Consider the following 56693-nt stretch of genomic DNA (forward strand, 5'->3'; position numbering starts at 1 on the left):
CAGCCAACGACCTCCGGCCCGGACCGTGCGGGCGTGGGGGTGTGAGGGCGCGGCGCATCAATGCCCGGCGCTGTCGGACCACAGGTTGAGCACCAGCACGCCCGCGATGATCAGGCCCATGCCCAGCAGGCCGGGCCCGTCGATGCGCTGGCCATAGACCACCCACGCCACCAGCGTGATGAGCACGATGCCCAGCCCCGACCAAACCGCGTACGCCACGCCAACGGGGATATGCCGCAGCGCCAGCGACAGGCAATAGAACGCCACGCCATAGCCCACGACGACGACCACCGATGGCTGCAGGCGCGTGAAGCCGTCGCTGGCCTTGAGCGCGGAGGTGCCAATGACCTCCGCGACGATGGCCAGACCGAGCAATAGCCAGGGGTTCATGTCGAGCGCTCGAATCGGTTCGTACGGGCGCATGGGTCGCCCGGGGATGCAGGAGGCGCCATTTTAACCCCGCGACGGCGGGGTCGCGGGCCACCGCGTGCTTCCGTGATCGGACGCGGGGAGACGCCCCTTGCGGGGCGTGCGGGTGTCAGGCGGTGCGGTCAGGGGGGGCTGACCGTCGCATCCGTCGTCGCTGGCGCGCCTTGCGTGCCCTTCTCCGGCCCGTCGTCCAGCCACTGCTGGCGGACGGCCCACGCGTCGTCGATGCGCGCCAGCAGCGCCTGCACCGCGTCCGGCCAGAAATGCCGCCCGCTTTCCGCACGCAACAGGTCCAGCGCCCGCTCGAGCGGCCACGCGGGTTTGTAGGGGCGCTGGCTGGTCAGCGCGTCGAACACGTCGGCCACGGCGACGATGCGCGCCTCGACGCTGATCGCTTCGCCCGCCAGCCCGTGCGGGTAGCCGCTGCCGTCCCATTTTTCGTGATGCCCGCCGGCGATTTCGCGGGCCGCTTCGAGAAAGTCCAGCGAATAGCGCTCTTCCTCGGCCGGTTGATTCTGCCGGCGATCGGCGAGTACGCGGGCGATGGCTTCGTCGAGGGCGTCGGCGCCGATGCGGGCGTGCGTCTTCATGATCTCGAACTCTTCCGGCGTCAGGCGGCCCGGCTTGAGCAGGATGGCGTCGGGAATGCCGACCTTGCCGATGTCGTGCAGCGGGGCGGCCTTGGCAATCAGCCGCTGGCGCAGCGGCGTCAGTTGTTCGGCGAATTCGGGACGTTGCGCCAGGTCGGTCATCAGTACCTCGATGTAACCGCGCGTGCGCAGCAGGTGGTTGCCGGTCTCGTTGTCGCGTTTTTCGGCCAGCGTGGCCAGCGCGTGCATGCCGACATCCTTGATCAGCTCGACTTCGCGGGTGCGCTTGGCGACACGGGCTTCGAGGATTTCGTTCTGGCGGGCGAGGTGGTCGCGGGCGGCCTGCAGTTCGAGGCGGGTGCGGATGCGGGCGAGCAGGATGGCCGGGCGGATCGGCTTGGTCACGTAGTCGACGGCACCCATCTGCAAACCGATGGCCTCGTCGTTGTCGGCGTCCATGGCGGTGACGAAGATGACCGGGATGTCGCGGGTGGCGGGGTCTTCGCGCAGGCGGCGCAGGGTCTCGTACCCGTCCATGCCGGGCATCATGATGTCGAGCAGGATCAGTTCCGGGCGCGGGTCGCTGTTGGCGACATGCAGGGCGCGCTCACCGGAGTTGGCAACCCGGACACGGTATTCGCTGCCCAGTATGCCGCCGACGACGGCCAGGTTGTCCGGGGTGTCGTCCACGACCAGGATGGTGGGGCGGGATTCGTTTGCCATATGAATTTGCTCCGATTGTTATTTTTATTAATTCTTGGTTATTAATAAATTTTTGGCTAGTTTGCACTTATGCCCCTGGTTTGTCCAACGCTGTTCGCTGTCACAAATCCGACATGTCACACTGGGACAAAAAGGCGATTGACGGTATACGGTCGATTGCGGATGGGCCTGGATTTTGCATTGATCGGTGTCGACCCAACTCAAGAGAAAAACCATGACCCCCGAACTGCGTGAAAAATTGCTGGCCGGCCTGCGCGACGGCAGTATCGTTCCCTACCTCGGACCGGGTGTGCTTGCCGATGTCAGGGATGCCGCCACCGGTGCGCCAATCCCCGCCGACAGCGATTCCCTGATCATTGCCATGAACGGCGGCAAGCCGATGGCGCCCAAGCTGATGTACGAATTCCCCCGGGCGGCGATGAATGTCGAACTCAAGCGCGGACGCAGCGCCGTCACCCGCTTCCTGAACAAGACCTACGGCGACACCCAATGGACGCGGGCGGCCGTGCATGACTGGCTGAAGACGATTGCGCCGGCCTACGTCATCGACATCAATCGCGACACCCAGTTGCAGGCCTCCTACGCCGACGTGCCGCATACGCTGATCGTCGGCATCGCCCGGATCGCCGGGACGGCCTTCCGCTACAAGATCTTTTCCTGGGACGGCAGCAGCTACCGGCGGGTCGAGCACATCGCGCCGGGGCAGCCCATCCTGTTCAAGCCCATGGGCACGCCCTTGCCGGAAGGCGACTACATCGCCTCGGATGCCGACTACGTCGATTTCATCACCGAGCTGATGGGCGGTTTCTCGATTCCGCCCGAGGTCAAGGAACTGCGCAAGGGCAAGCAGTACCTGCTGATGGGCATGCGTCTGAACCGCGACACCGAACGCATGGTCATGGCCGACATGATCTACTCCGCCGCCCAGCCGGCCGGCTGGGTGTTCATCACTGAACCGACGGCCAAGGAGCAGCGCTATTGCAAGAAGATCGGTCTCGAAATCATCGACGGCGACATCTTCGAGTTCATCGGCGCGGCGGTGCCGGCCTGAATCAGGTTTGCGTCAGCCGGCAGTCGATTTCCCGCAGCGCTTCGGGGAATTCTGCCGGCGGCAGCGGACGGGCCAGAAGATAGCCCTGGGCGTGGTGGCAGCCCATGCGGGCCAGCATGCCCAGTTGTTCCGTGGTTTCCACGCCCTCGGCAACGACCTTGAGTCCCAGGCTGCGCGCCATGGCGACAATGGCCTCGACCAGTGAGCATTCACTGTTGCCGGGCTGCATGTCCTGGACGAAGGAGCGGTCGATCTTCAGCGTATCGAGCGGGAAGCGCTTCAGATAGGAGAGCGACGAATAGCCGGTGCCGAAATCGTCGAGGTACACGCGCAGCCCGAGTTGCTTGATCGCCTGCAGCCAGGCCTGGGCTTCGCCGATGTTGTTGAGCAGGACACCCTCGGTGATTTCCAGAACCAGGCTGTCCGGTGACACGCCGTGGCGCTGCATGGCCTCGGCAATGGCGGCCGGCGGCAGACCGCCGGGAATCTGGCGGCCGGAGACATTGACCGACAGGTAGCAGGAAATGCCCGCCGCCCGCCATCCGGCCAACTGCCGGCAGGCGGTTTCGATGACCCACAGGCCGATTTCGTTGATCAGGCCGGTCTGCTCGGCAATCGGGATGAAACGGTCGGGCGGCACCAGGCCGCGCTCCGGGTGGCGCCAGCGGATCAAGCCCTCGGCACCGGTGACGCGACGACTGGACAGGTCGGCGATGGGCTGGCAGTACAGCTCGAACTGTCCCCTGTCCACCGCCTGGCGCAGGTCGTTTTCCAGGTGTCGCCGCTGTTCGGCGGCTTCGGCCAGGTTCGGCGCGAAAAAAGCCGACTGGTTGCCGCCGGCATTCTTGGCCTTGTCGCAGGCCAGTTCGGCATTGCGCAGGAGACTGGGGGCGTCGGTCGCATCGTGCGGGAACAGGGTGATGCCGATGCTGGCGGTCAGCTGGATCGGCGAACCTTCCAGCAGATAGGGCTGGCGCAGGCTGAGCATGAGTCGATCGACGACCTTGCCGATGGTTTCGTCGTTGCTGAGGTTCTGCAGGACGATGGCAAAGATGTCGCCGGACAGCCGGGCCAGCGTGTCGTTGCCCTTGACCTGGGCGCCCAGCCGGGCGGCGACCATGCGCAGGATGGCATCGCCGGCCGGAACGCCGATGCCCTCGGTGATCTGGCGGAAATTGTCGAGATCGACATGCAGCAGCGTGAAACTGGGGTTGGTCTGCTGGTGATGCTGGCGAATCCGCGCGCCCAGCAGATGTTCGAGGCTGGCACGGTTGGCCAGGCCGGTCAGCGGGTCGGTCATTGCCTGTCGTTTGGCTTCGGCCTCGGCTTCCTTGAGCGCCGAAACATCGTGGGCGACCCCCTGGAGGAGATCGCCGCCGACCGGGGTGAGCATGATGTTGAGCCAGAAATGCGTGCGGTCCGGCCGTTGCAGCATGAGATCGCGCTTGGCGGATTCGCCGGTAACGAAAACCTTTTCGATCAGCATGGCGATGGCCGTCGGTTCGGACCAGGGCAGATCGAGCAGGATCAGTTCGCCTGCGAATTCATCGGCGCGGGCTATTCCCAGCAGGCGCGCCAGCGCCGGGTTCCAGGAGGCGACGCGGCCATTGCGTCCGATCAGGAAGATGCCGCTCTCGGCATTGTCGAAAATGGCGTGATACTTCTGTTCGTCGAGCTCCTGCTGCAAACGCAGGGCATGTTCCTCGTCGAGGGTGCGGACCAGGTCTGCGGCCAGCGCATTGACATCGGTCACCAGCCGTCCGATTTCCGTCTTGGCGTGGCCGGGCGGAATTTTCAACCGGTCGCCGGCGGTCGGATTCATCCGGTGCAGTTCGCGGGAAATGGTACTGATCGGGTGAATCACGAAAGCCAGCAGGGTGACCACCATGACCCCCGAGATCAGGGCCAGTTGCCAGACCAGTTGCCAGGTCCGGTCGATAATTTCGTCCCGGATGTGGTGTTCGATGACGTCCGGGGCGGGCGTCAGGCGGATCTCGCCGATGATTTCGCCGTCGACGAAGGGTGAGTGGATGGCGCGGACCATGTCCCCGGCCTGCCTTTCCCCGGACATCAGCAGACCCTGGCGCACCAGGTCAACCAGCAGGTTGCCGTTCTCGCTGATGGTCACGCGCAGGACCACCGGATTGCTGAGCAGCCCCTCGGCGACCTCGCGGGCCAGCTCCCGGTCCTTGACGAAGCCGGCAACCTGCAGCGTGCGTTGCACCGTATCGAGCAACTGCTCGACGCGTTCCCGGGACGCCGCTTCGGCCTGGGCGCGTGCCGACTGCATGGTGTAGGCCACGGTCAACACCCCGACCAGGCAGAAGGCCAGGATGGTCACGAGGATGGAGCGGAGCAGGATGCCGTCGCGGAAGAAGACGGTTTTCATCGGCGTGGCGACGTTACCCGGCTGGCAGGCAGTCCGGTCACCAGTAGAAGGAGCAAGGCGCAGCGTTTCATGAAAGGCCGGTTTGCTGTCCGATGTGTATTGAAGGCGATTATGCACTTTGTCTTGCGGATTTGTCGCCAGGAACTTCCGCGAATGCCGACATCGGCATTGTCCGGAATCCGACATTCGCCGTCGCGCATCGTGCCGATTCCGCGTGGTTGCTGGATTCCGGCGAAGGCAAGGAAATTGCTAACTACCTGCTGCCAACAATATTTCAACTCAGGGAAGGAAAAAGCAAAATGCTGATGGATCGCTACGAATCGCTGTTCTTCAACGCCAATTTCAAGGAAGCCGCCAGCGAAGCCGGCTGGGTCGCCTACCGCGGCGAACTGGTCTTGAAGGAAGGCGAAATTGCCGACGCCCAGGGCCGCCGCAAGCCGCCGGTCGAAGTCATGAAGCAGGCCATCGTCCTCACGGCCGGCGACGAACTCAAGCTGCTGGCCGGTTCCATCGATGAACTGCAGTTCTTCCCGGCGCTGCTGGACAAGTACGGTGCCGACATCAAGCCGGGCAGTCTGGTCGTGCTGTACACCGTTAACATCGACAATCCCTTCATCGCCAACGTCAACGGCGCCTCGGTCGTCTGCATTCCCATGGTCCAGGGCATGGTGTGGAACGAGATGTGCGAAGTCCTCGGCCTGGAAAAGGGCGATTTCAAGGGCATGAGTGCTGCCGACAAGGTGGTGAAGGTGTACGAGGAACTCAAGAGCCACGTCTTCAAGTACCCGGCCGCGACGATCGAGGAAGCGGTGGGCAAGACCAATGCCAACAAGCGCGAAAACCACGGCGCCGTCTGATGCCCTGGGATGAGCGTCTGGCGCTCGGGGTGGCGGATATGGACGCCACCCACCGGGAATTCATCACCCTGGTCGAAACCTTGCAGCTAGCCTCGGATGACGAATTCCCGGCCGTGTTTTCGCAACTGGTCGAACACACCCGCGCGCATTTCGAGCACGAAGGCAGGCTGATGAAAGCCTGCCGTTTTCCCGCCATCGGCGAGCACAACAGCGAGCATTTGCGCGTGCTTGGCGAACTGGCGCATTTCGGCCGCAGCGTTGCCGTCGGCCGTCTGAAATCGGCCCGCGATTACGCGCGCGGCCTGCCCGCCTGGTTCGCCACCCATCTGGCAACCATGGATGCCGCGCTGGCGGCGCGCTTGAAAGCGTCGGGTATGGCCTGAAACTCAGGTCTGCGGGCAGAGTGTTGCCTGCGCATTCGCTTCCCGCCGTTGCACCACCTTCAGCACCAGCAACAATACGCTGCCGACCAGCATCACCCCGGCCGCCAGGTAGAGGCCGACCGCGTAGTCGCCGGCACGGCTGGCGGCCAGCCAGCCGGTGATGGCCGGCGCCAGGATCTGGGCGACGCCGTAGGAAACGGTCATCTTGCCCATCATCTTGGCCGGGCGGGTCGGGTAGTAGCGGCCGGCCATGGTCAGCACCAGGCTGACCATGCCGATGAAGGTGCCGCCGAACAGCATCGCTCCGGCCAGCGCCGCCGGCAGGCCGCCGGCCAGCGGCAGCAGGATGCCGGCGATCTGCAGCACGGCGGCGGCGATCAGTGCGTTGAGATCGCCGATGCGCCGCGCGATCAGGTCCCAGACGATGCAGGCCGGTGCCGCGCCGACGCCGAGCGCGAGGAAGACCAGCGTGCCCTGGCCGGCCATGCCGGGCAGGCGGTCGACGATGGCGACGATGAAGGTGGCGCTGACCACGTAGCCGACCCCGGCGCAGAAGTAGGCGGCCATGAACAGGCGCATGAACAGCGGCGACGGCGGGTTGTCTTCGAGCTTCTCGCCGCTGCGGGTCAGGCCACTGGTGTCCGGTGCCGGCAGCCAGCGCAGTGCCGGGATGGCGAGCAGACAGCCGAGGGCGGTCAGCGCGAACCACTGCTCGCGCCAGTCCAGCCAGTGCTGCATCAGCGCGACGGCAGCGGCACAGCCGGCAATGCCGAGCCCGATGCCGGCGAAGTGGATGCCCAGTTCGCTGCGATGCTGGTGGCGGATCAGCCAGTTGAGGATCAGCCCGGTGCCGAACAGCATCGCCGCCGCGCTGCTCAGGCCGGCGACGAAGCGGGAAATCGCCCACACTGTTGGATCGGTGCTCAGCCCCATCATCGCCGTACTGGCAATGGCCAGGATCATGCCGATCCGGTACAGCTTGTCCTTGAGCACCAGGTCGCTGACCAGCGAGGCGAGCAGGGCGCCGCACAGGTAGCCGCCGTAATTGATTGCCGCCAGCCAGCCGGCGTCGGCGATGCCCAGGCCGGCCTGCTGCTGCATCAGCGGCAGCAGCGGCGTGTAGGCGAAGCGGGCGACGCCCATCGCCAGCAGTAGGCTGAAAATCCCCGCGCCCAGTACCTTGAGCCGTTCTCGTTGTTCGTTCATTTTTTGTCTCCTGTTGGTGCGACAACGATAAACGGGCTAAGCTATCTCAACAATTGATTTATCAAGAACGAATCGTTCGTTATTGGAGATGGTTATGGAACTGGTCGCGCTCAGAACCTTTCAGGCGGTGGTCGAAGAAGGCGGCATCCTGGCTGCGTCGCGCAAGCTGAACACGGTGCAATCGAACGTCACCACGCGCATCCGCCGGCTGGAGGAAGAGTTGGGGGCCGAACTGTTCTTCCGCAAGGGACGCGGGCTGGAGCTGGCACCGCCGGGGCGCGTGCTGCTCGACTACACACGGCGCATGCTGATGCTGGAGCGGCAGACGACGGCGGCGGTGCGCCAGGTCGGCGAGAGCACCGGCGAGTTGCGCATCGGCGCCATGGAAACCTTCGCCGCCCTGCACCTGCCGCGTGCGCTGAAGGCGGTGCGGGCCAGCCATCCGGGCATGGAACTGCGGGTGTTTACCGACACCAGTGCGGCGCTGGCCGACAAGGTCCGCCAGCACAAGCTCGACTGTGCCTTCATCGCCGGGCCGGTGGTCGATCCCGACCTGCAGTTCGAGGAACTGGTGGTCGAGGAACTGGTGCAGGTCCATGCCGCCGGCAGCGATCCGCTGCAGCAACCCCTGATCCTGTTCCGTGAGGGCTGTGCCTACCGGGCCCGGGCGCTGGCCTGGCAGCGCAGCCAGGGGCACACGCTGACCGATGCGATGGAATTCGGCACGCTCGAAGGCATCCTCGGCTGCGTTTCGGTCGGCCTCGGGTGGACGCTGATGCCGCGCCGGGTGGTCGAGCAGTCGTTGCATGCCGAGGATCTGGTGGTCGAAACGGTGCCGCCGGAAATCGCCCGGGTGCCGACCGGCATGATCAGCTTGCGCGAAGCGCCGCCGCTGGCTGCGCTGAAAACCCTGGCCGCGGCGCTGCTGGCCACCTGAAAAGGCGAAAGCCTCGCACCGGGGGGAGTACGAGGCTTTCTGGACGGTCTTGGGTCGAGGGGGAGGAGGCCTGACCGTCAGGGCTGATGTCTGTTCAGCTCATGGATCACAGCATAAGGGGGCGCCGGCTCGCCCTCAAGTAACGGTTTGCAACAGTCGGTATCCGCCTGTGCGGGTGAGCTTGGCAGGCATTCGCTCAGGGTGGCGAGCGGGTCGTTCAGCTGCACCGGTTCGCTGGTGTGCGGCGGGGTCGGCGCCACCGGCTGCAGCGGCGGCAGGCCGATGGCGGCGCGCAGGCGCTGGCAATCCGGGTTGGGGCTGCCGTCGTCGAGCCAGGTCGGGAATTCGCGGCAGGGGGTCGGCCGGTTGGCATAGATGCCGCAGGCAATGCCCGGCTGGCCGACCGTGCCCTGCAGCGCGATGCAGCGGGCGCCGCCGGCTTCGGTGCCTTTCATGCAGGCCATCACCGGGTTGAGCCGGGTCACCAGTTCGGCCGGGACAAAGCCGCCGCTACCGCCGGCAACCTCGCCGCAATAGAAGGAAATGCGAAAATGCTGGCAACAGGCCCCGCAGGAAAAGCAGGGATTATCCGGGGTATCCGGCATGTCGAGAAAAACGCGGTTGTCTTCCTGTTTCAGGCGAATCTGGATGTCGTTGTCCATGGCGTGACCCGTGTGAGCGGCGCGCGAATTTACCCAATCCGCCGAAAAAAGTCATCCACGCCCGGAGAGGCTTGTCAGACAGCCTTTTCCGCCAGCGCCATCAGCGCTTCGGCCTGCTTTTCGCAACGGACGCGGGTCAGTTCGTCGAGGCCGCGCAACCAGCGTCGGGGGATGCCGTCGAGTCCGTAGCGGGCACCGGCCAGCATGCCGGCGATGGCGCCGGTGGTGTCGGCATCGCCGCCTCGGTTGACGATGTCGATCAGGCAGTCCTCGAAGCATTCGGTGGCGAACAGTGACTGGAACACCGCCTGCATGGTGTCGACCACGTAGCCGCTGGGATTCTCGCTGTGCTTGCGATCCCAGGCGAAGACCGGGAAGGCCTGGACCAGGCCGCCGGCGCGTTCGCGTTCGACGTCGATGACATCGCGGCCGCCGAGGAAATCCTGGACCATGAAGATCAGGGTTTCGCAGGCCGCGTCGGACAGCGGGTTGTGGTGCGTGACATGGGCCTGTGCCCGGCTGGCGGCGCGGACTTCGGGCGCGGGCTTACCGTAGCAGGCCAGGGCGACCGGCAGCACACGCATCGCCGCGCCGTTGCCGGCGTCGTGCTCGGACTGCGGGGCTTCAGGATTGCGGCTGCTGCGGAAGCTGACCAGGTTGCGGCGCACGGTATTGCCGATGTCCACCGGCTTGGCGCGCATCCAGGCGTCGAAGGCGTCGGCGGCGGCCAGCGCATCGACGCGGCCGGCAGCGAGAATCGACTCGCCGAGCGCCAGCGCCATGGTCGTGTCGTCGGTGACCTGGCCGGCCTTGAGGCGCAGCCAGCCGCCGCCGACGATGTTTTCGTGTACGCCGTGATGGGCGCGGATTTCCTTGGGCGTCATGAATTCGACCGTGGCACCGAGGGCGTCGCCGATGGCCAGGCCGACATAGGCGGCGACGGCACGCTCGACCAGCGGCGGGCGTTCGGCGGTGACGCGGCGGCGAACCGGCGCGTTGCGGGCGATCAGTTCTCCGGTCCAAAACATTTGGCGTAATCCTTGCAAACCCCGCACGAGGGGGCGGGGCAGACGTAAATACCTTCCTGGGCGCAGAACTGGCGGTAGAGGAATTTCTTCCACTTCATGTCGCCGCTGTTGGCCAGGGCCAGGCTGGGGAAGTTGATGCGCATCAATTGCGTCAGTTCGTCGCGGTTGATCAGGCCAAGGTCCTGCCACAGGTGGTCGCGACCGGCGCAGGCGGTGGCGACGATGTTGGCGAGCAGGGGTGCCGATTCACGCTGGCGGTCGCGGTGATCGAGCAGCAGTTGCTGCAGGTCCGCCCATTCCGGGATGCTGTCCACATGGCGCGGCAGGCCGGCATGGTCGAAACCGGCAAAGTAGCTGGCCAGCAGGCCGCCGAAGACGGCTTCGCCGAGGCCGAGATCGGCCGGCAGGCAACCGTCGCCAACGGCCTGGCCGGCCAGCATGCTGGCCAGCAACGCCCGGTTCGGATCGCCGGCCACCGCAGCGGCGGCAGGTGCCGCCAGCAGCGCATCGAACAGCATGCGCCGGTAGTTCAGACGATCCGGGGCGTTCATGGTCACTTGCTCGGGTATTCGATGAGCAGATCCTCATCGCGCAGGACCATCTGGCAGGCCAGGCGCCACTGGGTCGGGCACAGGTCGTCGACCAGCATCTTGTCGACTTCGGCCTGGGTGATCTTGCCCAGTTCCTTGAGCACGCGGATTTCGTGATCGGTCAGCGGTGCGCCCATCGGGCTGCGCTTGGCGTCGACCGACGAGACCTTGACCAGGCAGGTGCCGCAGTCGCCATTCTCGCAGCCGAAATCGATCGGGATGTGGTGTTCCTTGGCCAGCGTGAGGACGGTCTGGCGATTGCTGCCGGCGACGGCGTAAACCGTCTTGTCCTTGTGCAGCGGGCTGGTAAAAGTGATGAGAGCCATTTGTTCTTTCTCCGGTAAGCGGGTTTTCGAGGTTTCTCTGTTGTTGTCGGGATGCAGCGGTTGTGGGTCTTATGCGGGTTTGACGACGATTTCGCCGCCAAGAATCTGGGCCTGGCAGGCCAGGCGGTGGCCGCGCGGGGCCATGTTGTCCTTGAGCACCTGGTCTTCGAGCACGCTCGGCGGGGCGAGGTTTTCGCCGCCTTCGATCACCTTGGTCAGGCAGGTGCAGCATTCGCCTTCGCGGCAGCCGTAGGTGATGCCGGCACCGACCTTCTCCGAGACTTCGATCAGCCGGGTGCCGGCGGGAACGGTCACGGCGACGCCGATATCCTGGAAGGTGACTTTTGCTTTGGGCATTGTTTTTTCTCCTGTTTCAGGCCAGTTCGGCCATGTCGATGACGCGCGTTTCGAGGCGGCCGGTCAGGTGGCGCGCCAGTTGTTCGCCGAGGTCGCGGCAGGCGTCGAGTTCGCCGGCATCGGGGACGAGCTTGATGCGCAGGCCTTCGACCGGCACCCGCAGCTTGAGTCCGCGCAGGCGATCCTCGATCAGCCGCACCGCTTCGCCGCTCCAGCCGTAGGAGCCGAAGGCGGCGCCGAGCTTGCCCTTGACGTTGACCGTGGTCAGCGACGAGAGCACGTCCCACACCGGCTTGACCGCGTCGGCGTTGATCGTCGGGCTGCCGAAGGCGAGGCCGTCGGCTTCCTCGATCAGGTCGGTGAAGATGCCGTCTTCGCCGCCTTCGAGGTCGTACAGCGAGACGCGCACGCCTTCAATGCGCTCGGCGCCGGCGGCCAGGGCTTCGGCCATGCGCCGGGTGTTGCCGTAGGCCGAGATGTAGAAGACGACCAGCGTCTTTTCACTTTTTGCTTCGTTGAACAGCCGCGGTGTCGCCAGTTCGCGGTAGCGGTGCAGGTAATCACGCGGCTGATGGCGCAGGATGGGGCCGTGCGCCGGGCAGAGGGTGCTCAGTTCGAGCGGCTCGATCAACGCCACCGCGTCGAGCACGTGCTCGCGGAAGGGGCGCATGATGTGCGCGTAGTAGTACTCGAAGGAAAAACGGAAATCGCCGACCCGGTCGTTGAACAGCCGGGCGTCGCAGAAATGGCAGCCGAAGATGTCGCCGGAGAACAGGATGCCGTCCTCGACCAGGTAGGTGCATTGGGTATCCGGCCAGTGCAGGTAGGGCGTGTGCAGGAAACGCAGGGTGCGCCCGCCGAGGTCGACTTCGTCGTCGGTGGTGACCGGAATGTATTCGGGCGGCTTTTCGCCGGTCGGCTTGAGCAGCGCCTTCAGCATCATCTGCGCGCGGCTGGACAGGTACACCTTGGCCTGCGGCGCGCGCTTGAGCAGCTCGGGCAGGGCGCCGCTGTGATCCGGTTCGAGGTGGTTGAGGACGATGGTGGTGATTTCGTCGTAACGGGCCACCGATTCGAGCCGGGTGAAGAAGGTGTCGGCGAAGCTTTCCTTGACCGTGTCGATGACCGCCACGCCCGTTTCGCCGCGCACGACATAGCTGTTGTAGCTGGTGCCGTTGGCGGTTTTCAGGATGATGTCGAAGGAACGCAGGTGCGGGTCGAGGGCGCCCACCCAGTGGACGCCCGGGGCAATCTCGACGGCGCCGTCAGTGAGTCCCGCAACCGGCATGTTCTTCCTCGTCGTGCGCATGGCTGCCACAGCTGCCATGGCCCTCCGGCCCGTGCACGCAGGCTTCGATATTGCCTGCCGGCAGCTCGACGCCGTTGAGTCCGACCCAGGCGTCAACTGCGGCCGGATCGAAACCGACCATGCGTTCGTCGCCGACTTCCATCAGCGGGCGGCGGATCAGCAGCGGGTTCTCCAGCAGCAACTGCAGCGCGTGCTCGAAGCTGATGTTCTCGGGCACGATCTCGCCGCTCTTGATCGCCGGTGCGGCCGGGTTGAACCAGCGCGCGACCGGCAGCTTGCCGATGAACTGGAGCAGGCGGTCGGCCGTCCAGGCTTCGCTTTTCAGGCTTTTCGCCTGGACGGTGTGACCGGCGGCGGCAAGCAGCGTCTTCTGGCGCAGATTGCCTTTACAGCCGGGTTTTTCGTAGAAAGTGATGACCGCCATCAGGCTGCCTCCCGCCACAAGCCGAATTCCTTCAGCTTTTCGATTGGAATGCCGGTCAGTGATCCCGGCGGATTGAGGAATTCCCCGAGTTCATTGACGATCGCCATTTCGATCGGGCAGATCGCCGCGCATTGCGGGTCGGCGTGGTCGCCCAGGCATTCGGTGCATTTGTCCGCGCTGATCAGGAAATGCGGCGCTTCGTCGCGGTCCGGCTGGTAGATGGCGTCGTTCGGACAGACATCGACGCAAGCCCAGCAATTGACGCAGGATTCGGTTATCTGCAGTGCCATTTACGCCACCTTCAGAGAATCGGCTTGCGGCAGCAATTTGCCGGTCGCCGCAATTTCCTTGTACACCGCCATCACCGCTTCCTCGATCGGCTCCATCGCGTGTTCGCCGTTCGGCGCAATGCCGGCGGCTTCCAGCTTGGCCCAGGGCTCGTAACCGACCTTGGAACAGAGCACGACCTCGCAGCCTTCGAGGATGCGGATGTTGCGGTCAAGCAGCGATTCGCTGGCGCCCGCCTCGACCACGTCGCCGTCGCCGCAGGCATCCATGCCGCCGCAGTAGAGCTCGGTCTTGCGGTGGCTGATGAAACGCACGCCTTCCGGCGAAGCCTCGTAGATCAGGAACTCGCGGGCGTGGCCGAAGTGCTCGGCAACCAGGCCGTTCTTGCCGGCCACCGCCATCAGCACCGGGCGCGAACCTTCCGGAATGTCGGTCGGCTTTGGCTTGGCGACGCCGCGTTCGGCTTCCAGTTTCTCGATGATCGCGTCATGCACTGCCTTGCGGCGGACCATGGCGGCTTCGTAATCGACCTCCATGACGTCGATCTTGTCCATGGTGAACTCGTCGCCGCGATCCTCGCCCAGCAGGCCGACCGCGTCGGCGCGGCACTGGCGGCAGTGGCGCATCATCGCCATGTCGCCGGCACAGGCGTCCTGCAGCTCCTGCAGCATTTCCTGGGTCGGTTCCGGCTGGCCCATGATGCCGTAGTAGGTGCCGTGCTCGGCCTCGGCGATCAGCGGCATGACGTTGTGCAGGAAGGCACCCTTGGCCTTGACCACCTTGGAGACTTCCTTGAGGTGCTGGTCATTGATGCCGGGAATCAGCACCGAATTGACCTTCACCAGGATGCCGCGGTCAGTCAGCATCTGCAGACCCTTTTGCTGCTGCTCGATCAGGATGCGCGCGCCTTCGATGCCGAAGATGCGCTTGTTCTCCCAATAGATCCACGGGTAGATCTTGGCGCCAACTTCGGGGTCGACACAGTTGATGGTGATCGTCACGTGGTCGATGTTGTGTTTGGCGATTTCGTCGACGTGCTCGGGCAGGGACAGACCGTTGGTCGACACGCACAGCTTGATGTCCGGGGCCTTCTCGGAGAGCTGGCGGAAAGTGTCGAAAGTGCGGCCCGGGTTGGCCAGGGGGTCCCCGGGGCCGGCGATGCCGAGCACCGTCATCTGCGGAATCTCGGCGGCCACGGCGAGCACCTTCTTGATCGCCTGATCCGGCGTCAGCAGCTCGGAGACGACGCCCGGGCGCGATTCGTTCGAGCAGTCGTACTTGCGGTTGCAGTAGTTGCACTGGATGTTGCAGGCCGGCGCCACGGCGACGTGCATGCGGGCGAAATAGTGGTGCGCCTGTTCCGAATAACAGGGATGATCCTGTACCTTGGCGCGGATGTGATCCGGTAGATGGGCCAGCCCGTCCGGCGCCGTGCCGCAACCGCTGGAAGAACAGCCGCCGCCTTCGGCGGCTGGTGCGTTGTTGCTGATGACTGGAAGTTCCACGATGAGGGCTCCAAGAAAACTGTTCGGAGCCTCTTCAGCAATCGCTGTGCCAGTGAGTTATTTCTCAATAAATCAATGGCTTGCGGTGTTCGTGTTTTTGCCCTGTCAGGCCGGATGTCGCAAACCGGACATCGCCGGCCACAAACCCTCGCCGCCGGTAGCGAGATGGCATAGATAGACGCGCAGATCGAATTCCAACTGGTGGTAATCCGGCTCGATGCGTCGGCACAACTGGTAGAAGGCCTTGTCGTGCTCGCTTTCCTTGAGGTGGGCCAGTTCGTGGGCGACGATCATGCGCAGGAATTCCGGCGGCGCCTCGCGGAACACGGCGGCGATCCGGATTTCATGCTTGGTCTTCAACTTGCCGCCTTGCACCCGTGCCACACGGGTGTGCGTGCCCAGCGCCCGGCCGACCGACTGCAGCTTGCCGTCGAAAACGATCTTGCTCGGCTGCGGCGCATTGCGCAGGAACTCGCCACGCAAATCCTGCACGTAATCGTACAAGGCCCGGTCGGTGCGTACCGCGTGCGCCTCCGGATACTTCTTGCGCAAAGCCTCGCCCAGACGCCCCTGCTCAAGCAGGCGGGCGACCGGTTCGGTCAGGTTGGGCGGATAGCCGGCGAGGTAGGCGGTGGGCACGAATGGAGGCGGTCAGCGCTGAGGGCGCGATTGTCCCGGGAATTGACCGGTTTGGGTAGCACCCTCGGTTCCCAGTGGGAGAGATTCTGTATGGCGATGCCGGCAATTGCGCCTTATTCCTTTTCCGGGTTCGTCAGCTCGTCCCGGTACCCGCGGCAGGCATCGCGCAACACCTGCAGGTGCTGCTGGTAGTTGCGGCAGCCCTTGCACAGGGCGAGGTGCATGCCGAGTTCGAGGCGTTCGCCGAGGCCGAGTTCGCGGTCTTCGGCTTCCGACATGCGGCGGGTGGCGTCCTTGCAGCTCAACATGGGCGTTCTCCGGCGAGGAACCAGCTTTTCTCCAGGCAGCCGCGCAAGGCGCTGCGGGCGCGATGCAGGATGACGTGGCAGTTGCTGGTGCTGATGCCGGCGGCGGAACAGACTTCGCCGGTATCGAGTTCGAGGAACTCGCGCATCATGAAGACGCGCGCGGTGTTCTTGGGCAGGTGCGTCAGACAGGCGTCGAAGACGACCCAGAAGTGCTTGTCGCGCAGCGAGCTTTCCGGATCGCCCCAGGCGGCCGGGCGGTGCGCCGGCTGCCAGTGGGCGTTTTCCTTGAACAGGGCATCGAAGGCCTGGTCCAGGCTGTCCTCGTCGCCGCCGAAAGCCGACACCGGTGTCGTCCGCGACTGCTGGCGGATCAGGTCGACGATCTTGTGGCGCAGGATGCCGAACACCCAGGTCTTCAGCGCCGAGCGGCCGGCGAAATCCTTGCCGCTGGTCAGCGCGGCGGTCAGGGCATCCTGGACGGCGTCTTCGGCCAGGGCGGCATCGCGCAACTGGAGCTGGGCGAAAGCCAGCATGTCGCGGCGGACCTGTTCGACAAAGGCGTTGTCGATGCTGGCAGGGGGAGCGATGGCGGCCTCCGTGGCGCGGGCGTCAATGCCGCCATGGTAGCTCAACGGGCGGCTTCCAGCGCGGCACGCAGCTTGGCCGGATCGGTGTCGCCAGCCAGGCGCGCGACTTCCTTGTCACCCTTGAAGACGATCAACGTTGATTGCATGCGCACGCCCAACTGGCGGCGTAGTTCGCGGGCGTTGTCGTAATCGACGACGAGCAGGCGGCCGGGTACGGCAGCATCGCCACGCCAGCCGTCGAAAACCTTCTGCTGTGCCCGGCAAGTCGGGCACCAGTCGGCGTGGAAATGTAGGGCAACGGCCTTGCCGGCAGTCTGTTGCTGAGCAAAGTCGGCCGCCGTCCACGGGGCGATGTCGAGCGCCTGGGCAAAACCGGCGATGGTGGTGAAGGCGAGGGCCGCGAGCAGGCGGATGGTTTTCATGATGGACTCCGAGGGGTTGAGGATGGTGATGATTGGTCGGAGTTGGTGGGGGAATTCTTACACTGCGTTGTCTGGGTCGGGCTGAATGAACGCATTGCAATGAAGTAGACCGGCAAATATCGTCGTGTTGGGCATTGGTTGTCAGGCGGTATTCGGCCGACTGCGGCCGTTCAAAAAATTCTGCAAAGCCTACGCGCGATCCGTTGTTGAACGTCCGCTTTCACAAACAACCAAATTCCGCTTCGGGTCGATTCGAGCCGGTCAAAGTACGGTGATCCCGTGCTTACTCCGTGCCGAGCACTATCCCCTGGCGACGCAGGTCTGCGAGGAGTTCAAGGCCGAACTCGACCAGCCGCTCGGGTTCGGCGTGCTGTAGTTCGGCGGCGATCTGCCGGCAGGCGGCTTCGCCGTTTTGTGGCGTTTCCGCGAGCAGCACGAGCAGGCGGGCGGTGACCGGGTTGGTTTCGCTGAAGCGGACGATGTCGTCGGTGTCGCGATAGACCAGCAGGTGCGTTGCCTGCGCCTTGCGCGGGCGCCAGTCGGGGCCGATGCGGTGGACCGGCCAGACGTAGGCGAGGTTGAACAGCACCGGGTTGAGGATGATCGTGCCGTGGCGCAGGTCGCCGGCCGGGTCGTGCGGCGGGATCGGTGCGTCGGCGATGTCGGCGGCCAGTTCGACCCATTCGTAATGCGCCAGTTCGGGCAGCCAGCGCGGCAGGCGCAGGCGCGGCGTTTGCGCCAGGAACTGTACGAACTCGCGCGGGATTTCGCGGAACCACGGCGTGTGCAGGGGCCAGTCACGGCGGAAGCGGCGCCCCAGGCGCTGCCAGCGCGCCTCGCCGAGGATGGCGCGGCAGACTGGGAAGGCGCTGTCGATGAAGCCCTGCAGGTTGTTGCCGACCAGCTCGCGGTACACGCCCATGCCGCGTGCCGGCACGCCGGCCGGTCGGGGGGCGCGTTGCGGGTCGCGCAGGTGATTGGCGAAGGCTTGCTGGAAGTTCTGGAATTCCATGTTCAGGCCGCCTTGCGCTGCTTCGCTGCGGCCTGCAGCCGGGCGATGGTTTCGACCTCTGCGGTCAAGGCCGCCAGATCGGGAAAATTGAAATCGCGTTCGAGGCAGGTCGGTACCTCGCCGCCGATGCGCGCATAGGCGTCGGCGAGCAGTGCCCACACCGGGTCGATCACCGGTGCGCCGTGGGTGTCGATGATCAGCCCGTCCGGCTCGACGTAGTGGCCGGCGACATGGACGTAGCAGGTGCGCGCCAGCGGCAGCGCGGCGAGGAATTCGTGCGCGTCGAAGCCGAAGTTGCGGCTATTGACGTAAATGTTATTGACGTCGAGGTGAAGCAGGCAGTCGGCGGCCTCGACCACGGCGCCAATGAACTCGGCGGCGTTCATCTCGGCACCGGGCGGTTCGACGTAGGTCGAGGCGTTCTCGATGCCGATTTGCCGGCCGAGGATGTCCTGGGCGTGCCGGATGCGTTCGGCAGTCCAGCGCACCGCCGCTTCGGTCTGCGGGATCGGCAGCAGGTCGTAGAGCTGGCGGTCGTCGGCGCACCACGAGAGGTGCTCGGTGTACAGCGTCATCCCGTGTTCGCGCATGAAGTCGCGGGTGCGGTGGAGCAGCGCCTCGTCGAGCGGCCCGCTGCCGCCCAGCGACAGCGACAGACCGTGGCAGACGAAGGGGTAGCGTTCGGTGAATTCGCGCAGTTGCCGTGCCGAGCGCCCGCCCATGCCGGCCCAGTTCTCGGGCGCCAGTTCGAAGAAATCGATGGCTGCCGGCACGCCGGCCTGCAGCGGGGCGATCAGTTCGCGCCGGAAACCGAGGCCGGCGCCGCGCGGCGGGCGGGCGTGCATCAGGCTTCTCCGCGCGCCGGGTAGTCCTTGGCGACGACAAAGTCGATGGCGCCGAGCATGTCCTTGAAGTGCGGCCGGGCGAAGGGCATGGTCTGGACGTTGGCCCAGTACAGCGTCAGGTCGGGGCGGATCAGGAAAACGCCGGGCTCGGAAAAACGCGCCGGTTCCTCGACGCCGGTCGAGGTCAGGCCGCGGCCGGTGGAAATGTACAGGCCCCAGGCGCGGGCGTCGGCCTCGCTCAGACCGTAGCCGAGGTCGAGCTGGTCGAGCGACCACTCGTCGGCGGCGCGGCGGGCGCGTTCTTCGGTATCCGACGAGAGTACCTTGACGACCACGCCGCGGGCGGCGAATTCGTCATGCAGGCGATTCAGTTCGCTCAGGTAGGTACGGCACAGCGGGCAGTGGTAACCGCGGTAGAAGACCAGCAGCGTGAAGGCAGGCGCTGCCCCGGCGGCGAGCGTCAGGCGGCTGCCGGAGAGTTGCGGCACATTGAGCGCCGGGACCGGCTGGCGGGGAATCAGGGATAGCGGCATGAGGATATTCCTTGAAAGGGCCGGCATCGACCGCCGGCCCGTTGGTTCAGCGTCTTACTTCTTGGCGCCGCACTTGGCCTCGCCGCATTTGCCATCTGCCTTTTTGTCGGCCGGCTTCTTGTCAGCGCCGCACTTGGCATCCGTTTTCTTGTCGGCGCCACACTTGGCATCCTTCGCCTTCTTCTCGGCACCGCACTTGGCTTCCCCGCATTTGCCTTCCTTGCCCTTGGTGTCGGCCTGCGCCAGCTGGTAGCCGGCCGACAGCTGCTTGGCGGCGAAGGGGTTGTCGGCGGCGTGGGCAACCGGGGTCAGGGCGACGGCGGCGAAGGCGGAACCGATGGCCAGGGAGGTGATTGTCTGCTTTTTCATGATGGTCTCCATTGAGGTGGGGTGATGGCAGAAAGCCTGCCTGTTGCTTGGTCGGCGTCATGGCCGACTTTCTTACAGAAGATTTCAGAACAGCGTGGTCAGTCGGACCCAGGAATCCGGCAAACGTTCGACGATGATGGCTTCCAGCCATTTGTCGGCGCCGCTGAGGATGGCGATGCCGGTGAGCAGCAGCAGGACGCCGAACACGGTCTTGATGCGGCCAATGTGCTGCATGACCCAGCCACGGGCGCGACCGAAGCCGGCGCGCGAGGCATAGGCGACGCCGACCAGCGGCACCGCCGCACCGATCCCGAACAGACCGAGCACGACGCCACCGCGCAGGGCGCCGCCTTCGGCTGCAACCAGGCTCAGCGCGGCACCGAGCAGCGGGCCGGAACAGGGACTCCAGACCAGCCCGAGCACGCCACCCAGCAAAAAGGCGCCGCCCAGCGAGCCGCCGTTCAGCCGCGCCGACGCAGCGTTGGCCTGGCTGGCGATGGGCAGCATCCATTCGGTGAAGCGGGCGTTCAGCGCCGGCACCAGCATGACCAGGCCGAACGTCAGCAGCAGCCAGCCGCCGAAAGTCCGCACATGGTCGCCGTCGATGCCCAGCGCCGGCCCGAGTGCGCCGAGCAGCATGCCGATCAAGGCGAACGACAGCGCCATGCCGACGCCCATCGCCACCGGCGCGAGCTTGTTCTGCTGCACGGCACCGCCGACCACCAGCGGCAACACGGGAAAGACGCAGGGCGACAGCGTGGTCAGGCTGCCGGCCAGCAGGGCGAGGCCGAGAACGGCGGGGGAAAGGGTTTCGAGCATGACATCTCCTTGAGTTGGAGATTGGTCGCGGCGGGGGGCGGATTTCTTACAGTCGAATCAACCGGACGGCGGCGCTTGCCGGTCCTGCTCGATCCGCCGAGGCGGTGAGCTTGGGAAGATCGGTCGGTGCGCTTTTCAGCGCAGCGCAATCCCCGCCGCAATCGCCAGCATGACCACGCCCGAGCTGCGTTCGATGTGGCGCAGGTGGCGGTGGAACCAGGCCAGTAGCCGGGGCTGGCCGACGCTGTGGGCGATCAGGGCGTCCCAGGCGAAGACGATGCTCGCCATCCACAGGCCGTAGAGCGCCTGTTCGCCGGCCGGCGTGCTTGGCGCGATGAGGGCGCCGAAGAGCAGGGCGTAGAACAGCGAGTTCTTCGGGTTGAGGATGCCGGAGAGGAAACCCTGCAGCAGATGCGGTGCCAGTCGGGCAAAGTGCTTTGTCGTCGCGGACGGCGCTGCGTCGGTGATCGGCAGCCGGCCGTCGCTGCGCAGGAACAGCAGGCCGAGCCAGACCAGATAGAGACAGCCAGCCCACTTCAGCACAGCAAACAGTTGCGGCCACTGCGCCAGGAGTGACACGCCGGTCAGCGCCAGGGCGATGTAGGCGGCGTTGGCCAGCGCGATGCCGAGGCTGGTGGCGATGGCCGGGCGCAGGCCGTGCACGATGCGCGTGCGCATGATCAGGAAGAAATCCGGCCCGGGGCTGAGCAGGGCGACGAAGTGGGCGCTGGCGACGAGGCCGAACTGGGTGAAGTCGAAGGGCATGGCGGCTTCCGCAAATGGGCGGAGTATCGCCAGCCGGCACCGGCCGGTCTTGGACGAAATTGCGCGGTTCAGCGCCGGGTGGCGTATTGCCCCGGGGTGGCCGCGACGCGTTCGCGGAAGCTGCGGTGGAAGTGGCTCTGGTCGGCAAAGCCGGTAGCCAGCGCGGTATCGCAGATCGGCGTGCCGGCGGCGAGCAGGCGGCGGGCACGCTGGATGCGGCGGTCGAGTTGATAGGCGTGCGGCGTCATGCCGGTGTGGCGGACGAAACGGCGGATCAACTGGTAGGGGCTGAGGCCGGCGCGGGCGGCGAGTTCGGCGAGCGGAATGCTTGCGTCGCAATGCGCGTCCAGCCAGTCGCAGACGTTGGCGATGGCGGGCGGCAGGGCGTCGATTGGCGGCGCGACGGCGAGCGGTTCGCTCAGCGCGACGAACAGTTGGCCGAGGGCCTCGGCAAAACGGCCGGCATCGGCGCCGGTGCGGACTGCCGCGAAAACCTCGGCGAAGCGACGGTAGGCGAGCGGGGAGCGGGCGTGCCGCCAGGCAGTGTCGGTCAATGCGGCAGCGAACGGGGTCGTCGCCAGGAAGTCGGCCATCCAGTCAGCGTCGATGTAGAGCATGCGGTAGCTCCAGCGGCCATGTGCCTGCGGGTTGCAGGCATGGACGCGCTCTGGCGGAATGACGACCAGATCGCCGGGGACGAGCCGACGCTCCTCCGCGCCGACGGAAAATCGGCTGCTGCCGGCGTCGACCGCGCCGATCGACCATTCGGCGTGGGCATGCGGTCGGTAGCAGGCCTGCGAGTCGGCGGCACTGCGTGCTTCGACGAAAGGCAGGGCGGGCGTTCGGTGGAAGTGCGGCCGGCTGGCCGCTACAGGGCGGGGGCTTGCTTGCATGCGGCGATTTTCTCAGGAATCTTGCCTGTCGCGCGGAGAGTTTGGCGGTCAGCCGCTCATCAAGCTGCGCGAATCGGGCTGAGCCGCCGCTTGGTTCCACTGGCCCTCAAGGCAGGACAAAACTGCTCTTTTCCAGCACCGAGCTTGCTGGCCGGTCTTGGTCCCAGATCCGGAACTGGATTGGCTGGATGCCGCTTGCGCCGCTGTCGGCGGGGACAGCGAGGGTCAGGGAAACCGGCCGGATGCTGCCGGCCTCGACGGTGAACTCCCGTTCGCCGACGATGCCGATATTGGCCGGGCCGCTGACATCGACCGTGAAGCTGCGCCGCTTCTCGTCGAGATTCATCAGCTTGAGCGTGTAGGCGTTTTCGATCGTGCCGTCGGCGGTTTCCCGGTGCAGGGCACCGCGGTCGCGCAGTACATCGACCAGCAGCAGCGAGCGTTCGCCCAGCGTCCACCCGGCAAGCAGCGAGAACACCAGCAACAGGGCGGCGTAGGCGGCCACGCGGGGTCGCCCGATCCAGCCCCGGGTTGACGTTTCCCCGCCAGCTTCGCGTTCGGACATGAAGCGTATCAGTCCGCGCGGCGCCCCGATCTTGTCCATCACCTGATCGCAGGCATCGATGCACAGGCCGCAGTTGATGCACTGGTACTGCAGGCCGTCGCGGATGTCGATGCCGGTCGGGCAGACCTGCACGCAAATACCGCAATCGACGCAGTCACCGCTGCTACCGGCCTGACGGCGGCTGTTGCGTGGTTCGCCACGGGCCAGGTCGTAGGCGACGTTGCGGGTGTCCGGGTCGAACATCACGCCCTGGAAGCGGGAATAGGGGCACATGTGCTGGCAGACGGCCTCGCGCGCCAGGCCAGCCTGGACGTAGGTGAAGGCTGCGTAGAAGATGAGCCAGAAGCTCTCCCAAGGGCCCAGCCGGCCTGCCGGCACGGACGGCAGCAGTTCGCGGATGGGGGTGAAGTAGCCGACGAAGGTGATCGCCGTCCACGCGGCGAAGAGCAGCCACAAGCCGTGCTTGATCGCCTTGAGCCCGAGTTTGCGGGCGCTCAGCGGACTCTGGTCGAGTTTCAGGCGAGCCAGGTGGTCGCCTTCCACCCTGGCTTCGATCCAGGCGAAGATCGCGGTGTACACCGTTTGCGGGCAGGCAAAGCCGCAGAACAGGCGGCCGGCGATGGCGGTCACGAAGAACAGGGCCGTCGCCGCCAGGATCAGGCCAAAAGCCATCAACAGGGCGTCCTGCGGCCAGAGGACGAGGCCGAACAGGTAGAACTTCTCGTGCGCGATATCGAGCAGGACAGCTTGCCGCGTCACCCCGTTCGTCTCCCAGCTCAGCCAGCAAGTACCGTAGAAAACGATCTGGGTCAGCCAGACCATGGTCCAGCGCAGGCGGTTGAATTTCCCCGCGGTGGCTCTGGCGTGTATTTTTCCCTTTTTCCGATAGAAGGCCAGCCTGGCTTCCTGGGCTTTGGTGATGGGTTTGTGCATTCCGTTTCCTTCCGGTCGCGATGTCGAGACGATCGGGGCGGAGTAAATCACCCGGCCTGGAATGGGAACAGATTCAGATGCTGTGATTTCCGATAGGCACAGATTGCCGGCTATAGCTGCTGTTCGATCAACTGGCCGAGAACCGCCGTTGCCGCCGTCATTGCCGCGGTGTCGGGGTGGCCGAAATTGAGCCGCAGATAGTGGCCGAACTCCCGCTTGGCCGAAAAGATCGGTCCCGGGGCGATGCTGATGCCCTGCGCCAGCGCCTGCTGGTGGAGCCGCAGGGTATCGACCTGAGGCGGCAGTTCCAGCCACAGGAAATAACCGCCCTGCGGGCGCGCCAGCCGGGTGGCGGGCGGGAAATGCCGCTCGATCGCTTCGACCAGCGCCGCTTCCCGCGCGGCCAGCGTATTGCGCAGACGGCGCAGATGGTTTTCGTAGCCGCCCTGCCTGAGGTAGTCGGCGATGGCGATCTGCACCGGCACCGTCGTCGCCAGGCTGAGCGAAAGCTTCTGGCGCTGGATGCTGCGCGCGTGACGGCCGGCAGCGACCCAGCCGATCCGGTATCCCGGGGCCAGGCTCTTGGCGAACGAACAGACATGCATGACCAGCCCGCGCCGGTCGGCGGCCTTGCTGCACAGCGGCGCTTGCGGGCCGAAATGCAGTTCGCCGTACACATCGTCCTCGATCAGCGGTACTTCGTGGCGATCGAGCAGTTCCAGCAGTTCCCGCTTGTGTTCGTCGGCGACCCGGCTACCCGTGGGGTTGGCGAAATTGAGCATGAACAGGCAGGCCTTGACCGGATGCCGGCGCAAGGCCTCGGCCAGCGCCGGCAGGCTGACCCCGGCGCGGGGGTGGCTGGGAATCTCGATGACCTTGAGCCCGAGCCGTTCGCTCGCCTGCAGGCCGGCGTAGAAAGTCGGCGATTCGACGGCGATCAGGTCGCCGGGCCGGGTGACCGCCTGCAGGCAGAGATTGAGCCCTTCCATGGCACCCGAAGTGATGACGATCTCCTGCGGCGAGACGTCGGCGCCGAGCGCCAGGTAGCGCAGCGCCAACTGCCGGCGCAGCTCCTCGTTGCCCGGCGGCAGGTCGCTGAGGCTGGCCAGCGGATCGAAGCGGCGGGCAGCATTGGCCAGATGACGCCCCAGCTTGTCGAGCGGAAACAGTCGTGGGTCGGGAAAGCTCGAACCGAGCGGAACCACCGCCGGGTCGCGCACGCTGTCCAGGATCTGGAAAATGAAATCGCTGACCTGAAGTTGCGTCGAGCCGCCGACCGGGTGGCTCATCGCCGGCTCGGCCAGGCGCTGGCCCAGCCGGGCGCGGACGAAATAGCCTGACTTCGGCCGCGCTTCGATCAGCCCGCGACTCTCCAGCAGGTAGTAGGCCTGGGTCACCGTGATCGGGCTGACCGCGTGGCTGCGGCAGGCGCTGCGGACCGACGGCAGGCGCTCGCCCGGACGAAGCAGGCCGTCGGCGATCAGCTTTTCCGTGTGCGCAGCGAGTTCCCGGTAGCGACTCATGGCCGGATGTTATCAGGTCCGTCCGCAGGTCATCGGCTGGATATCTGGGATAATCCCGGCCTTTCCCCATTGCCCGTTCCGCCCATGACCGCCATTGCCTCCCGCCTCATCGACGCTGCCCAGACCCTTTCCCGCGAAGTCGATGCGATGCGCTTCGCGGCGCCGGTCAGCCATGTCTATAACCCGCTCGACTACGCCTGGACGGTCCATCGCGCCTACCTGGAGCGTTTTGGCAGCAACAAGAAGCGGATCGTCTTCCTTGGCATGAATCCCGGCCCGTTCGGCATGGCCCAGACCGGCGTGCCGTTTGGCGAGATCGCCGCAGTGCGTGGCTGGCTCGGCCTGTCCGGCGCGGTTGGCAAGCCGGCGCTGGAAAATCCCAAGAAACCGGTGGACGGCTTTGCCTGCAAGCGCGGCGAAGTCAGCGGGCAGCGCCTGTGGGGCTTGTTCCGCGAGCGCTTCGGCACGCCGGAAGCCTTCTTTGCCGAGCATTTCGTCGCCAATTACTGTCCGCTGGTCTTCTTCGACGAAGGCCGCAACCTGACCCCGGACAAACTGCCCGTCGCCGAAGCCGGGCCGTTGCAGGCTGCCTGCGACGCCCACCTGCGGCGCATGGTCGAGGCGCTGCAGGCGGAATGGGTGATCGGCGTCGGTGCCTGGGCCGAGAAGCGCGCCACCATCGCCCTGGCCGGCCTGCCGGTCCGCTTCGGTCGCATCCTCCACCCCAGCCCGGCCAGCCCGGCCGCCAATCGCGGCTGGGCGCCGGAAGCCACCCGGCAAATGGTCGACATGGGTTTGTGGCCGGCCTGACCATCGGGGCGGCGTCTAGGGGCATCGCGATTTCTGCATTGTCGGGAATGCAACAGGTGTGGCGGCTTGTAGTGGATTGATTTAAATAGTTTTTATTGTGGCGCCGGTTTTGCTTGCCTGACAGTCATGAAAACCCATCTCGACTGGTCGGCCTACGACACCTACGGCGTTGGCGACGCCTATGCCGGCATTCCCGCCACCGGCGGCAACTACGCCAAGGCGGTGGCGGTGTGCATGATCAACCACCAGTGCCAGCGCGACGGCAAGGGCGTGATGTGCCCGAGTTACCGCATCACGTACGACCCGGCGCATTCGACCGGCGCCCGGGTCAAGGCGTTCAAGGCGGCGCTCAACGGCGAACTCGGCGACGATCCTTTCGCCCATCCCGACCTCGCCGCCGCGATGGACCTCTGCGTGTCGTGCAAGGGCTGCAAGAAGGAATGCCCGAGCGCCGTCGACATGACGCTGATCAAGACCGAATACCTGGCGCAGAAGAACGAGCGCCAGGGCGTGCCGCGCCGGGCCCGGCTGTTCGGCGCGCTGCCCCGCTGGCTGCACGAATGGCGGCCGACGCTGCAGGCGCTGGTGCGCTGGCGCAACAATTCGCCCTGGGTGGCAAAGCTCGCCGAGCGCTGGCTCGGCATCTCGGCGCGGCGGCCGATCCCGCAGATCGTCGCCGCCGGCTTCCAGTCCGACGCCGCGCCAACGACCGGTGAGCGCGGCAAGGTCGTGCTCTTCGTCGACACCTTCACCCACTACTACACGCCCGAAATCGCCGCCGCCGCGTTGAAAGTGCTGCGCGCCGGCGGTTACGCGGTCGAGGTGCTCGAACCGGCAAAAACCGACGGTGAACCCGAGCGCCCGCTGTGCTGCGGCCGAACCTACCTGTCGCAAGGTATGCTCGAGGAAGCCAAGCTCGAAGCGCGCCGGGTCATGGCCGCGCTCGCCCCGGCGCTGACCGCCGGCACGCCCATCGTCGGCCTTGAACCCTCCTGCCTGCTGGCGCTGCGCGACGAGTTCTACAGCCTCGGACTCGGCCCCGAGGTCGGCCAGCTCTCGAAACAGGCCTTCCTGTTCGAGGAATTCCTGATGCGCGAAGGCAACAAGGGCTTGAAGCTCGACCTCAAGCCCATCCCCGGCGGCCGCGCGCTGGTACATGGCCACTGCCACCAGAAGGCCTTCGGCGCGATGAAGTCGGTGAAGAAGGTGCTCGGCTGGATTCCAGAATTCGAGTTCGAGATCATCGACGCCAGTTGCTGCGGCATGTCCGGCAGCTTCGGCCTGGAAGCCGAACACCACGATGCTTCGGTACGGATGGGCGAACTCGCGCTACTGCCTGCGGTGCGCGCCGCCAGCGCTGATACTGTGATCGTCGCCGACGGCTTTTCCTGCCGGCACCAGATCAGGGATGGCAGCGGGCGCCAGGCGGTGCATGTGGCGGTGTTGCTGGAACGGGCGCTGCCCTGATTTGCGGTGATCGGGCGCGGCGGGTGAATATCCCTTTTATAATCAGGGGAAAAGGTCGGAGCGCTCGGCGCGAGACTGGGTTCAGATACGGGGATGTTTTTAAATGGGTTCTATCAAGGCGAACGATGTTCGTGAGGTGAAGTGGTATTCGGGGCGCCTGAATAGCGACATTACTTGGGATCAGGCCCGGAGCAGGGCACCCAATCCGATATCGGAAGCACCACTGGCATCGCTGATCGATATCAATTCCCTGAGTACCTTGCTGGACGATCTGACGCTCCTGCTGGGTATGCCGACGGCGCTGCTCGATCCGCAAGGCAAGATACTGCAAAGCGCCGGCTGGCAACGCGCGTGTACCGACTTTCACCGGGCAACCCCGGGGGCTTGCATCAACTGCACCGAGAGCGACCTGTTCCTCTCCAGCCACCTGAAGGAAGGTGAGTTCATCGATTACAAGTGCAAGAACGGCCTGTGGGATGTGGTGACGCCGGTTTTTGTCGGCGATGCCCATCTGGGCAATCTTTATTGCGGCCAGTTCTTTTACGACGATGACGTGATCGACGATGGTTTCTTCATCGCCCAGGCCGAACGTTTCGGCTTCGATACGGCCGACTATCTGGCGGCAATCCACGAAATGCCGCGTTTCAGCCGCGAACAGGTGCGCCGGATCATGGGGCTGATCGTTGGCCTCGCGTCTTACCTGTCCCATCTTTCATTGACCAACCTTCAGCTCAACGAAAGCCGTGGGCAGATGGAAACCCTGATCAATGCGCTGCCCGACCCGGTCTGGCTGAAAGATACCGAGGGGGTTTTCCTGGCTTGCAACCAAGCGTTCGGCCGCATGTTTGGCGCGCCGACATGCGAGATCATCGGACGCACCGATTACGATTTCACCTCGCCCGAGCTTGCGGATTTTTTTCGACAGAAGGACAGGGAGGCAATTGCGGCGGGCACACCCAGGGTCAACGAGGAGTGGCTGACCCACGCCGAGAGCGGGCAGCCCATATTTCTCGAAACCATCAAGACCCCGATGTCCGGGGTGAGCGGGCGGGCGGTTGGCGTACTCGGTATCGGTCGCGACATGACCGAGCGCAAGCGGGTCGAAAACAATCTGCACCTGATGTCGCGGGTCTTTTCAAACAGCGGCGAAGCCATCCTGATTACCGATGCCAACAACCGGATTCTGGCCGTCAACCGCGAGTTCACGAAGCTGACCGGCTACAGCAAGGAAGAAGCCATCGGTCAGGACCCGCGGATGCTGTCGGCCGGCAATACGCCAGCGGAAACGTATCGGGAGATGTGGGCTGCGCTGCTCACCAATGATTACTGGCAGGGCGAACTCTGGGACCGGCGCAAGAACGGGGAGCCCTATCCCAAACGGCTGTCGATTTCCGTGGTGCGCGACAGTGCAGGAAAGGTCGTCAATTACATCGGTACCTTCGAGGACATCACGGATCGCAAGGCGGCTGAGGACAAAATCCGTTTTCTGGCCCATCACGATGTGCTGACCGGACTGCCGAACCGTTTCAGTCTCTACGAACGCCTCGATCAGGGCATGGCTTTCGCCCGGCGTTTCGACAAATCGCTGGCGATCATGCTGATCGACCTTGATCACTTCAAGACGATCAATGACACGCTTGGCCACAATGTCGGCGACCAGTTGCTGATCCAGGTGGCCAGGCGTTTGCAGCAGTCCGTCCGGGAAAGTGACATCGTGGCCCGTCTGGGGGGCGACGAGTTTGTCGTGGTGCTCTCCGGCATCGAGAAGGACGGTGACGGGGTGGCCGAGATCGCGAGCAAGCTCGTCACCCAGCTGGCGGCGCCGTATGCCATCGCCGGCGCTGAGTTGCGCACTTCGCCCAGTATCGGGATCTGTCTTTACCCGGACAACGCGACCGAGATCAGCGAGCTGATCAAGTGCGCGGACATTGCCATGTACCACGCCAAGGCGAATGGACGCAGCGATTTCCAGTTCTTCATCGAAGCCATGCGCGACGAAGTGGCAGAGCGCGTGACGATCGAGCACGAACTGAAGATTGCGCTGGAAAAAGAGCAGTTCGTGCTGCATTACCAGCCGCAGATCGAACCGGGGGCACGGCGTGTGGTCGGCCTCGAAGCCCTGGTGCGCTGGCAGCATCCGACCCGCGGCCTCGTATTTCCCGGTGATTTCATCGCGTTGGCCGAGGAAACACGCCTGATCGTCCCGCTCGGTAAATGGGTGCTTGAGGAGGCCTGCCGGCAATTGAAGTGCTGGCACCAGGCCGGCTACACCGATCTGCACATGTCGGTGAATCTGAGTCCGGCACAATTCCACGACCAAAGCCTGCCGGCGCTGGTCAGACAGGTGCTGGCAAAGTTTGATTTGCCGCCAGGACAGTTGCACCTGGAAATCACCGAATCGATGGCCATGAGCGATCCGGAGGAAAACATCGTCATGATGAAGGCGCTGGCCGATATCGGGGTCAAACTGGCGCTCGACGATTTCGGTACCGGCTACTCGTCGCTGGCCTATCTCAAGCTGTTTCCGATCGACATCATCAAGATCGACCGCTCTTTCGTGAAGGACATCGAAACCGATGAAAACGACGCCGCCATCTGTGAAATGACCATGCTGCTTGCCCAGAAACTGGGCAAACAGGTCGTTGCGGAAGGCGTGGAAACCGAGGCGCAACTTGAATTCGTGTCACGCATCGGGTGCCAGTGGATTCAGGGATATCTGTTCAGCAAGCCGCTGGCCGCCGCTGTTGCAGGGGATTTCATCCAGGGGTTTGCGGGAGAGGAAAACCCGGTTCCGGGAAATTGCTGCAGAATCGCGTTGACCAGACCACCCTTTCTCTTTCAGGTTGACCAGGCAATCGCATCAGACCTGACCAGATGCATTTGAATCACCATCTGGATATCTATATCTGATTTAATCCGAACTCCCCGTGGTCTCGGATTGGCGAAGCCAAACGAGCCAGGCGGCAAGCGCAGCGCGGCAGCAATCAATAATTTACTTCGGCGGATTAGACGCACCATCAGCAGTATCGGCACCATTCCGTTTGTGCTGATCGTACCAAGAGGCCGCTCGTAATACGCCGAGCGTGGCAGCAAGCGCCGACATCAATGCATAAATGAACAACAGAAAGCCAATGTACTGGCCTGGTATTGCGACGAAGCGAATGAATTCATGCAACCAGCAATCGGCGGGCAACGGGAAATTCATCGCTTTGGCCCATAACGCAGCCATCAGAGCAAGAATCTGAACAACCACAAAATGTGCAAAGCCAGCACTGACACCCATGAACGGACTTTCCCGGTCTGGCTTGGCCCGTGAAATCAGGGTTCTGAATTTCTCATCGCCAAAGCCCAGCCAGATGGTGAATCCGGCCAATGTGAAGCCCAGCACATTGGGCAGTGTCGATAGTGCGGTATCCCACCAGGATTCCCTGAGCCAGAACGGATACATGGCCGCTGCCAGTAGTACAGAAATGTGCAGATAGGGAGAGCTGAACAGGGCTCGGGAGCCGCCATAGGCACGCCAATAGCGGGCAAAAATCCCGCCGACACCAGCATAACTTTTCTTTACCCCTTCCCACACGATGTCAGTTCCTGATTTGTTGGAGAATCTCCCTGGCTTTAACCAACAGTACATTGGCCCGAATCTCGACATCAGGATCATAGTGCGCTTTTTCGATCAGAGGATGTTCCGTGGTCGATAAGCGGGTCGTTTTCCCACGAGCCCCACCTACCCCTGATACTTTGCCATTTGATTGGGCCACTCGCGCCAATTTGCGAACCTTGTCGCTGGGTGCCAAGCCTTCGCCTTCTTCTTCCTGCAAGGTCAGTTGATAGCTACTGGCCCGCTGACTGGCCATATCATCGAACAGGTCGCGCTCAAACTCCTCGAAATCGTCCGGATTGGGCGGTGTGACCACGATTTCCAGCGTACGCAGGCGCGGCATACCCAAGATTTTCTCTAGAGTATCTCGGGACGGCTCAATCACTAAATCGATTTTTCCAAAGATGGCAACCAGTTCCGAGGATGCAAAGATGCCGCGCAGGATAGTTACGGCCTGCGCCGCCGAAATCACATCCTCCTTGTCGCGGATGATCATGACTAGTCGATGCCCCTTCGAAAAGAAAACAAAAGGAACATACTGGAAGTGCGGTTTCAAATGCTCGGGAATGGAAATCTGATCCAACTCACGTTCATCGGCCGGCTTGCCCTTCAAGACGTTGAACCAGTCCCGTGTCGAATCCAGTTCAATGTATTTGTAAAATTCGCCTCGAATGATTGCACTACCGTCCGCATCTTTGTCGTCACGCAGCGTACCGAGCTTGCCGACCCAATCCCCTTTGAGCTTGACGACCTTATCCAGTTCTCCTGCTCGGTGGAACAGTTCGATGTAACGCTCAGGCCGATGCGGTGCTGGCATCGTGATATTGATTGCCCCAAACTGCAATTGACGTTTTCTGCCCATGATTTCCTGATCCTTTTTTGTTACCGCTCCCTGGCCGCCTCATGCCAAGCTTTCCTGACCGGCGACAGCAGGTATTCCATCACCGTCCTGTCACCTAGCCAGATTTCCGCATTCGTCTGCATGCCGGCCGATAGCGCAAAGCGCTGCCCGTCCATGGCCAGCGCCATGTCCTTCAGGCGAACCAGCGCCTTGTAAAGCAAGGGCTGGGTTTTCTTGCTCTGATCATTCTGGCTGGCATTTGCCGTATTGCTGTCCGCCGCGTCGGCGCTGACATGCTCGACTGTGCCTTCGATCATGCCGTACTTCTGGAAGGGGAAAGCGGCAAACTTGAGTTTTACCGGTTGGCCTTGGCGAACGAAACCGATGTCTTCGTTGGACACCCAGACCTCGGCGCGCAGGATTTCATCCTTGGGAACCAGGGTCAGCAGGATGGTGCCCGGTTGAACCACAGTGCCGGCCGTATGGGTGGCCAGATCCTTCACGACGCCGTCCTGCGGCGCTTTCAGTTCCAGCAGGCTCTGCTTATGGCTTTGTTTGGCCACTTCCTGCGCCAGTTTGTCGAATTGCCCTTGGATGTCGTTACGCTCGGCGTGCAGTTGCCGCCGGTAATCCGAATCGATTTGGGTGAGCTTCTTTTCTGACTGGAGGATATTGGCTTTGGCTGATTCGATCAGGAAACCCTGGGTTTGCAGTTCCTGTTCCTTTTCCAGGCGTTCGCGTTTCTTGTCGCTGCCCATCAGCGAGCCGGCAAAGCCGTCCTTGACCAGTTTTTCGTAGGCTTGGTCCTGATTGCGGTAGTGCGGAAGGACTTCTTCGAGTTTCTTCTTGACCTGTTCGGCGGCAGCCATGTCCTGTTTGGCCTTGATCAGCCGCGAGCGCTCTTCGGCCAGGGCCGCTTCGAGGGCGCTGCGATTGGCCCGGTACTGGGCGGCGATTTCCTGAGCGAGTTGGGGCGGGTCGTCGGCTTGTATCTTGAAGGGCTGGCCGCTCAGTTCAGCTTCAATACGACGCAAAGCGAGACGCTTGCGCTGGTAGTCGGCGTCAATGGATTTACTGTCCGCTTCGCTGATCAAGGTATCCATGCGCATCAGTACCTGGCCGGCTTGGACGCTTTGTCCTTCCTTGACCAGGATGTCCTTGACGATACCGGAGTCGGCGGGTTGGACAATCTTGACGTAGCTTTCGGGGATCAGCTTGCCTTCGGCCACGGCGACGATGTCGAGTTTGCCGATCAGGGCCCAGAGGAGCAGCGCCAGCAGCAAGGCGAGCAAGAGCCAGAGCACCTTGCGGCCGAGCGGATTGGGCGGGGCTTCCTGCAGGCGCAGGAGGGGCGGAGAGAAATCCAGCGGATTGGCTTCCGCCTTGGGAAATAGGTTGTTCATGGGATGGTTGAGCGCATCAACCTGTGCGGTGGCATGGCGCCACCGCACAGATCAGAGTCCCGCCTTTACGACAGGCGAACAGTACCGGTTTGCAGGCTGGCCAGCGAACTGAGCGCCTGCGGGTTGGTTCCCAGATTGGTATCGGACAGCGTACTCAGTGCCGGTGTAACACCGATGCCAGCCAGGGTACCGTTCTTGCCGTACTGATAGGCGAGATCACCACCCATGGCAGCCGTATCCGAACCGGCCAACTGGAAGTTGGTCAGCGCATTGGTCAGTGCCCAACTGGTCAGACTGCTGTTGGCGGCGCGTGCGGCATCGAAGGCGCCGACCAAGCTGGTGAAGTTGAAGTTCTCCACTTTCTGGTCCAGCAGCGGGTTACTGCCACCTTGAGCGAAGCCAGCCATGGCTTCAGCCATCACCTGCAGGCGGGTTACCGGTTTCGACGGTGTAGCGGCATACCAGTTTTTGAAGGTGATCTGGTCAGTCGTGCCGACCTTGAGCACTAGGTCGTTGGTCGATTTGGTGAAAGTCAGGTCGGCATAGCTCAGGCCACTACCGCCCAGCGACAGCGTATCGCTGCCTGTACCACCGGTCGCAAAGGTGTCCTGTCCATCGCCCTTGTTGAACAGGATGATGTCGTTGCCACCGGCCGTGGTGTAGGTGTCGTTGCCCAGACCGCCAAGGAAGATTTCGGCACTGGCGCCGCCGGTGATGGTGTCGGCACCCGCTCCGCCGTTGAACAGCGCTGTTCCAGATGTATCGGTCAGGATGTCGTTGCCGTCGCCACCTTCGAGGATGTCATTACCGGTGCCGCCGTTCAACGTATTGATGGCGGTGTTGCCGCGGACGAGGTTGTTCAGCGTGTTACCAGTACCATTGATCGCCGTCGTACCCGTCAGGACCAAGTTCTCAACGTTGGTCGTCAAGGTCAGTGTCACGGCGGACTGGATAGTGTCATTGCCGGCATTGGCCGCTTCGGTCACCACATCGGTGCTGACGTTAACGACGTAAGTATCGTCGCCCAGACCACCCACCATGGTGTCGTTACCTGTTCCACCATCGATAGTGTCGTTGCCATCACCACCCGTCAGGGTGTTGTTGGCGCTGTTGCCGATTAGCATGTTGTCCAGGGCGTTGCCGGTACCGTTGATGGCCGTTGTACCGGTGAGCGTCAGGTTCTCGACGTTGGCAGATAGTGTAGTGCTAACGCTGGATTGGACGAGGTCAATACCTTCGCCGACCAGTTCGGTGACCACATCGCTGGCGTTGTCGACGACGTAGGTGTCGTTGCCGGCACCGCCGATCATCGCGTCGGCGCCGGTTCCGCCGTTCAGTGTGTCGTTACCCGCACCTCCGGTCAGCGTATTGGCCGCCGTATTGCCGGTCAGCACGTTGTCCAGCGCGTTGCCAGTGCCGTTGATGGCCGTCGTGCCAGTTAGGGTCAGGTTCTCGACATTGGCCGAGAGTGTGTAGGTCACACCCGACTGGACGAGATCCGTGCCTTCGTTGGCATTCTCGGTGACGATATCACCCGTGTTATCGACAACGTAGGTATCGTTGCCGGCCCCGCCAATCATCGTATCCGCTCCGGTGCCGCCGGAGAGCGTATTGGCCGCACTGTTGCCTGTGATGGTGTTGTTCAGGGTGTTGCCGGTGCCGTTAATTGCCGTCGTTCCGGTCAGAACCAGATTCTCAACGTTGTTGGCGAGGGTCAAGGTGACCGAACTGCGGACAGTGTCATTGCCTTCGCTGGCGTTTTCAGTAATGACATCACCCGTGTTGTCGACAATGTAGGTATCGTCTCCAGCACCGCCGAGGAGCTTATCGGCACCGGCGGCACCATCCAGTGTATCGTTGCCGGCACCACCTGTCAGCGTGTTAACGGCCGAGTTGCCGGTCAAAACGTTGTTCAGCGCATTTCCCGTACCATTGATGGCGCTCGTACCCGTCAGCGTCAGGTTCTCGACGTTGTTGGCAAGGGTATGGGTCACGCTGGATTGAACGAGATCCGTACCCTCGTTGGCCGCTTCGGTGACGACATCGGTCGCGCTGTCGACGACATAGGTATCGTCGCCCAATCCGCCGACCATCGTGTCGTTACCGGTTCCCCCGTTGAGCGTGTCGTTGCCGGCGCCACTATTCAGGGTGTCGTTGCCCGCTTGACCGTTCAGGGTGTCATTCCCGGCACCACCGGTCAGCGTATCGTTCCCTGTCGTGCCGTTGAGGGTCAGGTTCTGGACACTGACCGTGATGTCGAATACGTCCGTCGCGCTTAGATTGCCACCATCCTTCGCCGTTACCTTGACGCTGACCGTGCCCAAAGCGCTGGGCGTACCGCTGAAGGTTCGGGTCGATGCGTTGAAGGTCAGCCAGGACGGCAGCGCACTGCCATCGGCCAAGGTAGCGGAATAAGCCAGCGTGTCGCCATCCGGATCGGTGAATGCCCCCGAGGGAACGGTATAGCTGAAGCTGGCTCCCTGAGCAGCTGCCTGATCAGCCAGCGCTGTCACCAAAGTGGGTGTCCGATTCGGTGCGCCGATGGTCATGTTGACGTACTCGCCGGCCGAGTAGTTGTAGTTGTCGGTTCCCCACAGGATGAATTGCAACGTACCGACATCGCCTGCGCCCGGCGTACCGGACATGATGCCGGTGGCCGAGTCGAACTGCAGCCAGGCAGGCACAGCGGAACCATCCGGCATCTTGATGCTGTAGGTGATCGAGTCCCAAACATCCGGATCGGTAATGGTATTGGCCGGCACGGTGTAGCTGAACGCGGTGCCGGCTTTGGCCTGCAAGGTCGGCAGGTAGCTGTTGATTGTCGGCGAATGGTTGTTGTTGGCCCGGTCGACCACAGTCTGAATCATGGCCTGATCCCAGACCGTACCGTTGGCAAACTCCACCCGATCAATCTTGTGATCAGCCGCCAGGCCGTCAATGGTCGTCGAAGCGCCGTAGTAATCGATGAAACCAATTTGGTCGTTGGTTCCCTTGATCTTCAGGAACATGTTCGTGCCGTACTGGAAGGCCAGCACGTCATTGGCAGTAATGCCCGCACCGAAACGCAGGGTGTCGGAAGCGCTCAGGGTGTCCGTGGTATCGATCGAGTCCTGGCCATCGCCCCGGTTGAAGACATAGACGTCGTTGCCTAAGTCACCCGACAAGTAGTCGTTGCCTAGACCGCCGGTCAGCACGTTGTTGCCGACATTACCCCACAGACCGTTGTCCATTGCGTTACCAGTCGCCGACAGATCGGCATCGCCATCGACCGCCAAGCGTTCGAGATTGGCACCCAAGGTCCAACTGACCATAGAGCGCACCATTTCGTAGCCTTCGTTGGCATTCTCGACGATGACATCGCCGGCATCATCGATTTCGTAGTAGTCATCGCCCGCGCCGCCGATCATCGTGTCCTGGCCGAGATCACCAAACATCGCATCGTTGCCGCCGCCACCGATCAGGGTGTCATTGCCGGCCATGCCCCACAGGTTGTTGTCTGCCTCGTTGCCGGTAATGACGTTGTCGAGCTCATTGCCGTTGCCCCGATAGATGGTGCCGGTCAGGGTCAGGTTCTCAACGCCGCTGGCCAGCAGGTAGGCGGTTTCAAAGCTGCGGATTTCGGTGTCGGTGCCTTCGTCTGCTGCCTCGTCGATGCTGTCTCCCTGGCTATCCGTGTAGAAAGTGTCGTTCCCCATTCCACCCGACATGCCATCGGACCCAGTACCGCCATCAAGAACGTCATTGCCGGCTCCACCTTGCAACCAGTCATTGCCGGCACCGCCATATAGGCGGTTGTTGCCGTCGTTGCCGCTCAAAGAATTGCTGGCGTCGTTACCATACCCATCGACGTTACCCGTCCCGGTCAGGCGGAGTCCTTCCAGTGTACTGGCGAGGGTGTAGGTCAGTGCGGTTTCGACAGTGTCGAAGCCTTCGCCATCCACTTCGACGATCTGGTCGGACAGGGTGTCGACGACATAGGTGTCATTGCCTGCCTTGCCGATCAGTACGTCGGCCCCGGCACCGCCATCGAGGCGATTATCGTAGTCGTTGCCGGTCAGGGTGTTGGCTAGCGTATTACCGGTGCCGTTGATGTAACCGCCTTCGGCTTCGAGGATCAGGTTTTCTACGTTGGCGGAGAGGGTATAGCTGGTCGCCGCCCGGATGGTATCGATGCCTTCCCCGACATTTTCGATCACGACATCCTCGGCCCGGTCAACAATGAAGGTGTCGTCGCCCAGACCGCCGGACAGGGTGTCAATACCCGATCCACCATCGAGGCTGTCGTTTCCTGTACCGCCATCGATTACGTCATCACCGCCTTCGCCGCGCAATACGTCGTTCCCGGCCATGCCGAGAATCTGGTTGGCCCCGTTGTTGCCGATCAACTCGTTGGCTTCGGCATTGCCGGTGGCATTGATGTTGTCGTAACCGACCAATAGAAGGTTTTCGACATTAGCGGAAAGGGTGATGTTCACCGAGCTATTGACGGTTTCGATACCCTCTCCAGCGGCTTCCGTAATGGTATCGCCCACGTCATCGACGATATAGGCGTCGTCGCCCAGACCGCCGGCCATGGCATCGGCGCCAGTGCCACCATCCAGCAGATCGCTGCCAGCACCGCCCACCAGCGTGTCGTTGCCCTCGTTGCCTTCCAGCAGATCGCTGCCGCTGCCACCGTTCAGGCTGTCATTGCCGGCTTGGCCATACAGATGGTCGTCGTCGTTGCCGCCAGCCAGGCTGTCATCGCCCGTGCCACCGTAGAGGTTGTCGATACCGTCGCCACCATCCAGCGTATCGTTTCCATCAGCCCCTTGAAGTTCATCATTGCCAGCCAGGCCCAGAAGGATGTTGGCACCGCTGTTGCCGACAAGGACGTTGGCAGAGGCATTGCCAGTAGCGTTCAGATTGTCAGTGCCGATAAGGGTGGCATTTTCGACATTCGCGGACAGTGTCAGGCTTGCCGATGCAGTTACCGTATCGAGGCCTTCGCCGCTCAATTCGGTGATCGTGTCCCCGGCATCATCGACGGCGTAGGTGTCGTTACCGGCACCGCCGGTCATGGCATCGGCGCCTATGCCACCGTCCAATTGGTCATCACCAATGCCGCCGTTCAGCGTGTCGCTGTCAGCACCGCCGAAGAGACGGTCATTGCCGTCACCGCCTTGAAGACTATCGATACCGGCTTCGCCGTACAAGACGTCATTGCCCACATTGCCGGTCATTTGATCGTTGCCGTCGCCGCCGTTGATATTGTCGTTGCCAGCACCACCGTCGATGATGTCGTTGCCGGCGCGGGCGAAGATCAGATCGTCACCGCCGAGACCGTTGATCGTATCCGCAATCGAACTCCCGTCGAGCACGTCGGCGTTTTCCGTGGGAACCAGCGTCATCTGGATCAGGGCGCTGGCATCCAGAATTTGCGTCTCGCCATTGTCTTTCTTGAGAACCAGATTGCTCTGTGGTTCTCCGTTTTTGAAGAATTCGGCCAGGACGATTTTGTCGGCTGCGCTAGTCTGGAAACCGACGACCAGATCTGCACCTGAGCGGCTGAAGATCAGTTCTTCAATGGTTAGGTCGCCAATATAAATCCAAGTGTCGTCAAGATAGTCTTCGTGAATGGTGTCTTGCCCATCGCCTCGGCCGAAATAGTAATTGTCGATACCGGTGCCGCCGTAGAGGTGGTCGTCACCCCGACCGCCAGCCAGATAGTCGGCGCCAGCATTGCCGTAGAGCGTGTCGTTGCCGTTGCCGCCGTCGAGGACATCATCGCCAGCGTTACCGGTCAGGGTGTCGTACCCACCAAGCCCTTGAAGGATATCGGTGCCTGCCGTTCCCGCGAGGTTGTCGTTGTACTCGGTGCCGACAACCGCAAATGCACTGTCCACGATGGAGGTGACATCAACACCAAGAGGCGCCAAATCCTGAATAAATGAGGAAATATCCATCGTACTCTGTGCCCCCATCCCCTTCAGAGTACGGACAAAATCAGATAAAAGTTCCTTTCCAGCAGAACGATTTGTATTTATGGCATTACTAATTTCAACGGCCACTAGTTCAAGATTACCAGTCAGGGCCTGCGTATCGTTATCCCATACGTAGCTAATTTTGTCGTAAAGCGTCTTCAAAAAGCTTTGAGCTGCCAGTTGCCCATAAACCAATTCCGAAAGCTCAGCATAAGCCTGCAACAGAACTGGCGCTGCCTGACCATGCGGATTTGGATCTTTTGTTCCCCAGCACCAAACGCCGTACCACTCCTCCCCCATGAATTCTTCAAGTGCTTCAAGTTTTCTTGCATCGCCGATAGCATTGCCATAAATCATGGTGGCAGCTCGGCTATTAGGATCGATAGCCTCTACCCCGCTCCATTTATAGATGATGGTTTGCAGCAGGCTTTCGCGTTCCGCGATAGTGGTTGTTTGTGTGAATTGATAAACCGCCGCCTTCAACTGACCGCTTGTGTCTCGGGCCATAGCTTGGTGGAGGTTGTAGACCTTGCCGTATCCAATTGCATCCGGCAGGACTGCTATGTCGCTAGGAATATCTACCCAAGAGGTTGCAACACTGTGTGAGTTGTCGACTTTGAACCAGACGTCTTCGGCAGCACGTGTTTCTCCGCTGGTATTAATGTAACTGCCTACCTGGCGATGCTCATTCCCATTCGCGTCAATTGAAGTTGATGCATTGTAATTAAGGTTGATAGACAAGACATTGGCTTCAGTCAGAGTAAGAAGCTCTCCAGCATCGGTTTGGCCGTTGCCATTGCCGTCTTTCCAGATACGTAACTCTGAAAATGCATTATCGGCGCTATTGAGTAGGCCATCCTGGTTGCTATCGAGTTCTTTAAGCGCCTCAAAGCCATTAGCCGCTTTTTGTCCATTGGCGAGGCGTGTTTCGCTGCCAAAAAGTTCGGCTCCAGCATCGATTTTTCCGTTACTGTTGAGATCGCGGACAAGCAACCCGTCATCTTTTCCGACCCATCCGGTTTGTTCGGCAAACCCGTCTCCAGAATGGTCAAAATAGGTGCCGTTATCAACAGATTTTGTTTCAACTCCATCTCCATCAAGATCAAGCACTATGGGAGAAGGGATTTTCCCAGCGTTATTGTATTTTGACTTTATGTCATTAATTGGGTCTTGCCGAGATTTTCGATGTTCAATAATTCCATTTCTGATGCCATCGAGCCATTGTTGTTTTTCTGGAGGCGCCTTTCCACTCCATCCAAAGTCGCCAACTTGAGGGTTTGGTGGGGTCGTATACCACTTTCCATCATCAGGGTTGTAGCGATATTCATCAATGGCAAATGGATCGCAACTGTAATCAGCACTGCAATGGCCCGCATTGCCCATTCCGCCTAGAAAAACCCATGACCCAACCGATAGCGGCGTCAAGACAACAGGTACGCCAATCGTATTATTTGATATGGTGTTTATAACAAAACCACCCAATGGATTCATGGCAACCCCTCTCAAGAATAAATAAGTGTAATAACGGCAAGCAATAACATTAAAATGATTAATATATAAAATTCAAATTTTTCAGACTTCTTTTTGGCGGAAACTTTCGAAAAACCAAAGCGCCTTAATAAGACATAAAATAACGCCCCGGCTCCACCAACAATCAAATAAAACAGCTCGTAAGGAGTCATTTTTCCAGCATCACCAATGATGATCTTGAATCATAAATATCCGGCAACTCTACTTACCAAACTTCGCAAAATTCGAACTCAGCTTTTAAATCATCTTTCATGCTGGTTTTATTGAATTTCCTCAGTCGCCTATTCATACTTCTCATATTTGTTTTTCTTCCTCTACGACTTCCATTTGACGATTGGTATTTGCCCCGAGTGCTATCACCTCATCTACAGCTAGCCCTCTGGGAATCTGATGCGTAATAAACAGCATCGTCACTTTTCCCTTGAGCTTATTGATCGTCCTAGCGAAGTGCTCCGCCGTGGCCTGATCTAGGTTGGACACCGCTTCGTCGAATACGAGGATTTTGGGGCGCTTCAATAAGGCACGTGCAATTGCAATCCGTTGCCGCTGCCCACCCGATAGCCCAGTCCCCCGCTCGCCTATTTCCGTCTGATACCCGTCATTGAGCGTCTCGATCACCTCATGGATCTCCGCTGCCTTGCAGGCCTGAATCACATCCTCAAAGCTGGCATGCGGATGCGCCATGACCAGGTTGTCATAGAGAGTACCTGCGAAGAGCACCGTTTCCTGCGGCACGACACCGAAGGTTTGCCGTAGTTCGTTGGCGGCCAGGTGGCGAATGTCCTTGCCGTCCAGATTGATCTGGCCTTCGTTCGGTTGGTAGAAGCCAAGCAGCAGTTTGGCCAGCGTGCTCTTGCCGCAACCCGATGGCCCCATCAGCACGGTCAGGTGGCCGGGCTTCAGGGTCAGGTTGAGGTTGCGGTAGAGCCACGGGTGGTGTTCGGAATAGCGGAAGGCGAGATGGCTGAGGTCAATTCGACCTGGGCCGCTGTTTTCTCTTGTCGGCGTCAGCGTGTGCGGTTCCTGCGGCATGTCGAGAATGTCGCCCAGGCGTTTGACGGCGATGTTGGCTTGCTGGAATTCCTGCCACAGGCCGACCATGCGCAGCAATGGCTGGCTCATACGCCCGGCGAACATCTGAAAGGCCACCAGCATACCGACCGTGAAACCATCGTTCTGCATGACCAGCAAAGCGCCAACGACCAGGATGGCCAAGGTCATGACTTGTTCGAGGCCGTTGCTGATCACGTTGTAGGTATTGCCAACCTGCTTGGTGGAGAAACCGGCCGCGAGGTATTGAGCCAGAAAGTCGCCGTACTTTTTGTCGATGTCGGCTTCCATCTGCAGGGACTTCACCGTAGCCATGCCGGAGACGTATTCAGTAAGAAAGGCCTGGTTTCTCGCACCGAGCATGAACTGCTGGTTCAGCTTGTCGCGGAAGACTGGTGCGACGAGGAAACTGATGACGGCGATGGCCCCCAGCAGGCCAACAGCGATCAGCGACAGTTGCCAGCTATAGGCGAACATCACCGCGAGGAAAATGAGCAGGAAAGGCAGATCAAGGATCAGCGTGACGGCAGCTCCGGAGACGAATTCGCGGATGGTCTCTACGCCGTGCAGTCGGGCAACGAGGGTGCCGGTCGGACGGTTCTCGAAATACGGCAAGGGTAAGCGCAACAGATGCCGGAAGACCTGGCTGCCGAGCACGGCGTCGATCCGGTTACCTGTGTGCAACACGAGATATTGACGTAGCCAGCTCATGCCGCTGGTGAACAGCATGAACATGACCAAAGCCACGCCGAGAACGACCAGGGTGCTGTGGGTCTGGTGGACGACGACCTTGTCGATGATGACCTGCGTGAACAGCGGGGTGGCCAGACCGACCAACTGGATCGCCAGACTGGCGAACAGGACATCGCGCCAGATGGTCTTGTGTTTGAGCAGTTCGGGAACGAACCAACGAAAGCCGAAGGATTTGGTTTCAGCTTCGAAACCGGGAATGGCCTCTTCCAAACCCTGTGTTTCCCGAGCGGCAAGGATCAGTTCGGGTTCGAACTGGAGTTTGGCTTCGTCGGCGGTGATCGTTTCGGGTGCTTGCGAACCGGCCCGAAAGTAGAGCAGTTTGTGGCCGTCTGTCTTGAGGATAAGGACTGGGAGCGCTTTGACGCCAGGCTGGGACTCCGTTTCCGGAATGGCACGCAGGAAGGCGATAGCCGGGAGAGGAAGCGCTTGCCATTCCGCAGGGTGAGTGCCTTGCCCGGTTTTGAATCCTAAGGCACGTGCCGCTTCATGGAATGTGGCTAGGCTATGCGGTGGTGGAAATTCCTGCTCGATCAGCTTGGGATCGAAGGGGATACGATAGAGATTGCACAGACTGCCGAGCAGCCACAGCAATTCCTGATACCCCAGCTCTCCCCGTGACGTTTGCATTGCCCAAACTTATTATTATGAAGATTGGGCATTCTGCGGCCAGGTCGATGCCAGGTCAATATCGCCAATGGCATATATGGTGCTCGCCGGGCCTGGCAACTTGTTCCGCTCAGCTTGATTTGGTCATGGGATTCAAGGCACCAGCTTGTTTGAGCGTACGCCATGGATTGACAAACATTTTGATGAGTATCCCGGCGATACAGAACCAGATTGCGCCAAGGCCGATCTGGGTCAGATCTCGCTTCCATGGGATTGCAGTCTCCAGTCCTGCCAACTGGAGAATAGCGGCCGCAAAGACCAGGCTGACCAGCGTCACCTGAAACCAGCCATACATCGGCATCAGCCGACTGGTGTCGATGATCAGTTCCTGTCGGGTGACCCGAAGGTGACCCGCTCGCTTGAGCCAGCGAATCTCGTCGTCGAGCAGGTCATACTTGGTCTGAAACTCGATGATCTGCGGGCGAACCGTCGAAGTGGCGTTGAAGCCGAAGCGATATTTGAATAAGCGTTCATTGCCCTTTGCCAGCTCATCCAGCTTGGTTTTCGAGGCGGTGGCCAGCAACAGCTTGATCGAACCTGGAATGAAATACTCGTGATAGTCGCGCCCAGCCGCCCTTTGCTCCAAGGCGAGGTTGAGTTGGGCTGAGTCGAAGTGCGGGGTATCACTCATGGCTTGGCGCTCCGTATCGGTCAGTGTTCGTGGAAATCGCGACCGGCTACCTTGCTGAAGGCGCCGGTATTGATCTGGAGCGTCGAGGTCGAACCGCTACCCCGTGTCAGCGCAGCCACCTTGTCGATTGGCTTTCTGGCTTCGAAGTGGGCCGTGGCAGCGGCGAGCAGATTACGCCGTTGCGCACCGGGGTCTTGGGTCCAGAGTTGGCCGTTGTAGAGTTCCAGCGCCAGTTCGGCATCCGAATCGGTCGGTGCGATTTCATCGAGGAACGCCTTGATGTCGGGTTCCGCAGCCGCTTCCTGCAAGCGCCCGTCGCGAATCAGGAAGAGCAAGGCTTTGGCCGTGGTGTTGCCATCAATCACAGCCGAGCGTGCGACTGCAATCTGTAGCCGGATGGTGCGCAGCAGATCGAGGTCGATGCCACTACCGCCGGTTACAGTACCTTCACCGGTCAGCAGCCAATCGACCGAGATACCGAAGGTGGCCCGGATCGCGTGCAGGAACTCAGTACCGGGTTTCTTCTGTCCGCGCACGACATCGCTGACGAAGCCCGCCGAAACGCCGAGTTGCCGGGCAAATTCGGATTGATTGAGGCCGGTGTGGGCAATCGCTTGTCCGACCCGCGTAGCGAATCCGTCTAGTCCAGGCGGCGTTATCCCAGAAATATCTTGATTGAGAGTTCTCATTGAGCGTGTATTTATCGCTATCGCGAATTTCGTTGGCTATTGAGAGATAGCCTACTCTCTGAAAGAAGGTATGTCACCTCAACTGACCATGGATGCTGTCGAGATCAACTACCGCTTGCGCCGCTTGGGCAAAACCCAAGCGCAAATCGCCCGTGAGGTTGGGGTTTCTGGTGGCGTGGTGAGCAATGTGATTCACGGACGCATTACCGCCTATGCAGTAGCTCAGCACATTGCCGGCCTGCTCGGTTTGCGGATCGAGGACATCTGGCCGGAGCGTTACATCTTCAAGCCGCGTCAGCGGCAAAGCCACAGGGAGGATATGCCATGAGTTGACCGCGATCAGTGCTGTAAAGATCGAGGCCACATGGCAAGAAGGGCTCAGGAGGTCGAGTCCAGAGCCCTTCTTTGGAGATGTCATTCCTAACCGGGTGACACGTTGATTCTCCTTGCCCTGCGTGCCGGCGTCAAGTGCCGGCCGGCCTCGCGCATGCCTCAATTTCAGGAACGTTGTCTCAAGACAACCAAGGAGATTTCATGAAAACCCCCATCCCCGTTCAGCGCGACATCGTTCGCCTGATCGACAAGGGCTTGAGCAGTCGCGCCGTCGGCCGCCAGCTCTCCATTTCCCACAATACAGTCGAGCTGCTGCGCACCCGGCTGGCTGCTACCGGCCTGACACAAGCGGATTTGTCTGGGCTCGACAATGAAGCATTTGCCATTCGTCTCGGCACGGCCCGTAACCCGAATCCTTCCGGCAAGATCGTTCCCGACTGGGATGTGGTCCGCGAGGAGTTGTCTCAACGGGACATGACCCTCAGCCTGATCTGGGAAGAATACCGCCAGGCGAACCATGAGCACTTGGCTGATTGCCTGTGTTATTCCCAATTCCAGAAACGCTACAAGGCTTGGCTCAAGACCCAGCGCATGAGCATGCGGCAATTCCATAAACCGGGTGACCAACTGTTCGTGGATTTCTGCGGTCGGACGATGCCGATTACCAACCCGGAAACTGGCGAGGAGAAGCCGGCCCAGGTATTCGTCGGCGTGCTGGGCGGTTCGTCGTATACCTTTGCCTATGCTGTGCCGAGCCAGAAAATTGCTGACTGGATTGCCTGCCATGTGAAGGCCTTCGAGTTCTTCGGCGGCGTGCCGCAACAGGTGGTGCCGGACAATCTGAAATCGGCAGTAATCAAGCATACGCCGCAGGAGGTCATTACCAATGCGGCCTATGCCGACTGTGCCGAGCATTACGATGTGTTGATCAACCCGGCACGCAGCCGCAAGCCTAAGGACAAATCGCTGGCCGAGGTCGGTGTGCAGATCGTTCAGCGCTGGGTATTGGCTCCGTTGCGCAAGCGGACTTTTTTCAGTGTCGAGGAGTTGAATGTCGAGATTGCCAAACGGATCGAGTTACTGAACAACAAGGTCAGCAAGAAGTACAAGCAGAGCCGGACGCAACGCTTCATGGAGTTGGACCTGCCTGCGTTGCGGCCATTGCCGTTGCATCCCTATGAGAGCGTCGCTTGGAAATACAAGGTGCGCGTGGCCGAGGACTATCACGTCGAGTACGAGGGCAGTTTCTACTCGGTGCCCTATCAGTACCGGATGCATCAGGTGGACTTGCGGGCGACGCGCACCACGCTGGAGGTACTGCTGAATCGGACGCGTATTACGAGCCATGTACTGTTGGCCTCACCCGGACGGCGAACCTTGGAGGATCACATGCCAATCCAGCATTTGCGGCAGACGGAACAAGATCCGGATTCGCTGCTGGAATGGGCAGAAGGCATCGGCCCCAATGTACTGGCCTGGGTGCGCGGCAATTTGCAGCAACGTCGGGATTTCGCGAACGGCGTTAAATCGGCGCGCAATCTGCGGCGCTGGGCTCGTGAAGAACAAGCCCATGATCGGCTGGATGGTGCCTGCGCTTTCGCCTTGAAGATCGGCGTGCTGACGTTCAATCGTTTGAAGTCGATCATTACCAATCGGAGTGATCTGCGTCTGCCGGTCGAACCGACGGCCTGGGTACAGAAGCATGGCAATTTGCGCGGCGCTGAATACTACGCACAACAGGGAGGTATCTCATGCTGAACCAGCAAACCATGGCCCAGCTACAGGCGCTCGGCTTGCAAGGGATGTTGCGGGCATTGAATCGGCAACTCGATGATCCTTCCATTCAGAAACTCAATTTCGATGAGCGCTTTGCCTTGCTGCTGGATGCAGAAACCGGGGATCGGGAGGGCCGGAAGATTGAACGGCTACTGAAGACCGCCAAAATGCGTCAGGCGAATGCCTGCCTGGAGGATGTCGACTATCGGGCAACTCGCGGTATCGATCCAGCGCAGGTTGCCAGCCTGGGAGATTGTGCCTGGATTACTCGGCGGCAGAACCTGGTGCTGACAGGATTGACGGGCACAGGGAAATCTTGGCTGGCCTGTGCGTTTGGCAAGCAGGCGTGTCGCTCTGGGCATTCAGTTTATTTCACGACGGCAACCCAGCTTTACGAGAACCTGATTGCTGCGCAGGCCGATGGCACCTTGTCGAAACTGCGCCGGCAACTCGTGAAGACCCAACTATTGATCATTGATGATTTTGGTATCGGTGGGGTCGATGTTCATCTGGGGCCGATCTTGCTGGATATCATCGATCAGCAGTCGATGCAGGGATCGCTGCTGATCACCAGCCAGTTTCCGCCGGAGAAATGGTACGACCTGTTTAACGATCCGACTGTGGCTGACGCGATACTGGATCGGATTGTGCATCGGGCGCATTTCATGGAACTGAAAGGAGAGTCGATGCGGAAGGTGCGGGCGAAGAAAACCTGATCCCGGTAGCCTCAGATTGCCACCTCGTTTCGGCGGGGTGGTCAACAAGTCGATATCGGCGGTCAGGTCCCGTGAGATTGCCTGGTCAGGTCGGATGCGTTTGGGTGGTCAACTGGAGGGAGATTTCGCAATTGCCGGGCCAGTTCGTGAACTTTGCCGATCCGGGCCAGCCCGGGTATCAGTCGGTGTGCAGGATGCTGCGGTTGCGCCCTTCGCGCTTGGCCCGGTAGAGCGCAGCGTCGGCGCCGGCAATCAGCTCCCGGGCAGTGAGCGGGACGCGGTCGGGGGGCGCACAATTGACTCCGATACTAATGCTGACCCGTCCGTCGTCGCGGCTGGGATGCACGATGCCGGCGTCCGCGACTTCCCGGCGGATACGCTCGGCCAGCGCAAAAGCTTCGTCCGGCGTCAGCCCGCCGGCGACGATGGCGAATTCCTCACCGCCGATGCGGGCGGCGAATTCGCTGGCGCGCTGGGCGTTGTCGCGCAGGATGTCGGCGATCCTGCGCAGGCAGGCGTCGCCGGCCGGGTGGCCGAGGGCGTCGTTGTACTTCTTGAATTCGTCGACGTCGATCATCAGCAGGGCAATTGCCTGGGTGTGGCGGGTGGCGCGGGCCAGTTCGCGGTCGAGGGCGGCGTCGAAATGGCGACGGTTGAACAGGCCGGTCAGCGCATCGGTGGTCGATAGTTCGGCCAGGCCGGCATTGGCCGCTTCGAGTTGGGCGAGGCTGAGGCGCAGGCGGCGGTTGAGCGAAACGATGTAGGCGATCAGCAGACCGCCGAACAGCAGCACCAGCGCCGCCCAGGCCAGCGCCTGGTAGGCCCAGCCCGGCATCGGGGCGTCGGGGGTGAACAGGAAGCCGTCGAGCGTGTAACTGGCCGGCAGCAAGCCGGTTTCGGCGAATATCCGGGCAATTTCCTGCCAGCGCGTTCGACTCATGTAGCCGATGTCGACGATATCGGCGAGAAACAGGTTGTAGAGCGACTGGGCTTCCAGCGTCAGGGTCATCCGGTCCATCCTGGGATGATATTTCTCCAGGATCAGGTCGATGATTTCGGCCTGGTGGCGGTAGGCATAGCGCCAGCCTTCGGCCAGCGCGTCGCGCATGGCGGCGACGGCCTGCGGGTGCTCGCGGGCGAAGCGCTGGCTGGTGAACAGCGTATCGCCGTAGAGATCGATGTTCAGTTCGCGGGGATTGAAGATCTGGTAGGGAATGCCGTACTGGCTGGCCTCGACCGGTTCGGTCGAAATGTAGGCGGTGGTCGCGTCGACCCGCTCGGGACCGTTCGCCGCCAGGCTCTTGACGCTTCCGCTGTGGATCACCTGGCGGACCTTGGCGAGATCGACGCCGGCCTTCTTCAGGTAGGCGGTCAGCTCGGCCGAGTGGCTTTCGCCCATCAGCGTCCGCCCTTCGAGGTCCTTGACGGTGCGGATTTTCGGATCGACCCGGGCGAGGATGACAAACGGTGAATGCTGGAAGATCGCGGCAACGGCGACCACGGGCAGGCCCTGGTTGAAATCGATCAGCAGCGAGGAGTTGCCGACACCGAATTCGGCACCGCCGTCGACGACGGTCCGCGCCAGATCGACTTCCGGGTGGCCTTCGATCAGTTCGACGTCCAGCCCGGCGCGCCGGAAGTAGCCCTGTTCAAGCGCGGCGTAGAAGCCGGCGAACTGGTACTGGTGGAACCATTTCAACTGGACCCGGACCTTCAAGGGGGTGTCGGGCGTGTTGGCCTGGGCCGATGGCGTGGCGATTCCTGCAAACAGGAAAATGACCAGGCAGGTAATCAGTCGAAAAAGGCCCATGGCTGGCGCCGGCTAGAAAAGGTTGATTCGAGTATAGCGCGGGAAAGCGCCGGCGACGGCGATTCAGGCGTCGAAATGCAGCGCCAGGCTGGCCAGGGCCTTGGGGAGCGGCAGGTTTTCCTCGGTTTCGAGGATGCCGGGCACCGGGTGCGGGTATTCGAAGAAGACGCCATAGGTGCCGGGGCGCTGGCCGTGCAGGTAAACATGGGCGCGCAGGCGGTCCAGTTCGGCGTGGCGCAGGGTGACGATGTTGGGATCGACCCCGTCGTCGGGCGCGACGTCGCAGGCGTCGCCCAGCTTCTCGTCGAGGCTGACGAGCAGTCGGCGCAACGAGCGATCCTTGGGCAGCGACCAGGGGTTGGTGTTCATCGCAGCAACTCCGGTTTGATCTGTTCCAGCCAGGCGTCGATGCGGCTTTCGCTGAGCATCGCCTGATGATGCTGGTCGATGGCCAGGCCGAGGAAATGGTCGCCGTCGACCGCCCGCGACGCCTTGAATTCGTAACCGGCCACCGGCCACCGGCCAGCGGCCGACGACGCTTGCGCCGCGGGCGACGAAGGCGTCGTGGAGGATGCCGATGGCGTCGACGAATTCGTCGGGGTATTTCTGCTGGTCGCCGAGACCGAAGATGGCGACGGTCTTGCCGGACAGGTCGGCGTCGGCCAGTTGCGGCAGGAATTCCTCCCAGCTCGGCTGGCTCAGGCCGGTCGATTCGCCGGGTAGCTCGCCTTTGCCCAGGGTCGGACTGCCGACGATCAGGCGGTCATGGGCAAGAAAGTCGGCGAGGGTGGTGCGACCGATATTGACCGGTGCGGCAGCCACCTCGCCGAGCTTTTTGGCGATCTGCTTGGCGACCAGCCGGGTGCGGCCGGTGTCGGTGCCGAAGAAGATGCCGATCTTGTCCATTTCAGGCCGCCGCGACTTCCTGCGTCAGTTCTTCGGGCAGCACGCCGATCGGATCGCCGAGCGTGCCGTCGGGACCGTTTTCGAAGCGCACCAGATAGATCTCCTGTTTCGGTTCGAGTTCGGTATGGCCGAAATGCACCACCACGCCGCGCGTACCGGTGGGGACCAGCAGCGCGTCTTCGTCATCGACGCCGGGCATGCCGCCGTCGTTGAACAGGTCTTCGGCGGCATAGACCAGGTCGCCGATTTCGTAGAGGACGGTTTCCATGATCTCAGGCCCAGACGTCGGCAGGGGCCTTGAGGCGCTCGACCGGCTGGTCGAACATCAGGTCCTCGTCGATGATCGCGCCGACATCCTCGGGCTTGACGCCCACGTACATGGTGCCTTCCGGATAGACGATGACGCTGGTGCCGAGATGACAGGGGCCGAGGCAGCCGGTGTTGGTCAGCTGAAAGCCGGCGTTCCACAGGTTGCGGGCGGTGAATTCGTCCTGGAAGGCCTGCCAGGTCTGGCCGCAGCCCTTTTCCTGGCAGGAACCGCGCGGGTGACCGGCGGGACGGCCCTGGACGCAGACGAGGACGTGTTTCTTCGGTTTGGGCATGGTGTTCTCCTTGTTGATGGCCTAGCGTTGCAAGGAAGATGCCAGTTCTAATCTTTTAAAAACAATGGCTTGTCTTTTGTCTGCTTTGTCGCTTTTGCGACATGCCGACCGGGGTGTCGCATTTCAGCAACAAATTTGCTTAGGTTTAATGAGAATTGTTGCTATTTGTAATTGTGAATCCTAGAATTCGCCCCGAATCAGTACTTTCATCCTGCTCAGCCAGCCAGGTCGCGACCAAGCCAGCCACGCACAAACGATCAAGGGGTTAATCGTGAACGCGTCAACGCTTCGTCATCCATCCGGTGTCGCCCGGGCTGCCATCGCCATCGCCACGCTGGCGCTCGGCCATGCGCTGCAGGCCCAGGAAAGTGCGGAAAAAACCTTGCGCCAGGTGGTCGTCGTTGATCAGCGGGAGGCGCAGGTCGAGCGCAAGGAAAGCTATCTGCAAAAAATCGTCATCGCCGAGGAAGAGGTCGAGCGTTTTGGCGATGTGTCGGTCGGCGACATCCTCAAGCGCCTGACCGGCATTTCCTTCACTGGTCCGGCCGGCGTCACCAAGGATGTGCGCATGCGCGGTCTGGACAAGGGCTACACCCAGTTCATGATCAATGGCGAACTGGTCAATAGCGCGACTAAGGACCGCCAGTTCCAGGTTGACCGGTTGCCTGCCGACATGATCGAGCGCATCGAAATCATCCGCGCGCCGAGCGCCGAGTACGATGCCGGCAACATCGGCGGCCTGATCAACATCGTCTTCAAGAGCAAGGTCGAGGAAGTGACGCGAACCCGTGTTGCTGCCGGCAAGAATGGCAAGTACGACATCGGCGACGCAATCGTTCAGAGCAGCAAGCGTGTCGGCAATGCCGATATCGTTCTGGCGGCCTCCTATACCGTCGCCGCTGAAGATGTCAGCGAAGCCAAAGCAACTTACAACGCGACAACCGGCGCACTCACAGCCACGGAAAACAAGCCCAAGCCGGCAACCAAGACCGAGTTGCTGTTTACTCCCCGGGTGACTTGGCATTTCGGCGAGGATCGCCTGACCTTCGACCCCTATATCTCGAAAGGGACTGAGGATAAGGAAGAAGACAAGCTGAAGACGGGGGCCAATGTGGCCATCGTCACCGAAAAGGAAATCAAGGAAGAGAACAAGCGGGACCAGGTGATCCGTCTCGGCACCCGCTATGACGGCAAGCGGGATTGGGGGGGCTGGTACGCGAAAGTCGCGCTGGCCGAAACCCGCGCCGACAAGAAGGTCGTTGCCGATGTCTTCAAGTACAACGGTGCCGGCGTGTTTACCAGTGCCGAACGCAAGCGCGAAACGGAAGACATCGTCGACCAGTACCTGCAATTCGGCCTCGGTTTTGCGGCGCAACTGGGCGAGCGGCATCTGGTTCGTGGCGGCATCGAGGTCAAAGATTCGGATTTCAAGTCGCGCAAACCCAAGACCAAGCAGGCAATCAATGCTTCCGGCCTGCCGATTGGCGCGGTCGTCAGCGACGACGGGCAGCGCGACAAGTTCGACATCGGCGAGCGGAAGACCACGATCTACCTGCAGGACGAGATCCGTCTGGGCAGCAGCCACTGGCTGACGCCGGGTGTCCGCTACGAGCAGACCAGCCGCGAGGCCAGCGGCAACGACAAGAATGGTCTGCCTTACCGCAGCGACAACAAGCTCGATTCGAGCAATCCTTCGCTGCATTACCGCTGGGCGATCGGCAAGAACCTGAATTTCCGCGCCAGCATTACCAAGACCGTGAAGTTGCCGAAATTCGACCAGTTGAACCCGACTCTCGATACCTCTAAGGATGGTCTGACGTCGGCCAATGCCTATACCGGCGGTAATGTCGACCTGAAGCCGGAGGACGCGCTGGGCTATGAAGCGGGATTCGAGAAAGCCTTTGCCGGCAATCGCGGCATGCTCGGGGTCAATTTCTACGAGCGGCGGATCAAGGATTTCGTCGAGACCCGGACCAATCAGGAGAACATCAACGGTGCGATGCGTTGGGTCAAGCGCCCGCAGAACGTCGGCGAGGCGCACATCTACGGAATGGAACTGGACTGGCGCTTCCCGTTGTACGAAAAGGCCGGCCATGTGCTCAACGTGGTTGGTAACCACACGGAAATGCGCGGCACCATCGACAGTCCGACCAAGGGTGAGATCGACATCAAGGAAATGCCGCCGCGGGTGACCAACCTCGGCCTGGATTACAAGCACCGGCCCAGCGGCAGCTTTGGCGGATTCTCGGTGAATTACGTGCCGAAATTCTCGGCCAGCAGCACGAACGACAACGATGAGAGCGAACTCAAGCACTGGCAGGCACGGACCACGCTCGATGTTTACGTCGGCAAGATTTTCAGCCCGCTCGCCGAAGTCCGTCTGATCGGCCGCAACCTGCTCAAGGTCAAGAAAGACGAGACGACGATCAAGGGCAACAGTCTCGAACACAAGATCGAGTATTCGAAGCCGACGGTAATGCTGACCTTCGAGAGCCGTTTCTGACGATGCGCCGCCTGCTTGGCAGCTTCCTGATGTTTTCCGCCGCCTGCCCGCTTTGCGCGCAGGAGACGGCGCTGGGCGAAGTCACCGTGTCGGCGCGGGCCAGTGGTGACGAAGTCCGGCGCAACGCCTCGGCGTCCAAGCTGGTCTTCGAGCGCGACGAACTCGACAAGATGGACGCCGCAACGATTGCCGACCTGCTGCGCAAGCTGCCCGGCACCGGGGCGATTCCCGACCCGGACAGCCGGCGAGGGCGGGGCAAGGGACGCGACAAGCACATGCCGGAGATATTGGTGGACGGTCAGCCGCTGCCTGGTGGCGACCGCTCGCCGGGGGCCGCGCTGCGTCTGCCGGTCGAACTGATCGAACGCATCGAAATCATCCGCAACAGCACCGCCGAGTTCAAGGTCGGCGGGCCGGGCGGCGTCATCAATCTGGTCCTGCGCGACGTGCCGCCGCGCTCGGTGCGCAGCCTGCGTGCCGGTGTCGGGGTGCTCGACGGGGCGGCCATCGTCCGTGCCGAAGGCCAGTACGGTGAGCGTGATGACGAATTCGGCTACCTCTTTGGCGGTTCGTTGCAGTCGCATCCGCTGGCTGCTCGCCAGGATACCGAGATCCAGCGCTTCACCGGCGGTGCACGCAGCGAATGGACGCGTGAGGCAATCAGCGAGCTGGGTCGCGACGACAATCTGGCGTTGATGCCGCGCTTCACCTGGCAACTCGGCAGCGGCCAGCAATTCACGCTGAGTCCTTTCGTCAATCTGAGCGAAAACTGGCGTAACACCGAGATCAAGCGTGAAACTTACGCTGATCCGGTGGCCGGTACCGGTCTCGTCGCCGCGGGCCGTGATCGCGAGCGCGAACAGGGCCGGCGCGGCAGCGGTCGTCTGACCGGGGAATGGCGTCAGGCCAATGGCGCCGGCGGCGAGTGGACAGCGCGCGCCAGCCTCCAGGGCGAGTTTGAGCGCAAGGAAAAATCGGTCGCCAAGTACGATGCTGCCGGCGCCTCGCTCGGCCGTAGCGACGACGACACCCGCCGCAACGAACGCGAGCTCAGCTTGCAGCTCAAGGGCAAGCACTTGCTCGGCGATGCCCACTTGCTCACCGGTGCCGTCGAGTGGCGCGACAAACGCAGCACCGACACCCAGGAGAAGCGCAACAACGGCGTCCTGCAGGCGCCCGGCGCCGGCAGCCGGGCCGAGGTTGCCGACTGCAAGCGTGTGGTCTGGCTGCAGGACGAGTGGCAGGTCAGCGATGTGCATGTGCTGACCCCGGGGCTGCGCTGGCAGGCGCAGGCGACCTCGGTGGTCGACGGGCTGGGCGGCCGGGTGAGCAGCGATTACCGCTCGCTCGACCCGTCGCTACATGCGCTCTGGCAGGTGACGCCGGCCTGGAATCTGCGCGCCAGCCTGGCCCTCGACGGCAAGGCGCCGGGTGCGCGCGATCTCAGCCCTGTGGTGCGTACGGCCAACGGCATCAATTCCGCCGCCAACCCGCACAAGGGTGGCAATCCGGCGCTCAAGCCGGAGCAGAACCGCAGCGTCGAGGTCGGCAGCGAGTTCTTCCTGCCCGAGCGCGCCGGTTCGCTCGGTTTCTCGCTGTTCCGTCGCCAGGTTCGCGATCATGTGCAGAAACAGGTCCGGCTAGAAGGCGCCGACTACGTCGAGCGACCGTACAACGTCGGCGATGCGGTACTCGACGGCGGCCTGTTCGACTTCAAGTGGCGCCTCGATGCGCTCGACCTGCCGCAATTGACGCTGCGTGGCAATGCTTCGTATACGCGCACCCGGCTGAATGCTGGCGCCGGGGCCTACGAGGGGCCGCGCAAGAGCGCCAATTTCGGCTTCGACTACGAGCTCCCCGCCTGGTCGCTGACGCTAGGCGGCAACTACAGCTATGTTGGCGCGCTGGATCGCGACAGCAGCCTGAGCGTGCGCCAGCAGCAAGGTCCGCGCCGCCAACTCGACCTCAACGCGGTGTACCGCATCGACCGCCAGCTGGGATTGCGGCTGTCGGCGCAGAACCTGACCCGCGAGCGGCGCGCCGCCAGCGTCGAGGAGTACGACGCCGGCGGTGCACTCCGCCGCCGGGAAAGCGATAACGAACGCGGCATTGCCAGCGTTTTTCTGGCCATCGAAGCCAAGTGGTAACCCCAACCCAAGGAGCAATCATGGAACTCAATTTCAAGGCACGCGACTGGCACAACTGGACCTCGGCCATCCTGGCCGTGCCATTGGTCCTGGTCGGATTGACGGCCATCTTCCTGGCGCACAAGAAGGAACTGAAACTGAACGATCTCGACCTGACTGCTTATGTCGCCTGGCTGCCGGGTTACAGCGACATCTCGATGGCCAAGGACAACAAGGAAATCCGGAGCAGCCTGCACGACAGCGCGGGGCGGACGTGGATTGGTACGCAGGCCGGCTTGTACCGGCTTGAAGGCGAGCGGGTCGAGGTGGTCCGGGAAATCGGCGCCGAACCGGTGCGCGATCTGGTTCAGGCGCCGTGGGGTGTCGTCGCGGCGACCAAGTACGGCGTGTGGACGCTGCAGGGCGAGACCTGGCAGCAAAGCCACAAGGGCGATGCCTGGAATGCCAACCTGCAGCCCGATGGCGCGGTGGCAGTGACGATCAAGGACAAGGGTCTGCTGCTGTCGCGCGACGGCCGCAAGTGGGAAGCGGAGCACACGGCCAGCGAGCGTATTGCCGCCTTGCCGACCGAGGATCGGCTGGCCGAGAAGATCTCGCTCGGCAAACTGATGATCGATCTGCATACCGGCAAGGCCTTCTTCGGCAAGGCCTGGGAGTGGGTATGGATCGACCTGCTTGGCGCGGTCTGGGCCTTCCTCGGGTTTACCGGCATCTACCTGTGGTGGCGCAGCCAGACCAAGCGTCGCGATGCGGCCCGCAGCAAGCTGCCAAAGGAGACCGCTCATGGCTAAGCTGCTTGGTATCGGCCTGGCCGTGTTGATGCTCGTCGCGCTGCTCGTCATGCTGGCGGTGTTCGTGCATGGGCTTTACGCCCGGCGCCAGATGAACCGCTACAAACGGGTGGCTGAAAGCCTGCCCAAAGCCCCTCGTCCGGTGCGGGGGGCTCGCGATCAAGCCGACTAGTCGCTCGACCCGGGGGCGCCTCAGCGCGCCCCGTGCTTCTCGACGACCATGCCGTCCAGCGCGTCGATGACGCCGTCGCTGCCCTGTTCCACCTGCAGGAAGGCGCCGTGGAGCTTTTCCTGGACGGCGTAATCGGTTTCCCAGCCCTGGCCCATGAAATCCATGGCCAGGTGCATGTTCTGGTGCACCTGCTTGTGCGGTTCGGCAATGCGCCGGAAGCTCTGGACCTTGCCGAAGACGGCCAGGGTTTCCTCGTTGTTCAGCCA

At 62.0% G+C, this 56693-nt stretch carries 53 protein-coding genes (1 of these 53 running past the window's edge); 14 read left to right on the forward strand and 39 right to left on the reverse strand.

Features of this window, described 5'->3' with window-relative positions; genetic code table 11:
* Positions 1-57: 57 nt before the first annotated feature.
* Together Q0799_RS12035 and Q0799_RS12040 are read right to left on the reverse strand one after the other, a co-directional pair.
* Entirely contained in the window at positions 58-390 is a 333-nt protein-coding gene (locus Q0799_RS12035) for an SMR family transporter (RefSeq protein ID WP_043699625.1), read from the reverse strand.
* Positions 391-551: 161 nt separating this feature from the next.
* Positions 552-1742, reverse strand: coding sequence for an HD domain-containing phosphohydrolase (locus Q0799_RS12040; protein ID WP_298398645.1), 1191 nt, complete (start codon positions 1740-1742; stop codon positions 552-554).
* A gap of 214 nt (positions 1743-1956) precedes the next feature.
* Between Q0799_RS12040 and Q0799_RS12045 the strand changes: the two genes are divergently transcribed.
* Positions 1957-2793, forward strand: coding sequence for an SIR2 family protein (locus Q0799_RS12045; RefSeq protein WP_298398647.1), 837 nt, complete (start codon positions 1957-1959; stop codon positions 2791-2793).
* A 1-nt stretch (position 2794) separates the two neighbouring features.
* On the opposite strand, the gene Q0799_RS12050 is transcribed toward Q0799_RS12045, so the two are convergent.
* Complete coding sequence (locus Q0799_RS12050; RefSeq protein ID WP_298398649.1) at positions 2795-5182, reverse strand: EAL domain-containing protein; 2388 nt, start codon at positions 5180-5182, stop codon at positions 2795-2797.
* Between the two features lie 305 nt (positions 5183-5487).
* Here Q0799_RS12050 and Q0799_RS12055 point away from each other — a divergent pair, with 305 nt between their 5' ends.
* Together Q0799_RS12055 and Q0799_RS12060 are read left to right on the forward strand one after the other, a co-directional pair.
* Positions 5488-6039, forward strand: coding sequence for a hypothetical protein (locus Q0799_RS12055; RefSeq protein WP_298398651.1), 552 nt, complete (start codon positions 5488-5490; stop codon positions 6037-6039).
* The gene (locus tag Q0799_RS12060; protein WP_298398653.1) at positions 6039-6422 is read left to right on the forward strand and encodes a hemerythrin domain-containing protein; all 384 of its coding nucleotides are present in this window, start codon (positions 6039-6041) and stop codon (positions 6420-6422) included. Before Q0799_RS12055 ends, Q0799_RS12060 begins: the two co-directional genes overlap by 1 nt.
* A gap of 3 nt (positions 6423-6425) precedes the next feature.
* Here the strand turns inward: Q0799_RS12060 and Q0799_RS12065 are convergent, their stop codons facing one another.
* Positions 6426-7628, reverse strand: coding sequence for a YbfB/YjiJ family MFS transporter (locus Q0799_RS12065; RefSeq protein ID WP_298398655.1), 1203 nt, complete (start codon positions 7626-7628; stop codon positions 6426-6428).
* Between the two features lie 94 nt (positions 7629-7722).
* Between Q0799_RS12065 and Q0799_RS12070 the strand changes: the two genes are divergently transcribed.
* Positions 7723-8565 carry a LysR substrate-binding domain-containing protein gene (locus tag Q0799_RS12070; RefSeq protein WP_298398657.1) on the forward strand — a complete coding sequence of 281 codons (843 nt, stop codon included), beginning with the start codon at positions 7723-7725 and terminating at the stop codon, positions 8563-8565.
* A gap of 77 nt (positions 8566-8642) precedes the next feature.
* Here Q0799_RS12070 and Q0799_RS15200 read toward each other — a convergent pair whose 3' ends face one another.
* From Q0799_RS15200 to Q0799_RS12180, 22 genes are all read right to left on the reverse strand, one after another.
* Positions 8643-9227: a YkgJ family cysteine cluster protein gene (locus Q0799_RS15200; RefSeq protein ID WP_366940784.1), complete on the reverse strand. Its 585-nt coding sequence runs from the start codon at positions 9225-9227 to the stop codon at positions 8643-8645.
* Positions 9228-9301: 74 nt separating this feature from the next.
* Positions 9302-10255 (reverse strand): ADP-ribosyl-[dinitrogen reductase] hydrolase, encoded by a 954-nt coding sequence (draG, locus tag Q0799_RS12080; protein WP_298398659.1) that lies wholly within the window; start codon positions 10253-10255, stop codon positions 9302-9304.
* Positions 10234-10806, reverse strand: a complete 573-nt coding sequence (locus Q0799_RS12085) for a nitrogen fixation protein NifQ (protein ID WP_298398661.1) — start codon at positions 10804-10806, stop codon at positions 10234-10236. Before Q0799_RS12085 ends, draG begins: the two co-directional genes overlap by 22 nt.
* 2 nt (positions 10807-10808) lie before the next feature.
* Complete coding sequence (locus Q0799_RS12090) at positions 10809-11171, reverse strand: 2Fe-2S iron-sulfur cluster binding domain-containing protein (RefSeq protein WP_028996157.1); 363 nt, start codon at positions 11169-11171, stop codon at positions 10809-10811.
* A gap of 69 nt (positions 11172-11240) precedes the next feature.
* Entirely contained in the window at positions 11241-11528 is a 288-nt protein-coding gene (locus Q0799_RS12095) for a 2Fe-2S iron-sulfur cluster-binding protein (RefSeq protein WP_281984746.1), read from the reverse strand.
* Positions 11529-11544: 16 nt separating this feature from the next.
* The gene (locus Q0799_RS12100; protein ID WP_298398665.1) at positions 11545-12855 is read right to left on the reverse strand and encodes an FprA family A-type flavoprotein; all 1311 of its coding nucleotides are present in this window, start codon (positions 12853-12855) and stop codon (positions 11545-11547) included.
* On the reverse strand, positions 12794-13261 hold the full coding sequence (locus Q0799_RS12105; RefSeq protein WP_298398667.1) for an ArsC/Spx/MgsR family protein: 468 nt from the start codon (positions 13259-13261) through the stop codon (positions 12794-12796). The genes Q0799_RS12100 and Q0799_RS12105 overlap by 62 nt, the downstream gene beginning before the upstream one ends.
* Positions 13261-13551: a 4Fe-4S binding protein gene (locus Q0799_RS12110; RefSeq protein ID WP_298398669.1), complete on the reverse strand. Its 291-nt coding sequence runs from the start codon at positions 13549-13551 to the stop codon at positions 13261-13263. The genes Q0799_RS12105 and Q0799_RS12110 overlap by 1 nt, the downstream gene beginning before the upstream one ends.
* On the reverse strand, positions 13552-15054 hold the full coding sequence (nifB, locus tag Q0799_RS12115) for a nitrogenase cofactor biosynthesis protein NifB (protein WP_298398671.1): 1503 nt from the start codon (positions 15052-15054) through the stop codon (positions 13552-13554). It abuts the gene before it with no gap.
* Positions 15055-15159: 105 nt separating this feature from the next.
* On the reverse strand, positions 15160-15693 hold the full coding sequence (locus Q0799_RS12120; protein ID WP_298398673.1) for a YgjP-like metallopeptidase domain-containing protein: 534 nt from the start codon (positions 15691-15693) through the stop codon (positions 15160-15162).
* A 113-nt stretch (positions 15694-15806) separates the two neighbouring features.
* Positions 15807-16001: a zf-HC2 domain-containing protein gene (locus tag Q0799_RS12125; protein WP_298398675.1), complete on the reverse strand. Its 195-nt coding sequence runs from the start codon at positions 15999-16001 to the stop codon at positions 15807-15809.
* The gene (locus Q0799_RS12130) at positions 15995-16633 is read right to left on the reverse strand and encodes a sigma-70 family RNA polymerase sigma factor (protein ID WP_298398677.1); all 639 of its coding nucleotides are present in this window, start codon (positions 16631-16633) and stop codon (positions 15995-15997) included. Before Q0799_RS12130 ends, Q0799_RS12125 begins: the two co-directional genes overlap by 7 nt.
* Positions 16630-17010, reverse strand: a complete 381-nt coding sequence (locus Q0799_RS12135) for a thioredoxin family protein (RefSeq protein ID WP_298398679.1) — start codon at positions 17008-17010, stop codon at positions 16630-16632. The genes Q0799_RS12130 and Q0799_RS12135 overlap by 4 nt, the downstream gene beginning before the upstream one ends.
* A 283-nt stretch (positions 17011-17293) precedes the next feature.
* Positions 17294-18022, reverse strand: coding sequence for a putative DNA-binding domain-containing protein (locus Q0799_RS12140; RefSeq protein ID WP_298398681.1), 729 nt, complete (start codon positions 18020-18022; stop codon positions 17294-17296).
* 2 nt (positions 18023-18024) lie between these two features.
* A complete protein-coding gene (locus Q0799_RS12145; protein WP_298398683.1) occupies positions 18025-18867 on the reverse strand; it encodes a DUF692 domain-containing protein in 843 nt (280 codons plus the stop codon).
* On the reverse strand, positions 18867-19400 hold the full coding sequence (locus Q0799_RS12150) for a peroxiredoxin-like family protein (protein WP_298398685.1): 534 nt from the start codon (positions 19398-19400) through the stop codon (positions 18867-18869). The genes Q0799_RS12145 and Q0799_RS12150 overlap by 1 nt, the downstream gene beginning before the upstream one ends.
* 54 nt (positions 19401-19454) lie before the next feature.
* Entirely contained in the window at positions 19455-19769 is a 315-nt protein-coding gene (locus tag Q0799_RS12155; protein WP_298398687.1) for a hypothetical protein, read from the reverse strand.
* Positions 19770-19853: 84 nt separating this feature from the next.
* Positions 19854-20588, reverse strand: a complete 735-nt coding sequence (locus Q0799_RS12160) for a cytochrome c biogenesis protein CcdA (protein WP_028996143.1) — start codon at positions 20586-20588, stop codon at positions 19854-19856.
* Positions 20589-20723: 135 nt separating this feature from the next.
* Positions 20724-21353: a LysE family translocator gene (locus tag Q0799_RS12165; RefSeq protein ID WP_298398690.1), complete on the reverse strand. Its 630-nt coding sequence runs from the start codon at positions 21351-21353 to the stop codon at positions 20724-20726.
* A gap of 68 nt (positions 21354-21421) precedes the next feature.
* Positions 21422-22246 carry an AraC family transcriptional regulator gene (locus Q0799_RS12170; RefSeq protein WP_298398692.1) on the reverse strand — a complete coding sequence of 275 codons (825 nt, stop codon included), beginning with the start codon at positions 22244-22246 and terminating at the stop codon, positions 21422-21424.
* Positions 22247-22352: 106 nt separating this feature from the next.
* Entirely contained in the window at positions 22353-23744 is a 1392-nt protein-coding gene (gene ccoG, locus Q0799_RS12175) for a cytochrome c oxidase accessory protein CcoG (RefSeq protein ID WP_298398694.1), read from the reverse strand.
* A gap of 110 nt (positions 23745-23854) precedes the next feature.
* Positions 23855-25267 (reverse strand): PLP-dependent aminotransferase family protein, encoded by a 1413-nt coding sequence (locus Q0799_RS12180; RefSeq protein ID WP_298398696.1) that lies wholly within the window; start codon positions 25265-25267, stop codon positions 23855-23857.
* An 84-nt stretch (positions 25268-25351) separates the two neighbouring features.
* Here Q0799_RS12180 and Q0799_RS12185 point away from each other — a divergent pair, with 84 nt between their 5' ends.
* From Q0799_RS12185 to Q0799_RS12195, 3 genes are all read left to right on the forward strand, one after another.
* A complete protein-coding gene (locus tag Q0799_RS12185) occupies positions 25352-26077 on the forward strand; it encodes a uracil-DNA glycosylase family protein (RefSeq protein WP_298398698.1) in 726 nt (241 codons plus the stop codon).
* Between the two features lie 126 nt (positions 26078-26203).
* Positions 26204-27544 carry a 4Fe-4S dicluster domain-containing protein gene (locus Q0799_RS12190; protein ID WP_298398700.1) on the forward strand — a complete coding sequence of 447 codons (1341 nt, stop codon included), beginning with the start codon at positions 26204-26206 and terminating at the stop codon, positions 27542-27544.
* Positions 27545-27647: 103 nt separating this feature from the next.
* Positions 27648-30428: an EAL domain-containing protein gene (locus tag Q0799_RS12195; RefSeq protein ID WP_298398702.1), complete on the forward strand. Its 2781-nt coding sequence runs from the start codon at positions 27648-27650 to the stop codon at positions 30426-30428.
* Positions 30429-30536: 108 nt separating this feature from the next.
* Here the strand turns inward: Q0799_RS12195 and Q0799_RS12200 are convergent, their stop codons facing one another.
* From Q0799_RS12200 to Q0799_RS12235, 8 genes are all read right to left on the reverse strand, one after another.
* Positions 30537-31124 carry a hypothetical protein gene (locus tag Q0799_RS12200; RefSeq protein ID WP_298398703.1) on the reverse strand — a complete coding sequence of 196 codons (588 nt, stop codon included), beginning with the start codon at positions 31122-31124 and terminating at the stop codon, positions 30537-30539.
* 4 nt (positions 31125-31128) lie between these two features.
* The gene (locus Q0799_RS12205; protein WP_298398705.1) at positions 31129-32007 is read right to left on the reverse strand and encodes a DUF4747 family protein; all 879 of its coding nucleotides are present in this window, start codon (positions 32005-32007) and stop codon (positions 31129-31131) included.
* Positions 32008-32027: 20 nt separating this feature from the next.
* Complete coding sequence (locus Q0799_RS12210) at positions 32028-33389, reverse strand: HlyD family type I secretion periplasmic adaptor subunit (protein WP_298398707.1); 1362 nt, start codon at positions 33387-33389, stop codon at positions 32028-32030.
* A 65-nt stretch (positions 33390-33454) separates the two neighbouring features.
* Positions 33455-40843: a putative Ig domain-containing protein gene (locus Q0799_RS12215; protein ID WP_298398709.1), complete on the reverse strand. Its 7389-nt coding sequence runs from the start codon at positions 40841-40843 to the stop codon at positions 33455-33457.
* A gap of 11 nt (positions 40844-40854) precedes the next feature.
* The gene (locus Q0799_RS12220; protein ID WP_298398711.1) at positions 40855-41034 is read right to left on the reverse strand and encodes a hypothetical protein; all 180 of its coding nucleotides are present in this window, start codon (positions 41032-41034) and stop codon (positions 40855-40857) included.
* A gap of 142 nt (positions 41035-41176) precedes the next feature.
* Entirely contained in the window at positions 41177-43276 is a 2100-nt protein-coding gene (locus Q0799_RS12225; RefSeq protein WP_298398713.1) for a peptidase domain-containing ABC transporter, read from the reverse strand.
* 145 nt (positions 43277-43421) lie between these two features.
* Complete coding sequence (locus tag Q0799_RS12230) at positions 43422-43982, reverse strand: hypothetical protein (RefSeq protein WP_298398715.1); 561 nt, start codon at positions 43980-43982, stop codon at positions 43422-43424.
* 20 nt (positions 43983-44002) lie between these two features.
* Positions 44003-44671, reverse strand: coding sequence for a helix-turn-helix transcriptional regulator (locus tag Q0799_RS12235; RefSeq protein ID WP_298398717.1), 669 nt, complete (start codon positions 44669-44671; stop codon positions 44003-44005).
* Between the two features lie 70 nt (positions 44672-44741).
* On the opposite strand from Q0799_RS12235, the gene Q0799_RS12240 reads away from it, so the two are divergent.
* From Q0799_RS12240 to istB, 3 genes are all read left to right on the forward strand, one after another.
* On the forward strand, positions 44742-44999 hold the full coding sequence (locus Q0799_RS12240; protein ID WP_210570675.1) for a helix-turn-helix domain-containing protein: 258 nt from the start codon (positions 44742-44744) through the stop codon (positions 44997-44999).
* Between the two features lie 206 nt (positions 45000-45205).
* Positions 45206-46762 carry an IS21 family transposase gene (istA, locus tag Q0799_RS12245; protein WP_298398720.1) on the forward strand — a complete coding sequence of 519 codons (1557 nt, stop codon included), beginning with the start codon at positions 45206-45208 and terminating at the stop codon, positions 46760-46762.
* Entirely contained in the window at positions 46756-47496 is a 741-nt protein-coding gene (gene istB / locus Q0799_RS12250) for an IS21-like element helper ATPase IstB (protein WP_298398722.1), read from the forward strand. Before istA ends, istB begins: the two co-directional genes overlap by 7 nt.
* A gap of 178 nt (positions 47497-47674) precedes the next feature.
* On the opposite strand, the gene Q0799_RS12255 is transcribed toward istB, so the two are convergent.
* The 4 genes from Q0799_RS12255 to Q0799_RS12270 all read right to left on the reverse strand — a co-directional run bounded on the left by Q0799_RS12255 (position 47675) and on the right by Q0799_RS12270 (position 50814).
* Positions 47675-49306: a GGDEF domain-containing protein gene (locus tag Q0799_RS12255; protein WP_298398724.1), complete on the reverse strand. Its 1632-nt coding sequence runs from the start codon at positions 49304-49306 to the stop codon at positions 47675-47677.
* A 63-nt stretch (positions 49307-49369) separates the two neighbouring features.
* On the reverse strand, positions 49370-50212 hold the full coding sequence (locus Q0799_RS12260) for a flavodoxin (protein ID WP_298398726.1): 843 nt from the start codon (positions 50210-50212) through the stop codon (positions 49370-49372).
* 1 nt (position 50213) lies between these two features.
* On the reverse strand, positions 50214-50480 hold the full coding sequence (locus tag Q0799_RS12265; RefSeq protein WP_298398728.1) for a nitrogen fixation protein NifZ: 267 nt from the start codon (positions 50478-50480) through the stop codon (positions 50214-50216).
* Between the two features lie 4 nt (positions 50481-50484).
* Positions 50485-50814 (reverse strand): (2Fe-2S) ferredoxin domain-containing protein, encoded by a 330-nt coding sequence (locus Q0799_RS12270; RefSeq protein WP_028996125.1) that lies wholly within the window; start codon positions 50812-50814, stop codon positions 50485-50487.
* A gap of 271 nt (positions 50815-51085) precedes the next feature.
* On the opposite strand from Q0799_RS12270, the gene Q0799_RS12275 reads away from it, so the two are divergent.
* Genes Q0799_RS12275 through Q0799_RS12290 form a run of 4 tightly spaced genes read left to right on the forward strand, consistent with a single transcriptional unit; the run spans position 51086 to position 56427 of the window.
* Positions 51086-53317 (forward strand): TonB-dependent receptor, encoded by a 2232-nt coding sequence (locus tag Q0799_RS12275; RefSeq protein WP_298398731.1) that lies wholly within the window; start codon positions 51086-51088, stop codon positions 53315-53317.
* A gap of 2 nt (positions 53318-53319) precedes the next feature.
* On the forward strand, positions 53320-55464 hold the full coding sequence (locus Q0799_RS12280; protein WP_298398733.1) for a TonB-dependent receptor: 2145 nt from the start codon (positions 53320-53322) through the stop codon (positions 55462-55464).
* A gap of 20 nt (positions 55465-55484) precedes the next feature.
* Positions 55485-56255 carry a hypothetical protein gene (locus Q0799_RS12285; RefSeq protein ID WP_298398735.1) on the forward strand — a complete coding sequence of 257 codons (771 nt, stop codon included), beginning with the start codon at positions 55485-55487 and terminating at the stop codon, positions 56253-56255.
* Positions 56248-56427, forward strand: a complete 180-nt coding sequence (locus Q0799_RS12290) for a hypothetical protein (protein ID WP_298398737.1) — start codon at positions 56248-56250, stop codon at positions 56425-56427. The genes Q0799_RS12285 and Q0799_RS12290 overlap by 8 nt, the downstream gene beginning before the upstream one ends.
* Before the next feature lie 20 nt (positions 56428-56447).
* On the opposite strand, the gene Q0799_RS12295 is transcribed toward Q0799_RS12290, so the two are convergent.
* Positions 56448-56693, reverse strand: partial view of a methyl-accepting chemotaxis protein gene (locus tag Q0799_RS12295; RefSeq protein WP_298398739.1) — the final stretch only. The gene runs 1224 nt beyond the window's last position; the window shows 246 of its 1470 coding nt (coding positions 1225-1470); its start codon lies beyond the right edge, outside the window; it ends in the stop codon at positions 56448-56450.

The organism is uncultured Azonexus sp., assembly GCF_937982035.1.
Lineage (GTDB): Bacteria > Pseudomonadota > Gammaproteobacteria > Burkholderiales > Rhodocyclaceae > Azonexus.

What these genes read in the sequence shown, in the direction of transcription:
- Q0799_RS12150 (WP_298398685.1), bottom strand. Translation starts at nt 19,400, where the DNA reads ATGCCGCTATCCCTGATTCCCCGCCAGCCGGTCCCGGCGCTCAATGTG.
- Q0799_RS12085 (WP_298398661.1), bottom strand. Translation starts at nt 10,806, where the DNA reads ATGAACGCCCCGGATCGTCTGAACTACCGGCGCATGCTGTTCGATGCG.
- Q0799_RS12270 (WP_028996125.1), bottom strand. Translation starts at nt 50,814, where the DNA reads ATGCCCAAACCGAAGAAACACGTCCTCGTCTGCGTCCAGGGCCGTCCC.
- Q0799_RS12045 (WP_298398647.1), top strand. Translation starts at nt 1,957, where the DNA reads ATGACCCCCGAACTGCGTGAAAAATTGCTGGCCGGCCTGCGCGACGGC.
- Q0799_RS12100 (WP_298398665.1), bottom strand. Translation starts at nt 12,855, where the DNA reads ATGGCAGCTGTGGCAGCCATGCGCACGACGAGGAAGAACATGCCGGTT.
- Q0799_RS12135 (WP_298398679.1), bottom strand. Translation starts at nt 17,010, where the DNA reads ATGAAAACCATCCGCCTGCTCGCGGCCCTCGCCTTCACCACCATCGCC.
- Q0799_RS12055 (WP_298398651.1), top strand. Translation starts at nt 5,488, where the DNA reads ATGGATCGCTACGAATCGCTGTTCTTCAACGCCAATTTCAAGGAAGCC.
- Q0799_RS12220 (WP_298398711.1), bottom strand. Translation starts at nt 41,034, where the DNA reads ATGACTCCTTACGAGCTGTTTTATTTGATTGTTGGTGGAGCCGGGGCG.
- Q0799_RS12095 (WP_281984746.1), bottom strand. Translation starts at nt 11,528, where the DNA reads ATGCCCAAAGCAAAAGTCACCTTCCAGGATATCGGCGTCGCCGTGACC.
- ccoG (WP_298398694.1), bottom strand. Translation starts at nt 23,744, where the DNA reads ATGCACAAACCCATCACCAAAGCCCAGGAAGCCAGGCTGGCCTTCTAT.
- Q0799_RS12065 (WP_298398655.1), bottom strand. Translation starts at nt 7,628, where the DNA reads ATGAACGAACAACGAGAACGGCTCAAGGTACTGGGCGCGGGGATTTTC.
- Q0799_RS12240 (WP_210570675.1), top strand. Translation starts at nt 44,742, where the DNA reads ATGTCACCTCAACTGACCATGGATGCTGTCGAGATCAACTACCGCTTG.
- draG (WP_298398659.1), bottom strand. Translation starts at nt 10,255, where the DNA reads ATGTTTTGGACCGGAGAACTGATCGCCCGCAACGCGCCGGTTCGCCGC.
- Q0799_RS12140 (WP_298398681.1), bottom strand. Translation starts at nt 18,022, where the DNA reads ATGGAATTCCAGAACTTCCAGCAAGCCTTCGCCAATCACCTGCGCGAC.
- Q0799_RS12165 (WP_298398690.1), bottom strand. Translation starts at nt 21,353, where the DNA reads ATGCCCTTCGACTTCACCCAGTTCGGCCTCGTCGCCAGCGCCCACTTC.
- Q0799_RS12210 (WP_298398707.1), bottom strand. Translation starts at nt 33,389, where the DNA reads ATGAACAACCTATTTCCCAAGGCGGAAGCCAATCCGCTGGATTTCTCT.
- Q0799_RS12230 (WP_298398715.1), bottom strand. Translation starts at nt 43,982, where the DNA reads ATGAGTGATACCCCGCACTTCGACTCAGCCCAACTCAACCTCGCCTTG.
- Q0799_RS12155 (WP_298398687.1), bottom strand. Translation starts at nt 19,769, where the DNA reads ATGAAAAAGCAGACAATCACCTCCCTGGCCATCGGTTCCGCCTTCGCC.
- Q0799_RS12035 (WP_043699625.1), bottom strand. Translation starts at nt 390, where the DNA reads ATGAACCCCTGGCTATTGCTCGGTCTGGCCATCGTCGCGGAGGTCATT.
- Q0799_RS12145 (WP_298398683.1), bottom strand. Translation starts at nt 18,867, where the DNA reads ATGCACGCCCGCCCGCCGCGCGGCGCCGGCCTCGGTTTCCGGCGCGAA.
- Q0799_RS12205 (WP_298398705.1), bottom strand. Translation starts at nt 32,007, where the DNA reads ATGGGCAGAAAACGTCAATTGCAGTTTGGGGCAATCAATATCACGATG.
- Q0799_RS12180 (WP_298398696.1), bottom strand. Translation starts at nt 25,267, where the DNA reads ATGAGTCGCTACCGGGAACTCGCTGCGCACACGGAAAAGCTGATCGCC.
- Q0799_RS12125 (WP_298398675.1), bottom strand. Translation starts at nt 16,001, where the DNA reads ATGTTGAGCTGCAAGGACGCCACCCGCCGCATGTCGGAAGCCGAAGAC.
- Q0799_RS12070 (WP_298398657.1), top strand. Translation starts at nt 7,723, where the DNA reads ATGGAACTGGTCGCGCTCAGAACCTTTCAGGCGGTGGTCGAAGAAGGC.
- Q0799_RS12090 (WP_028996157.1), bottom strand. Translation starts at nt 11,171, where the DNA reads ATGGCTCTCATCACTTTTACCAGCCCGCTGCACAAGGACAAGACGGTT.
- Q0799_RS12265 (WP_298398728.1), bottom strand. Translation starts at nt 50,480, where the DNA reads ATGGAAACCGTCCTCTACGAAATCGGCGACCTGGTCTATGCCGCCGAA.
- Q0799_RS12170 (WP_298398692.1), bottom strand. Translation starts at nt 22,246, where the DNA reads ATGCAAGCAAGCCCCCGCCCTGTAGCGGCCAGCCGGCCGCACTTCCAC.
- Q0799_RS12105 (WP_298398667.1), bottom strand. Translation starts at nt 13,261, where the DNA reads ATGGCGGTCATCACTTTCTACGAAAAACCCGGCTGTAAAGGCAATCTG.
- Q0799_RS12060 (WP_298398653.1), top strand. Translation starts at nt 6,039, where the DNA reads ATGCCCTGGGATGAGCGTCTGGCGCTCGGGGTGGCGGATATGGACGCC.
- Q0799_RS12040 (WP_298398645.1), bottom strand. Translation starts at nt 1,742, where the DNA reads ATGGCAAACGAATCCCGCCCCACCATCCTGGTCGTGGACGACACCCCG.
- istB (WP_298398722.1), top strand. Translation starts at nt 46,756, where the DNA reads ATGCTGAACCAGCAAACCATGGCCCAGCTACAGGCGCTCGGCTTGCAA.
- Q0799_RS12160 (WP_028996143.1), bottom strand. Translation starts at nt 20,588, where the DNA reads ATGCTCGAAACCCTTTCCCCCGCCGTTCTCGGCCTCGCCCTGCTGGCC.
- Q0799_RS12190 (WP_298398700.1), top strand. Translation starts at nt 26,204, where the DNA reads ATGAAAACCCATCTCGACTGGTCGGCCTACGACACCTACGGCGTTGGC.
- Q0799_RS12290 (WP_298398737.1), top strand. Translation starts at nt 56,248, where the DNA reads ATGGCTAAGCTGCTTGGTATCGGCCTGGCCGTGTTGATGCTCGTCGCG.
- Q0799_RS12195 (WP_298398702.1), top strand. Translation starts at nt 27,648, where the DNA reads ATGGGTTCTATCAAGGCGAACGATGTTCGTGAGGTGAAGTGGTATTCG.
- Q0799_RS12215 (WP_298398709.1), bottom strand. Translation starts at nt 40,843, where the DNA reads ATGAATCCATTGGGTGGTTTTGTTATAAACACCATATCAAATAATACG.
- Q0799_RS12285 (WP_298398735.1), top strand. Translation starts at nt 55,485, where the DNA reads ATGGAACTCAATTTCAAGGCACGCGACTGGCACAACTGGACCTCGGCC.
- Q0799_RS12280 (WP_298398733.1), top strand. Translation starts at nt 53,320, where the DNA reads ATGCGCCGCCTGCTTGGCAGCTTCCTGATGTTTTCCGCCGCCTGCCCG.
- Q0799_RS12235 (WP_298398717.1), bottom strand. Translation starts at nt 44,671, where the DNA reads ATGAGAACTCTCAATCAAGATATTTCTGGGATAACGCCGCCTGGACTA.
- Q0799_RS12110 (WP_298398669.1), bottom strand. Translation starts at nt 13,551, where the DNA reads ATGGCACTGCAGATAACCGAATCCTGCGTCAATTGCTGGGCTTGCGTC.
- istA (WP_298398720.1), top strand. Translation starts at nt 45,206, where the DNA reads ATGAAAACCCCCATCCCCGTTCAGCGCGACATCGTTCGCCTGATCGAC.
- Q0799_RS12255 (WP_298398724.1), bottom strand. Translation starts at nt 49,306, where the DNA reads ATGGGCCTTTTTCGACTGATTACCTGCCTGGTCATTTTCCTGTTTGCA.
- Q0799_RS12050 (WP_298398649.1), bottom strand. Translation starts at nt 5,182, where the DNA reads ATGAAAACCGTCTTCTTCCGCGACGGCATCCTGCTCCGCTCCATCCTC.
- Q0799_RS12260 (WP_298398726.1), bottom strand. Translation starts at nt 50,212, where the DNA reads ATGGACAAGATCGGCATCTTCTTCGGCACCGACACCGGCCGCACCCGG.
- Q0799_RS12185 (WP_298398698.1), top strand. Translation starts at nt 25,352, where the DNA reads ATGACCGCCATTGCCTCCCGCCTCATCGACGCTGCCCAGACCCTTTCC.
- Q0799_RS15200 (WP_366940784.1), bottom strand. Translation starts at nt 9,227, where the DNA reads ATGGACAACGACATCCAGATTCGCCTGAAACAGGAAGACAACCGCGTT.